Source organism: Streptomyces roseochromogenus subsp. oscitans DS 12.976 (assembly GCF_000497445.1).
Lineage (GTDB): Bacteria > Actinomycetota > Actinomycetes > Streptomycetales > Streptomycetaceae > Streptomyces > Streptomyces oscitans.
This window is the reverse complement of the sequence record NZ_CM002285.1, coordinates 5,870,839-5,925,692: the sequence shown is the minus strand read 5'-3', so window position 1 is coordinate 5,925,692 and position 54,854 is coordinate 5,870,839. Positions and strand designations below refer to the sequence as shown.

Sequence of the window (54,854 nt, the reverse complement as noted above, 5' to 3'; positions counted from 1 at the left end):
GGCCGGTCGAACCAGCCGCTCATTTCTGAGTAATCGGGGGGTGCTTCTCCGAGATGTCATTCGCGACTTCTCAGGTAGCTTGTAGAGACTATCGGTTGCCCTGGAACTTGTCCACTTCTAGGCAACTGTTTGAATCTACCTCCCCACGCCCTCCGTGTCAACGGCTCTTGTGGGGCGAAGAGGAGACTAGCAGCTCAGAGGGGTGGAACGCACATCAAGCAGCGGTGGGGACCGAGGCGCTGCGGTCGGCTGCCTCGAGATCGCCGGTCTCACCTGCGCGTACCGCTCGTCCGCCCAGCACAAAGACGTACGTCAGGAATGCCAGCTCGGCCAGGACGCCGATTCCGATGCGGGCCCAGGTGGGGAGCCCGGACGGGGTGACGAAGCCTTCTATGGCGCCGGAGACGAAGAGGACCAGGGCAAGGCCGATGGCCATGCCGACCGCCGCGCGTCCCTCCTCGGCTAGGGCGGTGCGCCGGGTGCGCGGACCGGGGTCTATGAGAGTCCAGCCCAGACGCAGCCCCGTACCGGCGGCGACGAAGACGGCGGTCAGTTCGAGCAGGCCGTGCGGAAGGACCAACCCCAGGAAGGTGTCGAGTCGGCCTGCGGAGGACATCAGGCCGAAACCGACGCCCAGATTGAGCATGTTCTCGAAGAGGATCCAGAGGACCGGCAGGCCCAGGAAAATGCCCAGGACCAGGCACATCGCGGCCGCCTGCGCATTGTTCGTCCACACCTGCGCGGCGAAGGCCGCCGCGGGGTGGCTGGAGTAGTACGTCTCGTACTCGCCGCCGGGGCGGGTCAGCTCACGGAGCTGGCTGGGCGCCGCGATGCTCGACTGCACGTCCGGGTGGGTGCCTATCCACCAGCCCAGGAGGATCGCCGTGGTGGTGGATATCAGTGCCGTCGGTATCCACCAGTGGCGTGCTCGGTAGACCGCGGCTGGGAAGCCCTGGCCCAGGAATCGCGTGACATCGCGCCATGAGGCGCGGCGAGTGCCGGTGATGGCGCTACGCGCGCGTGCCACGAGTTGGCTGAGCCGTCCGGTCAGCTGTGGGTCCGGGGCGCTGGACTGGATGAGGGAGAGGTGGGTGGCGGTGCGCTGATAGAGGGCGACGAGTTCGTCGGCCTCGGCACCGTTGAGGCGGCGCCGGCGGCGGAGCAGAGCGTCCAGGCGGTCCCATTCGGCTCGGTGTACGGAGACGAAGACGTCCAGGTCCATCGGGTCTGCCTGCTCCTCGGCTGGTCGTCGACTGTCCGTCGTGGATGCCCTTGATCGCTGTCAGCTTGTCGTACTGCGGCGCGATGCGCCCACAGCTTGGCAGACTTGCGCTTCCGGCGGCAGATCAGGGAAGGGCGGCGGACGTGAGTGAGCTGGTGACGGGCGAGGCGGTGGCGCTCGAACTGCGTCCGGCGAAGTTGCCGAGCAGGGCGCTGGCCGTGTTGCTCGACCTCGTGGTGGCTGTGATCGGGTACGTCGTCGTCACCATCGTGTTGGTGATGTCGACCGCTTCTCTGGACGAGGCCGCGCAGACGGCACTGTCGATCGCCACGTTTCTGCTGGTGCTGGTCGGCGGACCGATCGCGGTGGAGACGCTCAGTCACGGGCGTTCGCTGGGGAAGCTGGCCTTCGGGCTCCGGGTGGTGCGGGACGACGGTGGACCGATCCGGTTCCGGCACGCGCTCGTGCGGGGCGCGATCGGTGTGATCGAGATCCTGCTGACGTTCGGTGTGGTCGCCTGCATCGCCTCGCTGGTGTCGGTACGAGGGCGGCGGCTCGGGGACGTGTTCGCGGGCACTCTGGTCGTACACGAGCGAATACCGGCCGGCCGGGCCGCCTTCGTTCCGCCGCCGCCTCCGTGGCTCGCAGGGCGGTTCGCCGAGCTGGATCTGTCGGCGGTGCCGGACGGGCTGTGGCTTGCGGTCCGGCAGTATCTGAGCCGGATGGGGCAGCTCGATCCGCAGGTATCGCTGGGGATGGCCCAGCGGCTGGCAGCCGACCTCGTGGCGCGGACGGGCGCTTCGGTGCCGCGGGATCTCCCGGCGGCCGCCTTTCTGGCAGCGGTCCTGCATGAGCGGCAGTCGCGTGAGGCCCGGCGGGCTGTCGGTGCCGGTGGCTTCGCCCCACCGGTGGCCGAGCCCGATGCGCCGGCCGTAAATCAGCCGCCCGCTGCTGCTGAGGCCTGGCCGCAGTATCCCGGTCAGCCTGATCGGCCCCAGGACTGGGCTCGGCAGCCACGGGCTCCGCTCACACCGCCCGCCGTAGCGCCGAGCGACCATCCGCCGGCCGTGCCTCCGCACGATCACCCGTCGGCCGACCGCCCGGCCACGGGTTTCGCGCCGCCGGCGTAGCGCGGCATCCGCTCAGCTCCTGTTTCCGGCGAACTCGTCGGTCTCGCCGGGCTCGTCGGGCTCGTCGGTTCCGGCGCTCAGTGGAACGTCGACGGCGGTGACTGGAGGTCCTCCAGCTCGATTCCGGGTGCGGCCAGGACGACGTCGCCGGCGATGTGGACGGTGTGCCGTTCGCCGGTGTCCAGGGCTGTGACCTGGTATTCGTCCACGGTCAGGGGGCCGTTGTCAGTGGCGTGTGCTTCGCTGTTCACCAGGGCCCAGGACTGATCCACGGTGCGGGGGGCGAGGACCGGGTCCGTGAAGGCGACCAGGCGTACGCGGGTCGCGTCGGACGAGGGGGTGAGGCGCAGGAGACGGGCGGTGGCGACGAGGAACGCGGGGGACGTGCCGGTGAAGGCGTGGGCGCGCACATTGCCTTCGGTGGCGTGGGTTCCGGTGGGGTCGGTGCGGACCCAGGTGACGCCGTCGAGGGCGGCGCCGCGCACCTGCCAGTCGCCCGCGTGGAGTTCTAGGCGGATGGGGCGGCCGAGGTCGTCCAGGGCGAGGTCGACCGAGCCGCGGTGATCGCCGGCGGGGCCGGTCAATCGGGAGACATAGCGCCAGCCGGAAGGGCCGGGCGCGCACTGGAAGTGTTCTTCACCGAGGGGGGTGTGATCGTGCGGATCGTGGAGCGAATAGCGGCCGCGGGGCATGGGGGTCCTGGATTCTGACGGGGTGACGCTCCGGCCGTGCGCTGCTGGTGCGGTGCCGGCCGGAGACCAAAGGGGCAGGCCCCCGGCACGGGGGTGCGGGGGCCTGCCTCGGAGGACCTGCTGCCGGGGAGCGCGGCGGTGCACCGAAGTGCTCCCCGGCGAGCGGGATCAGGAGATCGCCGGTTCAGTAGCGGTAGTGGTCCGACTTGTACGGGCCCTCGACCTCCACACCGATGTACGCGGCCTGCTCCGGGCGCAGCGTCGTCAGCTTGACGCCGAGGGCGTCCAGGTGGAGACGGGCGACCTTCTCGTCGAGGTGCTTCGGAAGCACGTAGACACCGGTCGGGTACTCGTCGGGCTTGGTGAACAGCTCGATCTGGGCCAGGGTCTGGTCCGCGAAGGAGTTGGACATCACGAACGACGGGTGACCGGTGGCGTTGCCCAGGTTCAGCAGGCGGCCCTCGGACAGCACGATGATCTTCTTGCCGTCCGGGAAGGTCCAGGTGTGGACCTGCGGCTTGACCTCGTCCTTGACGATGCCCGGGATCTTCGCCAGGCCGGTCATGTCGATCTCGTTGTCGAAGTGGCCGATGTTGCCGACGATCGCCTGGTGCTTCATCTTCGCCATGTCCGACGCAAGGATGATGTCCTTGTTGCCGGTGGTGGTGACGAAGATGTCGGCGCTCTCGACGACCTCGTCCAGGGTGGTGACCTGGTAGCCGTCCATCGCCGCCTGCAGCGCGCAGATCGGGTCGATCTCGGTGATGATCACGCGGGCGCCCTGGCCCCGCAGGGACTCGGCGCAGCCCTTGCCCACGTCGCCGTAGCCGCAGATGACGGCGGTCTTGCCGCCGATCAGGGTGTCCGTGGCGCGGTTGATGCCGTCGACGAGGGAGTGGCGGCAGCCGTACTTGTTGTCGAACTTCGACTTGGTGACGGCGTCGTTGACGTTGATCGCCGGGAACAGGAGGACGCCGTCGCGCTGCATCTCGTACAGGCGGTGGACACCGGTGGTGGTCTCTTCGGTGACGCCGCGGATCTCGGAGGCCAGCTGGGTCCACTTCTGGGGGTTCTCGCCCAGGGTGCGGTGCAGCAGCTGGAGGATGACGCGGTGCTCGTCGGACTCGGCGGTGTCCAGGGCGGGGACCTCGCCGGCCTTCTCGTACTCGACACCCTTGTGGACGAGGAGGGTGGCGTCACCGCCGTCGTCCAGGATCATGTTCGGGCCGCCGGTGGGGCTGTCCGGCCAGGTCAGCGCCTGCTCGGTGCACCACCAGTACTCCTGGAGGGTCTCGCCCTTCCAGGCGAAGACCGGGATGCCCTGCGGGTTGTCGGGCGTGCCGTTCGGGCCGACGGCGATGGCGGCAGCCGCGTGGTCCTGGGTGGAGAAGATGTTGCAGGAGGCCCAGCGGACCTTGGCGCCGAGGGCGACCAGGGTCTCGATGAGCACGGCGGTCTGCACGGTCATGTGCAGGGAACCGGTGACGCGGGCGCCGGCGAGGGGCTGGGCCTCGGCGTACTCCTTGCGGATCGCCATCAGGCCGGGCATCTCGTGCTCGGCGAGGGTGATCTCCTTGCGGCCGAAGTCGGCCAGCGAGAGGTCGGCGACCTTGAAGTCCTGTCGGTTCTCGACAGTCGTCATTGCGAGCTGCTCCTCGGAGTTGGGTCGAGGTGGGTACGGCTGGTCTGCGCGACGGCGGACACACAGATGCCCGAGAAGAGGACACAGGCATGCCCACGTACGCGCAGCGCAGTCCGTCGGAGGCCCTCTCTCCCTCGGTCGGCCCGCGCTGGGACCGCCCGACCGCCATCAGCAGCGACGTCTGGCTCCGTCCCAAGCTACACCGGACGGCCCCGTCGGCCCCAGTCCGCATGGGCATGGTTCGCGCCGCACGGGAGGCGGTTTCGGGGGGCGGGCGTGGGGGCAGGAGGGCGGCCGATGGGGGCGCGGAATCCGTGGAACGGAAGCCTACGGACCGGTGCGAACAGGGACTTTCACACCTTGGGGCCGGGGGCGGGGTGGTGCAGGATGCACAAGGGCCGGGGCCGTCCGGTTCCGCTCGCGAGGTGTCCGGGACGGTGCCTCGTGCGACGAAGGCGTGAGGAGAAACAACGTGACCAGTCCGGCCGGCCCGCCCTCCACAGGTGGCCGCGATGACGAGGGGCGGCAGCTGAAGCTGCTGGCGGTGACCGCCTGCCCGACCGGCATCGCGCACACGTACATGGCGGCGGAGAAGCTCGCGCAGGCCGCCGCGAGCCGTGGCATCGAGATGAAAGTGGAGACCCAAGGATCCATCGGGGCCGAGAACGTCCTTGATGACAACGATGTCAGAAGCGCGGACGGTGTCATCGTGGCCGCCGACAAGGACGTCGACCTGAGCCGTTTCGCGGGCAAGCGCGTGCTCACGGTCGGGGTCGCCGAGGGCATCCACCATCCCGAGCAGCTGATCGAGCGGGTGCGGTCGGCGCCCGTGCACGCGCCGGGCGGGGCCGCCGGGGGTGCGGCGGCCGCTTCCGGTGGTGGCGGCAAGAAGCGGGGGCCGGTGTACAAGGCGCTGATGAACGGCGTGTCGTACATGATCCCGTTCGTGGTCGTCGGCGGTCTGCTGATCGCGGTCTCGCTCGCGCTCGGCGGGCATGCGACGTCCAAGGGCTTTGTGATCCCGGACGGCACCTTCTGGGCGCACGTCAACGCGATCGGCGGGATCGGCTTCCAGCTGATGATCCCGATCCTGTCCGGCTATATCGCCTACGCGATCGCCGACCGGCCGGCGCTGGTGCCGGGCATGATCGGCGGCTGGATCGCCAACACGGGTGAGCTGTACGACTCCAAGGCGGGCGCGGGCTTCATCGGGGCGATCGTGACCGGGTTCCTCGCCGGGTATCTGGTGTTGTGGATCAAGAAGGTCCGGGTGCCGAAGTTCGTGCAGCCGATCATGCCGATCATCGTGATCCCGATCGTGGCGACGACGGCGCTCGGGCTGTTCTTCATCTATGTCATCGGCAAGCCGATCTCCTGGGTGTTCGAGCATCTGACGAGCTGGCTCGGCGGGATGACGGGGACGAGTGCGATTCTGCTCGGTGCGATTCTCGGGCTGATGATCGCCTTCGATATGGGCGGGCCGGTCAACAAGACGGCGTTCCTGTTCGGTGCCGGGCTCATCGCGAGCGGCAACCAGACGGTGATGGGTATGTGCGCGGCCGCGATTCCGGTGATGCCTCTGGGGCAGGGCCTGGCCACGCTGATCCGTCGGCGGCTGTACACCGAGCAGGAGCGGGAGACGGGGCTCGCGGCGCTGTTCATGGGGTGCTTCGGTATCTCGGAGGGTGCGATTCCGTTCGCGGCGGCGCGGCCGGCGCAGGTCATTCCGGCGAACATGCTCGGTGGGGCGGTGGCCGGGGCGGTCGCGGGGCTGGCCGGGGTGAAGGACGCGGTGCCGCACGGGGGGCCGATTGTGGCGGTGCTGGGTGCGGTGAGTGGGGTGCCGATGTTCTTTGTCGCCGTGGTGATCGGGTCGGTGGTCACTGCGTTGGCGACCGTGACGTTGGTCGATGTGAGTGGGCTGCGGGGGCGGCGAGGGGCGGTGGCCGGGGCCGTTCCTGCGCTTTCGGGTGCGGGTTCGGGGTTGGTCGTGCCTGAGCAGGTCGCGCCTGCGGGTTCGGAATCGGTGCTTGTTTCGGAGGGGCGAGAGGCGGCGGCCGGTCGGCCCGAGGTGCTTTCCGGGTATCTCAGTGGGCGGACGGTGAAGGTCGGGCTCGGGGCCGGGGACAAGGGGGCCGCCATACGGGAGATGGCCGAGCTGCTCAGCCGTAGTGGGCGGGTCGGTGATGTGGATGAATTGGTGGCCGTCGCGTTGCGGCGCGAGGAGCAGGGGACTACCGGGCTCGGGGAGGAGATCGCCATCCCGCATGCCAAGACCGATGCGGTGACCGCGCCGGTCGTCGGGTTCGCGCGGTCCGCCGAGGGCGTCGAGTGGGGATCACTGGACGGTACGAAGGCCCGGCTGGTCTTCATGATCGCTGTGCCGGAGGCGGCCGCGGGTGATGAGCATCTGCGGATCCTCGCGCTGCTCTCGCGCAAGTTGATGGATGACGGGTTCCGGGAGCGGCTGCTGGCGGCGCCGGACGAGCGGGCGGTTCTCGACGTGCTCGGTGAGGTCGGGTGAGCTGAGCGGAGGGATGCGGGTCCCCCCGCTTGCGGTGCGGGGCCCGCGTGCGCGGTCCTGCGGCACAAAGTGTTCACAGAGTGCCGCTATTCTCCGCGCCGCGGATGGGCCGCGTGGGGAGGGCGGGGAACATGGCGGGCTCGGGACGGGGACGGGGACTTGGGATCGCGGCGCTCGTGGTGGGGCTGCTGGGGCTTGGGCTGGGGATCGGCACCGCCGTCTATGCGAACAGTGCGTACGGCAGGGGCACCCTGTCGAGCGGAAGCATGTCGCCGACATACACACCGGGCCAGCAAATCGTGTGGGAGAAGGTCGACGGCAGCGAGGTACGGCGCGGCGATGTCGTGATGTTCACGGCGCCGGGGCGTGTCACGTCCGGTGGGGTGGAACGGGTGATCGGGGTGGGCGGCGACCGGGTGGCCTGCTGCGCCCTCGTGGGCGGCGAGGAGCGGGTCACCGTGAACGGCGAGCCGATCAAGGAGCCCTACGTCAGCGGGGGCGATGCCGACGGTGTGCACCTCTCGTACGACGTGAAGGTGCCGCAGGGCCGGCTCTTCCTGCTGGGCGACCACCGGGCCGATGCCATGGACTCGCGCTTCTTCCGCGCGGACCACGGCGGGACGGTCCCGGTGGACGCCGTGCGGGGCCGGGTGACCGACGACCGTTCGGCGGCGGTTGTGCTGGGTACGGCCCTGCTCCTCGGTGCGGTGCTGGTCCTCACCGGTATCGGGCTGGGGATCGGTTTCGTCGTCGTACGACGACGGAAGGCGCCGCCGGTGCCGCCCGTGCCGTGGCCGGTGCAGCCGACACAGGGGTGAGAACCCTCCTGCGGCTGAAGAGCCTCAGTGACCGGTGGCGTGCGGGTTCGGGCCGCCCGGGGTGGCCTCCGGGTCGGGGCCCTTGGCGGCCTCGGCCTCGCTGTAGATGTCCGGTTCGAGGTAGATGACGCGGGCGATCGGGACGGCGGCGCGTATGCGGGCCTCGGCGGCGTTGATGGCGTTCGCGACCTCGGCGGCCGTGTCGTCGTGCTGAACGGCGATCTTGGCGGCGATCAGCAGTTCCTCGGGGCCGAGGTGCAGCGTGCGCATGTGGATGACGCCGGTGACCGTGGCGCCGTCGACGGTCGCCTCCTCGATCTTCTGGATCGCGTCCAGGCCCGCGGCCTCGCCCAGCAGCAGCGACTTGGTCTCGGCGGCCAGGACCAGGGCGATGCAGACGAGCAGGACACCGATGCAGACGGTGCCGATGCCGTCCCAGACGCCGTCGCCGGTGAGCACGGACAGGCCGACGCCGAGGAGGGCGAGGACCAGGCCGATGAGCGCGCCGAAGTCCTCCAGCAGGACGACGGGCAGTTCGGGCGCCTTGGCGCGGCGGATGAACTGGGCCCAGGAGAGTCTGCCGCGCAGCTCGTTGGACTCCTTGATCGCCGTGCGGAAGGAGAAGCCCTCGGCGATGACCGCGAAGACCAGGACGCCCACCGGCCAGTACCAGTTCTCCAGTTTGTGAGGGTGGCTGATCTTCTCGTAGCCCTCGTAGATGGCGAACATGCCGCCGATGGAGAACAGGACGATCGAGACCAGGAAGGCGTAGATGAACCGCTCACGGCCGTAGCCGAAGGGGTGCTGCGGGGTGGCCTCGCGCTGGGCCTTCTTGCCGCCGATGAGCAGCAGGAACTGGTTGCCGGAGTCGGCGAGCGAGTGGACGCCCTCGGCGAGCATCGAGGAGGAGCCGCTGAACGCGAACGCCACGAACTTCGATGCCGCGATCGCGAGGTTGGCGCCGAGTGCCGCCACGATCGCCTTCGTACCGCCTGACGCGCTCATGTGTACGCGTGTCCCTTCGCCTCTGTCGCCCCGTACGTCCCGCCGTCCGGACGGGTCCTCGTACGTCCGTGCCGGCCAGGCGTGCGCCCGGCTTTGCCCGGCCTTTGCCGGTGGGCCATTCTTGCAGCCCGGCCGGGCCCCGGCGCGTCAGATATACACAACCCCGGTCATATGATCCACAGACTGTCCACAGCCCTGGCCGTACGATCGGTCAGACGAGCACAGTGGCGCGGAAGACCGTACCCGCGCCCGAGATCTCCGTCTTCTCGCCGGCCGGGACGAAGACCGACTGACCCGCGCTCAGCTCGTGGTCGCCGGCGCGGACGGCTCCGGCCGTGCAGAGCAGGATCTGCGGGGTGTCGCGGGTGAGGTCGTGGGCGGTGCCGTTCTCGGGGAGGACATATCGGGACAGCCGGAACTCGTCGATCGGCGTCGCGTAGACCTCCTCTCCGTCCGGGGAGGCCTCGGGGCGCAGCACGCCCGGGTCGCTCGCCTCGAAGCGGACGATGCGCAGCAGTTCGGGGACGTCGACGTGCTTGGGGGTCAGGCCGCAGCGCAGGACGTTGTCGGAGTTGGCCATGATCTCGACGCCGAGGCCGTTCAGGTACGCGTGCGGGATGCCGGCGCCGAGGAACAGGGCCTCGCCGGGCTGCAGGCGGACGTGGTTGAGCAGCATGGCCGCGATGACGCCGGGGTCGCCCGGGTAGTGGTGGGCGATGTCGGCGTAGGGGGCGTAGGCGCCGCCGAGGCGAGTGGCGGCGGCGGTGGCCTCGGCGACCGTGTGCGCCATCTCGTCCGGGTCGGCGGTGAGGATCGCCGTGAGGACCTCGCGCAGGGCCGCGTCCTCGGGGGTGGCGTGCAGCAGGTCGACGTACGGCTTGAGGGAGTCGACGCCGAGCCCGGCGAGCAGGTCGGCCGCCTGGACGGGATCGCGGAAGCCGCACAGGCCGTCGAACTCGGTGAGCGCGCAGATCAGTTCGGGCTTGTGGTTGGCGTCCTTGTAGTTGCGGTGCGGGGCGTCGACCGGGATACCGCGGCGCTCCTCGTCGGCGTAACCCTCCTTGGCCTGCTCCAGGTTGGGGTGCACCTGGAGGGAGAGGGGCGCGCCGGCGGCGAGGATCTTGAGGAGGAAGGGCAGCCGCGGGCCGAACTTCGCTACGGCCGCCTTGCCCAGCTCGGCCTCCGGGTTGGCGTCGATGACCTCGACGAGCGTCCCGCGCTCGGTGCGCGAGGGGGCGCCCGGGTGCGCGCCCATCCACATCTCCGCCTGTGGCTCACCGGTCGGCTCGACGCCGAGGAGGTGCGGGACGGCGGTGGTCGAACCCCAGGCGTAGGGGCGGATGGTGTTGTCGAGGCGGTCCATGTGTCTTCTCTGTCTCCGTACGTACGGCTGCTCCGCCGGCGCCGGCCGCGTCGCCGGTCGCCGTGCTGGTGGTGGGCGCGGGTGTTCCGGCCCGTAGCCAGATCAGGCTCTCGAAGCGAGCGCCAGGTAAACGGCGGCGAAATCCGTGACGGCGATCAGTTCCGCGAGGGTCTCCAGTTCGCCGCCCTCCTCCGGTTCGAGTTCGCTGATCGGTGTGTCGTGACTGAGGGCCAGGTCACGGGCGGCTGGGGCGGCGGTGAGGCCGCTGCTCGGGCGGTCGCGCAGCAGCACCACGCGCGCGTGCAGCGCGGGCGGCTCCTCGACGCGGTCGCGGAAGAAGTCCTCGGGGTCGGCGCTGGCGGCCAGCGGGCCGGCCAGCAGCGCGCTGTGCGCGGCGAGCGCCTCGGGGAGTTCGGCGACGAGCGCGGGGCGGCCGGCGAGTTCGGCGATGGCGGCGGCGAAACGGTGCCCGGCGGGGCCCGCCGAGGGCCCCTCCGTCCACACCACGGGAAGCGCGTCGGCGAGTTCGGCGGCCAGGGTCTTGGCCGGGTTGCTGTAGGTCGCGATGGCGGGGCCGCAGCGCTCGGCGATGTGGTCGAGGCGGTCGGCGACCTTCTCCAGGGCGTCCGGCGGGGCGCTGAGCAGCCCGATGCGGTCCAGCAGCGCCAGCAGCGGGGTGAGCAGCGCCCAGAAGACGCCCGGGGAGGACGCGGCGAGCGGTTCCTCCTGGTCGTACGGCGCTGTGGCCATCGGTACGAACAGGCCGTGGGCGCCGGCGACCGCGTCGGCGAGCGGGGTGTGGGCGGGGCCACGGCGACCAGCGAGCAGCCGCGGCGGTAGGCCTGGTCGGCGAGGAGGGAGAGGCTGGGTTCGGTGCCGTCCGGGGTGGTGATCAGGAGCAGATCGACGGAGCCGGCCCAGCCCGGGAGTTCCCAGCGAAGGGCGCCGGCGGCCGGGGCGACGCCGGTCGGGGCCAGGCGGACCACGGGGCTGCCGACGCCGGCCAGGGTGTCGAGGAGGTCGGCGGTGTGGGTGGCGGCGGCGCCGGGTCCCGCGATGAGGACGGCACGGGGGCGACCGTCTGGCTTGAGGTCGCCGACGCCGGCCTCGGCGGCGTGCCGGACGGCGGTACGGACGCGGGCGCCGGCCTCGGCGGCGCCGCGCAGCAGGCCTCGGCGGTCGGCCTCGGCGAGGCCCTCCGGGGTGTCGAGCAGCGATTCGTCCAGCATGGCGGCAGCCTCCGGTCGCCTGGCGTCCTGTGCGGAGCCTTTTCCAGGGGGTGGCGCCTCTTCGCTGCGCGGCGGGCGCCTCTTTCGCTACGAGGGGTTCTACGACGGGATGGGTCTCGTCACCCGGGGCGGCGGGCCTCGTCCACGAGAAGGACCGGGATGTCGTCGCGGACCGGGTAGGCGAGGCCGCAGTCCTGGCCGGTGCAGATCAGCTCGGTGTCCTGCTCCTTGAGGGGGGCGTGGCAGGCCGGGCAGGCGAGGATCTCCAGGAGGCCGGCTTCGAGCGGCATGAGGTGTCCCTTCGAGAGCGGAGTTTTCTTCGGCCGCTGGTCAGCGTACCGCTGCTGGATGGGCTGAGCCGGGCTGCGGGTGCCGTCCAGGGGGCTCCGGCGGCTGTATGCGAAGGCGCTGGGCTCGGGGCCGGCCGCCGGAGAGCCCGGGGTGTGTCAGGCCCTGATGATGGCCAGGGCCTCGTCCCTGATCTTGGTCATCGTGGCCTCGTCCTTTGCCTCCGCGTTCAGGCGGAGGAGGGGCTCGGTGTTGGAGGGGCGGACGTTGAACCACCAGTCGGGGGCGGCGACCGTGAGGCCGTCGAGGTCGTCGAGGGTGATGCCGGCGCGGCCCTCGTACGCGGAGCGGATCGCGGCGAGGCGGGCGGACTGGTCGGCGACGGTGGAGTTGATCTCGCCGGAGCCGGTGTAGCGGTCGTACTGGGCGACGAGGGCGGACAGCGGGCCCTCCTGGCCGCCGAGGGCGGCGAGGACGTGCAGGGCGGCCAGCATGCCCGTGTCGGCGTTCCAGAAGTCCTTGAAGTAGTAGTGCGCGGAGTGCTCGCCGCCGAAGATCGCTCCGGTGCGGGCCATCTCGGCCTTGATGAAGGAGTGGCCGACTCGGGTGCGGACCGGGGTGCCGCCGTTCTCCTGCACGACCTCCGGGACCGTACGGGACGTGATCAGGTTGTGGATGATCGTGCCCTCGCCGCCGTTGCGGGCGAGTTCGCGCGCGGCGACCAGGGCGGTGACCGCGGACGGGGAGACCGGGTCACCGTGCTCGTCCACGACGAAGCAGCGGTCGGCGTCGCCGTCGAAGGCGATGCCGAGGTCGGCGCCCTCGGCCGGTACCCGCTTCTGCAGGTCCACGAGGTTGGCCGGGTCGAGCGGGTTGGCCTCGTGGTTGGGGAAGGTGCCGTCCAGTTCGAAGTACATCGGGACGAGGGTCAGGGGCAGGCCGGCGAAGACCGTGGGGACCGTGTGGCCGCCCATGCCGTTGCCGGCGTCGACCACGACCTTCAGGGGGCGGATGGAGGTCAGGTCGACGAGGGAGCGGAGGTGCTCCGCGTAATCGTCCAACGTCTCGCGGGTGCTCAGGGTTCCCGGCTCGGCGACCGGCTCGGGGGCGCCCGACTCCAGCCACTGCTCGACCAGTTCGCGGATCTGCGCGAGGCCGGTGTCCTGGCCGACCGGCGCGGCGCCGGCACGGCACAGCTTGATGCCGTTGTACTGGGCCGGGTTGTGCGAGGCGGTGAACATGGCGCCGGGCAGGTTCAGCGCGCCCGAGGCGTAGTACAGCTGGTCCGTGGAGCACAGGCCGATCTCGGTGACGTCCACACCGCGGTCCGCCGCGCCACGCGCGAAGGCGCGGGTCAGGCCCGGGGACGAGGGCCGCATGTCGTGGCCGACGACGATCGCCGAAGCACCCGTCACCTCCGCGAAGGCGGCGCCGAAGAGCCCGGCCAGTGACTCGTCCCACTGGTCCGGAACCACTCCGCGTACGTCATACGCCTTCACGATCTGCGACAGATCAGCAGTCACAGCCAACCCTCCTGAAAGTCCTATGGGTGCCCACAAACTACCCGGCGGGGGTAAGGGCGAGGTGTGCGGACACCATGTGGCCACCGAGACGTGATCCGTGCATGCATGAATCCGGGGTGGCTCGGGTGTCCGGATCAGTTGTCCGGTGAACGCAGGACGCGGAGGTGGCCGCGGCGGGCGACCTCCATGGGGTCCGCCGTACGGGCTCCGCCGCCGCCCGCTTCGGCCGCGCGCTCCTGGGGGCGGGCCGCCTCGCGCACCGCGTTGGCGAGCGCTTCCAGATCGTCTCCGCTGGGCCGCGCGGGAGCGGAGCCGTCGAGGAGGCGGACGACCTCCCAGCCGCGGGGGGCGGTGAGGCGTTCGGAGTGCTCGGCGCACAGGTCGTAGCAGTGCGGCTCGGCGTAGGTGGCGAGCGGGCCGAGGACCGCGGTCGAGTCGGCGTAGACGTACGTCAGCGTCGCGACGGCGGGTCGGCCGCAGGCGGTGCGCGAACAGCGACGTACAGGGCTCACGACGTTGGACGGTACCGCACTCTTGAGCGGGCCGCGACGACTCTCCACCACGTCACTCCACCGTGTCGTGCTGTGAAACGCCCCACACACCCCTTCGGGGAAGCCCTGTTGACCTGCGGCGACGGGGTCTCGGCAGGTTTGGGGCGTGAGTCGATACGGTCACGAGCCGGTACGAACACCATCAATTGCCTTGAGTTCGGCGGTCTTGGAGGGTTACGGAAACGCGCCAGACGTTGTCCGGAATGGTCATCCTGTGACACGGGGGTGGCGGCGGCCGTTCGGAGTCGTGTGGGGGCTGATCGGCGGCGGGCTGATCGGCCGAGGGGACGTGCGGGACGCCCCCTACGGACAGGGGCGGCGGGAAGTCGCTGGTTGGTGTGGGGGTGCGGAGGCCGTCGCCGTGTGGGGCCGGGCGGGCAGAGCGTGCGAGGACTACGCTTCCCCAGTGATGGACAACCGTGTACCGCCCCGTGCCGCCGGCCCCGGGCCTCGTCGCCGTGATCGCCACGGGCGGGGCATGCGGGGGCCGATCGCACCGCCGCAGGTGCCGCTGGCGGCCAGCCGCGCCGATGTGTTCGCGGACCTGGTGCAGGACTCGGTGGAGCGTCTTGAGCGGCGGTGGCCGCAGCTGGCCGACATCGATTTCCTCGTGCTGGAGGTGCCCCGGCTGGAGGGGCGGGGTGAGCAGCTGTGGAGTGAGGAGGCCGTGCCGTTGGGCGGGGTCGTTCCCGCGCGGGACGGGCGGCGGGCGCGAGTGGTGGTGTATCGGCGGCCGGTGGAGATCCGGACCAAGGGGCGGGATGAGCGGGCCGCGCTGGTGCACGAGGTGGTCGTGGAGCAGGTGGCGGAGCTGCTCGGGTTGACTCCGGAGACTGTGGATCCTCGGTACGGGGAGGATTAGGCCCGGCGGAGCCCTGTGTGGGTGCTCTGTGCTACCTGGTTCCGCTGCGCTGTGGCTGGGCGGAAGTGGGTTCCCTTGCTCGCGCTTGAGGGATGCCCGGTGCTGCCCCTGGACGACGGGGCGTTTCGCTTACCCGCGCCGGCGGGGTGCCTCCCCCCACTCTCGGCTTCGCTCGAGCGGGGGGACCCCCACCGCCCACCCGTGCCGCCTGGGGGTCCCCCAGGCTCTCAAGGCACTGAGGGAGGCACAACTGCCCGCAGCGGCGGCACACGAAAACCCGCAGCTGCGCGGGTACGACGGCCCCTGCCGGGTGCGCGCCGGACCTGCCGCACAACTGCCCGCAGCGGCGGCGTGCGGAAACCCGCAGCTGCGCGGGGCGACGGGCGCTGTCGGGTGGGCGCCGGCTCAGGGGTACGACTGGCTGCGGCGGCGTGCGGGGGGCCTCTGTTGCCAGGGCTTCGAAGGGGCTCGGGCTACTTCTGCAGGACCGACAGGTCCTGGGTTGTCTTTGGTACTGCGACCATTCCTCGGTCGCTGGGGAGGGTTTGGATGGTGAAGCCGGGGATTCCGGATTCTGTGGCGGAGAGGGTGCGGGAGGCGTAGACCGGGCCGCCGGAGACCGCTTCGACGGTGAGCGCGTAGGTGCCCTGGAGGCCGGCCGGGACGGGGGCCGGGACGTCCTCGGTGGTGCCGGATTTGATGGTGTACGTCTTTGTCGTCGGCGTGCCGCCCTCGCTGCCCGCCGAGGCGGTGACCTTGACCGTGGCGGTGGCGGTGGGGGCGGTCAGGGCGAGGGTCGTGCCGTTGGCGCTGTTGTCGGCCGAGGTCGCGCGCGTGCCGACGGGGGCGGTGGCCGGGATGAAGGCCGTCTCCTGTTTGTCGCCCTTGCCTCGGACGACCTGGAGAGCCGCCACGACCGGGACCGACTGGTCCGTGGGGGTCAGGACCAGGGAGCCCGCCTCGCCGCGGGTCACGGCGCCGAGGTCGGCCGTGGTCGTCATACCCGACTTCACATGCAGGGTCTCGCTGCCCGCCGGGGTGATCAGGCCGTCCGGCGAGGCCAGGCGGACCTTGAGGTCGGCGTCGTCGCCGCCGGGCGTGAAGGCGATCAGACGGACGTCGGTGGCGTCCTTCGGGATGCCGGGCAGGACCAGGCTGCCGGCCGGGTCGGCGGCCGCGGCCAGCCAGTCGCCGCCCACCTTGTCGTCCAGGGCCTGCACGGACGCGCCGACCCGGCCGCTGCGCACGCTGACGTGCACGGTCAGGTCGGGCTGCCGTTGGTCGGTGAGCGTGGAGAGCAGGATCGGCTTGCTCGCGTGCGGCGGGACGGTGAGGTTCTCCCCCAGCGAGGACTTGAGCGCGCCGTCCTTGCCGTACAGCTCGATGTCGACGACCGCGGCGGAGTCGTCGGGGTTGGTCAGATGGACGTAGTCGGTGCGGCTCGCAGCTGTGCTGGCGCCCGGGAACCAGAAGTCGGTGTCCGCTTCCGTGCAGGTGACGCCCTGCAGGCCACGGCCGGTGCCGGCGGCGACCTCGGTGGTCTCCTGCACGGTCCAGCCGGGCGCGAACCTCCCGTCGGCGGTGCCGATGAGCGCGGGGGTGTCGGCGCCGGAGCTGTCGCCGGTGACGGGAGTGCCCGGTGCCTTCGGGGTGAGCAGCGGTGTGTCCGACGTCTTCTTCGCGCCCTTGGAGTTCTTGGAGTTCTTGGAGTTCTTGGAGCCCTTGCCGGTCTGGGAGTTGTCCGTGCCGTCCCCGGACTGCTCGTCGACCGCCTGGAGTTGGGCCTTGCCGCTGCTTGCCGTGCCCTGGGTGACGGGGGTGAACGACGTGTACGACGTGTCGGCGATGTCCGAGATGCTCGGCGCCGGGCACAGCAGGCTCGTGCGCTCCACCGGGAGATACGCGGCCGCCTCGGGGGCGGCGGCCCCGGACGCGGACGGGCCGTCCAGCGCGGCGAACGCGGTGACGGCGGCCAGCGCGGTGGTGGCGGCGATCAGGGACAGGGTGGTGCGGTTCACTGCTGGCTCCCGTCGGGGCGCTCGCTGCCGGTGCCGTGGGGGTGCTGGGCCGGGTCGTAGCCCTGCTGGGCGGGGTCGTACGCCGGGTCGTAGCCCTGCTGGTAGGCCGTCGGGTCGTAGGGCATCTGGTCGGCCGTACCGCCGTAGGCGTACGGGTCGTACTGGCCTGTCTGGTAGGGGTCGGCGGCCTGGTACGCCTGCTGGTCGTAGCCGGGGGGCTGGTACTGGCCGGCGTTCTGGTACTGGTCGGCTCCGTAACCGGGGTATCCGGCGTTCATGTAGGAAGCCTGGTCCCACTCTTCGTAGGACTGCTGGTGGGGTACGGCGGCCGCGGGCTCCGTCGGCGGGGGCGGTGCGGCGGGCTGTTCGTCGCCGGGCTGCTCATCGGTGGCCTGCTCCTCGGCCTGGGCCCGCAGGCGGCGGGCGCGGCGGCCCTCGCCGGCGGTGGCCTGGGCGGGCAGCGGCTCCTCCTCGGGCATGTCGTCGTCGACGTCGCGGCGCCGGCCGGGCAGGGCGAGGACGACCAGGACGACGGCGAGCGCGCCCTGGGCCCACAGCCAGGCGGTGTGGGTGATCGGGTCGTCGTAGGTGACGTCCAGCTTGCCGCCGGTGGAGGGCAGTTGGAAGCCCTGAGCCCAGCCGTCGACCGTGGTGCGGGTGAGCGGCTTGCCGTCCAGGGTGGCCGTCCAGCCGGCGGAGGCGGTGTCGGCGAGACGCAGGACACGGCCGTCCGCGCCGGACGGGACGGTCGTGTGGATCTCCACCGGTCCCGCGCTGACCGGCTGGGCGGTGCCCGAGCCGCCGGCGGGGAGCAGGGTGGCGCGGGAGACCTCCTGGTCGACCCGCCACAGGGCGCTGCCGTTCTGCTGGCTGAGCCGGGTCAGGCCGGGGGTGGTGTCGAGGACGCGGGTGATGTCGCGGGGTGCGCCCTTGTGGACGAGGACGTAGCGCACCGCGAAGCCGCCGAGCTCGTCGGCCTGGTCGGCGCCGGAGCCCGCGATGAGGTTGGCGACGACCTTGTCCAGCCGGGTGTTCTGGCCGTCGGCGGAGCTGATCTCGGCGTCGCCCATGCGGGCGCCGGAGCCGCGGACCAGGGTGTAGCGCACGCGCGCGGTGGAGTCGCTGTCCAGGATCAGGGTGCGGGCCCGGTCGCCGGTGGTGGAGTCCTCGGCGACGAACGCGGGCACCTGGGTCGGGTCGCGGCGCTTCAGGGGGTTGTCGGCGCCGCGGATCATCCAGCCGGCGGCGACCAGCAGCGGGCCCACGACGCAGGCGAGGGCGATCAGGGCGGCGAGGGGCTGGCGCCAGCCGAAGCTCTGCTCGGCCACACGCGCGCGTGCACCGTCGGCGCCGAGGGCGGCGGCGGCCAGCAGCGCGATGCCGTAGACGAGCGTGGCCGGTCCGGCCCAGGCGGACCTGTTGGACAGGACGGCGAAGACGAGGGCGACCAGGGCGACCGCCCAGGCGGTGCGGATGCCCAGCTGCCGCTGGGAGCGCAGCAGTGCGCCGAGGGCGGCGAGGACGATGCCGATGAGCATCAGGCCCCGCACGGTGCCGGGGCCGCCGGGGCTCGCGCCGAGCAGGTCGAACGCGGAGGCGGCCGAGGTGCCGTACGCCAGGCCGGCTTCCTTGAAGAAGCCGGCCGGGAACAGGGTCAGCGACCAGGGGGCGAGGATCAGCAGCGGGGTGCCGACCTGGGCGAGGAAGCGCACGGCGTGGGCGACGAGGTCGCCGCGGCGCAGGACGAGCACACCGAAGCCGAGCAGCAGCGCGATCGGCCAGACGATCGGTGTGAAGGCCGTGGTGATGGTCAGCAGCAGTGCGTACGCCCAGGTGGCGCGCCAACTGCCGTGCGCGCCGGACCGGTTCGCGAGGCCGCTGGCGGCGATACCGGCGCGCGCGATGAGCGGCAGCAGCACGGCGAGTACGGCGGTGCCGATGCGGCCGGCTGCCAGGGCGCCGGTGGTGGCGGGCAGGAAGGCGTAGGCGATGGCCGCCCAGGCGCGCAGCAGCCGGGAGGTGACGAGCGGCCGGGAGGCGAAGTAGGCGGTGAATCCGGCGAGCGGCACCGAGGCGACCAGCAGGACGGTGATGGCGAGTCCGGTGGAGCCGAACAGGATCGCGGCGAGGGTCGCGATGACGGCGAGGTAGGGCGGGGCGGACGGGCTGCCGCCCGCGCCGACCGGATGCCAGGAGTCGGCGAAGCGGGACCACAGCTCGCCGGTGCCGGCCGGGGCGGGCAGCAGGGCGCCGCCCCCGAGCGCGCCGCCGCCGAGCAGGGCGCGGCAGGCGATCAGGGAGATGGCCAGCAGCGCCAGGAAGAGCACGGGGCCGGGATTGCGGGCGATCCGCTTGAGCCGGGCGAACTGCTCGAGCTCCAGGAACTCGGCGTCGTCGCCGCCGGGCCCGGACTCCACGGCGCCGCCGTGCCGGCCGGCCCGGAGGGTGTCGTCGGAGCTGCTGGTGAAGTTGGCGGCGAGCTGTTCCACGGTGGCCCGGATGGTGGCGCCGGGCGGCGGGAAGAGCGGGCGCAGCTCGCCCTTGTCGATCTGCGAGGGTCCGCGGCGGCGCCGCGCGGCGAAGATCCGGCCCGGGCGCAGCAGGGTGGCGAGCAGGCCGCGGATCTCGTCGACGGCCTGGCCGGGGACCTTGCCGACCAGGTAGGCGACGGTCCGCAGGAGGGTGCCGAACACGAGCCGCAGGAACGCCCAGGGCAGGGCGGCGCCGCGGGTGTTGACGAGGAGGGTGTACACGGCGCCGGCCTTGTCGACCTTGTGCGGGGAGGCCGCGGTGCGGCCGACGCAGTCGACGGTGCGGCGCTCGCGGGAGGCGGCCTCGGCGTGCCGTACGACAGCGTCGGGGGCGATCAGGACGCGGTGTCCCGCGGTGTGGGCTCGCCAGCACAGGTCGACGTCGTCGCGCATCAGGGGCAGCCGGCGGTCGAAGCCACCGAGCCGTTCGAATACATCGCGCCGGATGAGCATGCCGGCGGTGGAGACGGACAGCACGGTACGGACGTGGTCGTGCTGGCCCTGGTCCTGTTCGCGGCGGTCCAGGCCGGTCCAGCGGCGTCCGGAGTTGGCGATGGAGACGCCGACCTCCAGCAGCTGCCGTCGGTCGTACCAGCCGCGCAGCTTGGGGCCGACGACCGCCACGTCGTCGCGGCCCAGCTCCATTTCGTTGTCGACGACCCGGAGCAGCTCGGCGAGGGCGTCGGGCGCGGGGGCGCAGTCGTCGTGCAGCAGCCAGAGCCACTGGATGGGCTCGCCGTGCGGCAGTTCGGGCAGGTCGTAGGCGTCGTCGCGCCAGGAGCGGGTGACGGGGTCCCAGCCGCTGGGGCGCTTGAGATACGGCAGCTCTTCCGGGGTGAGGAGCGGGGCGGTGCGGCTCGCCTCCTCGACGGCCTGGCCGAAGCCCGTGCGGCGGGCGAGGTGCAGCACATTGGCGTCGCCGAGAGCGTCGGTGAGCAGCCGGGCGGAGTCGTCCGCGCTGCCGGTGTCGGCGGCCACCGCGTACTGCACGGGGCGCTCCTGGCCGAGCAGCCCGGCGAGGGCGTCGGGCAGCCAGCGGGCGCCGTCGTGGGAGACGAGGACCGCGGTCACCACATGACGCGGGAACTCGGGGGGGCGGGACGGGTCAAAGGCTGCGGGGCGGGACGGGTCAAAGGCTGCCGGGCGGGACGGGTCGAACCCCGCTGTGGCAGCGGGGTCTTGCTGGCCTGCCGTATGACTGTGCACGGACATCGAGGTACGGGCCCCGGTTCGATGGACTGCGGTGGACGCCCGCGCCCTCTCGGGGTCGAGGGGACAGCGGGGCGTCTCGGACGAGCGACCACACTATCGGCTGGCCATGACGACGGCCCGCCGCCTGTGGATAACCCACATGCGACGGGCCGTTCGTGACGTTTTCGTGTGGATGTGCGGTCAGACGGCGGCCTTCTTCAGCCGGCGGCGCTCCCGCTCGGACAGGCCGCCCCAGATGCCGAATCGCTCGTCGTTGGCGAGGGCGTACTCGAGGCACTCGGAGCGGACCTCACAGGCGAGGCAGACCTTCTTCGCCTCTCTGGTGGAGCCGCCCTTCTCGGGGAAGAAGGACTCGGGGTCGGTCTGGGCGCACAGCGCGCGCTCCTGCCAGCCGAGTTCCTCGTCCGCGTCGTCGACCAGCAGTTGCTGCACCAGCTCGGTCATGTGCGCCCCTCGTCTGTCTTTCGCGTCCCCGTGCGTTGCCGTTACCGATTTCGGCTGAACGACACGAGTGAAATTACAAGTGTGCTGCTCCGGGCGAGTCAAGCCGAGATCTGCTATTGGGTCCGTTATTCACTCTGCGGAACCAAGGCCGTGCGGAAAGTGTTCAAATCGGCCTAAACCTCAACGCGCAGGCGAGACCCCGGGCCGGACGGACCCGTACAGACCTCTGTACGAAGAAGGACGTCCCCGCGTTCGATCGCGTTGCACGAGGCCTGAGCGCCCGGATGTGCGCCAGCTGTCCCGGGGTCCGGATGAACAAACCTTTCGCCTGTGCGATGAACCGGAAGAGGTGAATCGTGTCCCACATATCGGGCGCCGAGTTGACAGCTCAGGTGTGAGCCGGTGTCCTTGTGGGCATGCTCGCGAACTTGGCACTCACCTCGACCCGCACCGCCGGGTCCCATGGTGCTGCCCGGTCCCGCTGCAGCTGTTGTTGTCGCTGTTCCAGCTGTTGAGCCTGACTCTCGCTCCAGCTGCCGCCGAGTCCTGACGAACCGACTCGGCCGCTTCCTTCGCAGAACCTCGCAGCACCCTCCCTTCCGGGCCCCACTCCCCCGCTCTTCCGCCGAGGAACCACGCACCCGATGAACAGCGACAACGACCTCCAGATCGCCGGCGACATCCTCGAAGTCCCGCACCTGCTCCAGCCGCCGCGCGAGCACCCGGCCACCGTTGCCGAGTTCGTGGGCCTCGCCCGCTCGATCGCCGCCGACCGCTCCCAGTGGGCCCACCTCGTCCGCTACGACGCGACCACCCGCTGGTACCACCGGCTGCGCACCGGCCCCGGCTACGAGGTGTGGCTGCTGTCCTGGGTGCCGGGGCAGGGCAGCGGGCTGCACGGCCACGGCCGCTCCTCCGGTGTCCTCACCCTCCTGGAGGGCACACTCACCGAGCGCACCGAGCGCGCCACGCGCGCGTTGACGGCGGGCGCCCAGAGGGTGTTCGCGCCGGGGTACGTCCACGAGGTGGTCAACGACACGCTGGAGCCGGCGGTCAGCCTGCACGTGTACCACCCGGGCCTGACCGAGATGCCGATGCACGCTTCCCCCCACTGCGAAGCTCGTCCGGTGACTGCCTGACGCGTTGTCGTACCCGCCTGCAACACTTGTCCCCATGCGCATTGTGGTTCTGGCAGGCGGCATCGGTGGTGCCCGTTTTCTGCGCGGTCTGAAGCGGGCCGTGCCGGACGCGGACGTCACGGTGATCGGCAACACCGGCGACGACATCCACCTCTTCGGGCTGAAGGTCTGCCCGGACCTCGACACGGTGATGTACACGCTGGGTGGCGGCATCGATGAAGAGCAGGGCTGGGGGCGAGCCGACGAGACCTTCCACCTCAAGGAGGAACTGGCGGCCTACGGGGTCGGGCCCGACTGGTTCGGCCTGGGCGACCGGGACTTCGCCACGCACATCGTGCGCACACAGATGCTCGGCGCGGGCTATCCGCTCAGCGCCGTCACCGAGGCGCTGTGCGACCGCTGGAAGCCGGGCGTGAAGCTGATCCCGATGACCGACGACCGCGTGGAGACCCACGTCGCCGTCGAGGTCGAGGGCGAGCGCAAAGCGGTCCACTTCCAGGAGTACTGGGTACGGCTGCGCGCCTCGGTCCCGGCGGAGGCGATCGTGCCGGTCGGCGCCGAGCAGGCCAAGCCGGCGCCCGGCGTGCTGGAGGCCATCGCCGCGGCGGACGTCATCCTCTTCCCGCCGTCCAACCCGGTCGTGTCCATCGGCACCATCCTCGCCGTCCCCGGTATCCGGGAGGCGATCGCGGACGCGGGCGTACCCGTGATCGGCCTGTCCCCCATCGTCGGGGACGCGCCTGTGCGCGGGATGGCCGACAAGGTGCTCGCCGCGGTCGGCGTGGAGTCCACGGCCGCCGCGGTCGCCGAGCACTACGGCTCCGGTCTGCTGGACGGCTGGCTGGTCGACACCGTGGACGCGGCCGTGGTCGAGCGGGTCGAGGCGGACGGGATCCGGTGCCGGGCCGTACCGCTGATGATGACCGACGTCGACGCGAGCGCGCAGATGGCGCGGGAGGCGCTGGCGCTGGCCGAGGAGGTGCGGGGAGCGTGAGCGAGGAACGCTCCGAGCACACGGCGTACACGGTCCGGGCCCTGCCGGGCATTCCCGAGGTGCAGCCGGGTGACGACCTCGCCAAGCTGATCGCCGCCGCCGAGCCGGACCTGGCCGACGGGGACGTGCTGCTCGTCACCTCCAAGATCGTCTCCAAGGCCGAGGGCCGGATCATGCAGGCCGACGACCGGGAGGCAGCCATCGACGCCGAGACCGTCCGGGTCGTCGCCCGGCGTGGCACGCTGCGCATCGTGGAGAACCGGCAGGGCCTGGTCATGGCCGCCGCCGGGGTCGACGCCTCCAACACCCCCGCCGGCACCGTGCTGTTGCTGCCTGCGGACCCGGACGCGTCCGCGCGCGCGATCCGCGACGGCCTGCGCGCCGCCCTCGGTGTCGACGTGGGCGTGATCGTCACCGACACCTTCGGGCGGCCCTGGCGCTCGGGGCTCACGGACGTGGCGATCGGCGCCGCCGGGGTGCGCGTGCTGGACGATCTGCGCGGGGGCACGGACGCGTACGGCAATCCGCTCCACGCGACGATCGTGGCCACGGCCGACGAACTGGCCGCCGCCGGCGACCTGGTCAAGGGCAAGGCGACCGGGCGGCCGGTCGCCGTCGTACGCGGGCTGCCCCACGTCCTGGGCTTCGAGGACGGCGAGGGTGCGCGGGCGCTGGTGCGCGACGCGCGAGCCGACATGTTCCGGCTCGGCACGTCCGAGGCGGTCCGGGAGGCGGTGACCCAGCGGCGTACGGTCCGGGCCTTCACCGACCAGCCGGTGGACCCCGGAGCGGTACGGCGCGCCGTGGCGGCGGCGGTGACCGCACCGGCCCCGCACCACACCACGCCGTGGCGGTTCGTGCTGCTGGAGACGGAGGAGTCGCGGACCCGGCTGCTGGACGCGATGCGGGACGCCTGGATCGCCGATCTGCGCCGGGACGGCAAGAGCGAGGAGTCCATCGCGAAGCGGGTGCGCCGGGGCGATGTCCTGCGCAACGCGCCGTATCTGGTCGTGCCGTGCCTCGTCATGGACGGCTCGCACCACTACGGGGACGCACGGCGGGACGGCGCCGAGCGGGAGATGTTCGTCGTCGCGATGGGCGCCGGGGTGCAGAACCTGCTGGTCGCGCTGGCCGGGGAGCGGCTGGGCTCGGCGTGGGTGTCGTCCACGATGTTCTGCCGGGACGTGGTGCGCGAGGCGCTGGCGCTGCCCGCGGAGTGGGAGCCGATGGGCGCGGTGGCGGTCGGGCATCCGGCGGAGGAACCGAGACCGCGGCCGGAGCGGGACGCGGCGGCGTTCATCGAGGTCCGGTGAGGTGCGGGGAAGAGTTCGCCGTACGCGGCCGTAGCGCCTGTACGACCGCCTAGTCTCGTAGGACAGCACCGGCTCCCCTAGGACCTCATCCGTGGCAGGACGCTTCCCCCAGCGGCCCGCGCGTACGACTGTGCGCGGCGGCCATGTCCGTGTGCCCGCGGGCCCGGCGGCTGCCGGGATACCGCGGCAGGCGGCGGCGCCGGCGCGGGTGCGGCGATGGGTGCCGGACGGGCCGCTCGATCTCGGGCTGGTGCTCGGACCGCTGCGCCGCGGACCCGCCGACCCCACCTTCCGGGCCACCGCGGACGGATCCGTGTGGCGGGCCTGCCGGACGCCCGCCGGGCCGGGCACGCTGCGGCTGCGGGCGTACGGCGGTGAGGTGCTCGGTGAGGCGTGGGGGCCGGGGGCGCAGTGGCTGCTGGACCGGTTGCCCGAGTGGCTCGGCGCGGCCGACGAGCCCGAGGCGTTCGTGCCCCGGCACCGGGTGGTGGCGCTGGCGCGGCATCGGCGGCCGGGGCTCCGGCTGACGCGGACCGGGCTGGTGCTGGAGTCGCTGATTCCGTCGGTGCTGGAGCAGAAGGTCACGACCGACGAGGCGTATCGGGCGTGGCGGCTGCTCGTACGGAGGTTCGGGGAGCCGGCGCCGGGGCCCGCGGGGGTGGGCGAGCGGCCGATGTTCGTGATGCCGGCGCCGCGTACGTGGGCGCTGATTCCCTCCTGGGAGTGGCACCGGGCCGGCGTCGACGACAAGCGGGCGTCGACGATTCTGCGGGCCGTGCGGGTCGCTGCGCGGCTGGAGCAGGCGGTGGGGATGCCGGCGGATCAGGCGCAGGCGCGGTTGGAGGTCGTGCCGGGGGTCGGGCCGTGGACGTCGGCGGAGGTGGTGCAGCGCAGCCATGGGGCGGCGGATGCGGTGACGGTCGGGGACCTGCATCTGCCGGGGATCGTGGGGTGGGCGTTGGCGGGGGACCGGGATGCCGACGATGCGGGGATGCTGCGGTTGCTGGAGCCGTATGCGGGGCAGCGGCACCGGGCGGTGCGGTTGATTCTGCTGAGCGGGCAGGTGCCGGGGCGGCGGGCGCCGAAGATGCCTCGGGTGGACATCGGGTTGCTCTGAGGGGAGCCCGCGCTTGCTGTGGCTGGGGTTCGCTTCCCGGCGTTCGAGATGTGCGGGTGCTGCAGCCGGGCAACGGGGTGTTTCGCTCGCCCGCGCCGGCAGGGTGCGGGGTGCTGCCGCTGGGCGGGGGCGCGTTTCGCTTACCCGCGCTTGCGGGGCGCCTCCCCCACTCTCGGCTTCGCTCGAGCGGGGGACCCCCACCGCCCACCCGTGCCGCCTGGGGGTCCCCAGGCCCCTTGAGGCACTGGGGGAGGCACGACTGCCCGCAGCTACGGCAGCACACAGACCAGGCCTGACGGCGGCGGAGCCTCGCGGCCGACGGCACCGCAGTTCCCCAGGGGCGCGGGGAACTGCGCGATCGGCCACGACGCACCCGCAGGCGCATCTCCGGCAGGGCCGCCCTGAGCCAGGCGGGTCTGGGGGCACAGCCCCCAGACAGCCGTTACTGGTCGGAAGAGAAGCGGAGCGCCCCCGCTGGAATGCGGGCGTCGCACCACACCCGTACTCCCTCGCGGAGCTCGTTGTCGGCGCCGACGATCGCGCCGTCGCCGATGACCGCGCCGGTGAGGACCGTACGTTCGCCCACGCGGGCCCCCGTGCCGATGAGGGAGTCGGTGATGACGGCGCCGGGCTCGATGACGGCGCCGGAGAGGATCGTCGAGCCGGAGATCCGCGCGCCCTCGGCCACGAACGCGCCCTCGCCCACCACGGTGCCACCCGTCAGCTTGGCGTCCGGCGCCACCGTGGCCGTGGGGAGGATCAGCCGGTCGCCGCAGCGGCCGGGGACGGCCGGAGACGGGGCGCGGCCCAGGACCAGGTCGGCCGAGCCGCGGACGAACGCCGCCGGGGTGCCGAGGTCCAGCCAGTACGTCGAATCCACCATGCCCTGGAGGTGGGCGCCGGCCGCCAGGAGGTCCGGGAACGTCTCGCGTTCCACCGACACCGGCCTGCCCAGCGGGATCGTGTCGATGACCGAGCGGCGGAAGACGTACGCCCCCGCGTTGATCTGGTCGGTGACGATCTCCTCGGGCGTCTGCGGCTTCTCCAGGAAGGCGAGGACGCGGCCCGACTCGTCCGTGGGGACCAGGCCGAAGGCGCGCGGGTCCGAGACCTTGGTGAGGTGCAGCGACACGTCCGCGCCCGTCGACTGGTGGGTGTCCACCAAGGCCCTGATGTCCAGGCCGGTCAGGATGTCGCCGTTGAAGATCAGCACCGGGTCGTCGGGGCCGGAGTGCAGACGCGAGGCGACGTTGCGGATGGCACCGCCGGTGCCGAGGGGCTCCTCCTCCGTCACGTACTCGATGTGCAGGCCGAGGGCGGAGCCGTCGCCGAAGTACGGCTCGAAGACCTCGGCCAGATAGCTGGTGGCGAGGACGATGTGGTCCACGCCCGCCGCTTTGGCGCGCGCCAGCTGGTGCGTGAGGAACGGCACCCCGGCGGCGGGGACCATGGGCTTGGGCGTGTGCACCGTGAGCGGACGCAGCCGGGTGCCTTTGCCGCCGACCAGGAGGATCGCTTCTGTCACCTGTCGTCTCTGCTTCCTGCCGGGACCGGCCGAACTACTCGTATCACTCGTATCAATCGTTTCGGCCGGTCAGTGTATGCAGACCGTAGCGGCGGCACCCTTGACGACCGCGCGGTTTCCCACGAGATCGGTGAGAGAACGGTGTGAGACCGGCATGAGACCGGCGGGGCCCCCGACGACTGCGTCGAACGCGTGCTCCGACCGACTCAGCGCCCCTGATAGCGCGCCGCGCCGGAACGGGCCGTACCGAGCTTGGCATACAGCCGCTTGCCGGGGCACTCGGTGGCGAATCCGTCCCGATGGCCGGAGATCACGTTCAGCCGTACCTTCTTGCCCTTGGCGTAGAGGTTGCCTCCGGCCGACGTGAGATATGTCTTGCCGCGCGGATTGACCCCGTAGAGCCCGAGCTTCCACGCCGCGAGCTTGGCGATGGCCTTCACGGCGGCGCCAGACGGCTTCGTCGTGCTGTACGTGCCGATCACGGCGACACCCGTGCTGTTGTTGTTGAAGCCGAGGGTGTGCGCGCCGAGGACCGCCTTGGTCACGCCGCCGGCCCGGCCCTCGTAGAGGGTTCCGCACTTGTCGACGAGGAAGTTGTAGCCGATGTCCCGCCAGCCCATGCTCGTGACGTGGTAGCGGTAGATACTGCGGATGACGGAGGGGGTCTGGGAGCAGGTGTACTTGTTGCCGGAGGCCGTGTGGTGCACGAAGACCGCCTTGACCTTCTTCGTGTAGGCGAACCCGCCGCGCAGCTTCTCGTCCGCGCCCCAGCCGCGGCGCGTGACGATCCGCGGGCGCGGCCCGATGTGCGGCTTGTTTTTCACATGTCCCTTCACGTGCCCCTTCAGGTGGGCGAGTTCCTGCTCGGTGGCTCCCTTGCCCAGCGCCGGGATCTCCAGGGCGCCGAAGTGGGCGACGTCGGCGTTGGCGGCCTGAGCCGCTTGCGCCGCGTCCGTGCCCGGGCCCGTGTCCGTATCCGTGTCCGTGTCCAGACCTGTGCGGGGCATGTCGGCCGGTGTGCCTTCGGACGGCGCCTCGTTGCCGGGGTCGACGAGTTCCAGGCGCAGCCCCGACGGCAGCGGCGGCCGAGCCGGATGCGACAGCCGTGGGCCGCCTGTAGGAGCGCTCCCCGCGTCGGCGTCGTCGTCGGCGCGGACCCGGATGTCCACGCCCTCGGCGTCGCCCACCCACAGCGGTGCGGTCGCCCCGCGCACCCCCCGCGCGGTGCTTTCGGCCGTTCCCGGGTCGGGGCCGTGGTCGGCGTTGTGCGTCTCGATGTCCTGCCAGCCGGACCACTCCCCCGTCGCGGCCGACCGGGTGCGCACCTGGACCCGGCCGTGCAGCTCGATGTCCGGGTCGGTCCAGACGACTCCGAGCAGCGAGAAGTGCTCGCCGTCGGGCCGGTACAGCCCCTGCACCGGGGCGATGCCGAGGACGCGTTGGCCGGTGAGCGGAGCCAGGGGCAGCGAGCGGGTGCTCCCCGGGATCGCGGTCGCGGCGTCCGCAGCGGTCGAAGCATGCGGAGCTGTCGGAGTCGCGGTCGCGGCGGACGCGGTGGTCGCGGGCAGGGTCGTCAGCGGAAGTGCGAGGGCCGTGGCGCAGGTGACGCCGATCGAGGAAGTCAGGAATCCACGCATGCTTATGATCTTGGACATAGTCAGACAAATCTGTCCATTGGTGAACTGACGGACCGTCGGTATCCGTTCCGCCGAACCGGTGGCCGCGGTACGCGCGGCGCAGGTCCGCCCGCGCGTACCCTTTTCCGGGTGAACGCCACCGATCGCACCCCTGCCGACCTGCTGGCTTCCGCGCTCGCCGCGGACCCCGGCCGCCCGCTGGTGACCTTCTACGACGACGCCACGGGCGAACGCGTCGAACTGTCCGTGGCCACCTTCGCCAATTGGGTGGCCAAGACCGCGAACCTCCTCCAGGGCGACCTCTCCGCCGGGCCCGGCGACCGGGTCGCGCTGCTGCTGCCCGCGCACTGGCAGACGGCGGTGTGGCTGCTGGCCTGTTCGTCGGTGGGCGTACTGGCAGATCTCGGCGGGGATCCGGCCGCGGCGGACGTCGTCGTCAGTGGGCCGGATGCGCTGGACGCGGCGCGGGCGTGCCGGGGAGAGCGGGTGGCGCTGGCGCTGCGGCCGTTGGGCGGGCGGTTCCCGCGGACCCCGGAGGGGTTCACCGACTATGCCGTGGAAGTGCCGGGGCAGGGGGACCGGTTCGTGCCGTTCACCCCGGTGGATCCCGAGGAGCCCGCGCTGATCGTGGCCGGGCGGGAGTTCAGCGGGGCGGAGGTTGCCGAGCGGGCCTTGGCGGAGGCGCCGTCGCTGGACTTGACCGGGCCTGGGTCGAGGTTGCTGTCGGGGTTGTCGTACGACACGTGGGAAGGGGTCAGCGCGGGGTTGTACGCGCCGCTTGCCACCGGAGGCTCTGTCGTGCTCTGCAGGAATCTCGACCGGCTGGACGAGGACGCTCTCGCCAAGCGGATCGAAAGTGAAAGGGTGACCGCTGTACGGCGGTAGGCCCCGCGCCCCGGGGGAACGCCCCATCCCCCGATTGGAGTAGCTGAGGGCGCCTTCGCCGCCCTCCGCCGCCATGGTCGTAAGAGCAGGACGTGACGCTCGTACGCCATGAGGGGGTGCCTCCGTCGTGACCGACTCCGTGGGCAAGGCCCTCGGTCCCGGGCTCGGGGCCTCGGCCACCGGGGAAGGGGTTCGGCGGCGGCGTCGGCGCTGGGTGAAGAGGGCGGCGCTCGGGCTGGCCCTGCTCGTCGTGGCGGGCGTCGGGGGCGGGTGGGCCGTCTACGCCAAGCTCAGCAACAACATCACCGCCGATGACGCGGCCGCCCGGGAACTGGAACGGTACGAGCGGGAGCGGCCCACCGCGCTGGTGCGGGACGCGCAGAACATCCTGCTGATCGGGTCCGACACACGGGCCGGGGACGGGAACGCGCGGTACGGGCGGGATCTGGGCAGTGAGCGGTCGGACACCACGATCCTGCTGCATCTCGCCGCGAACCGGCGCAGTGCCACCGCCGTCTCGCTGCCGAGGGATCTGATGGTGGACATCCCCGGCTGCCGGCAGTCGGACGGCAGCCGCAGCGAGCCGGTGTTCGCGATGTTCAACCACGCCTTCCAGGTGGGCGGTTCGGCGTGCACGATACGAACCGTCGAGATGCTGACGGGCATTCGCATCGACCACCACGTGGTCGTGGACTTCAGCGGGTTCAAGGAGATGGTCGACGCCGTCGACGGGGTGCAGGTCTGCCTGAAGGAGCCCATCGACGACAAGGCGGCCCAGCTGAAGCTGCCCGCGGGCAAGGTCGGGCTCGACGGAGAGCAGGCGCTCGGCTACGTGCGGGCCCGTAAGTCGCTCGGCGACGGCAGCGACACCGAGCGGATGGAACGCCAGCAGCGGTTCCTCGCCGCGCTCGTCGGCAAGATGCAGAGCAACGACGTCCTGCTGAACCCGGCGAAGCTGTATCCGGTGCTGGACGCGGCGACCTCCTCGCTCACCACCGATCCGGAACTGGCCAGTCTGCGTGGCATGTACCAGTTGGTGCGCGGGATGCGCGACATCCCCACCGAACGGGTGCAGTTCCTGACCGTACCGAGGGAGTCGTACGTCTACGACGCCAACCGTGACCAACTCGTGGAGCCGGAAGCCGAGAAGCTGTTCGCGCGGCTGCGGGCCGACCGGCCCGTGGCGGTGGCCCGGAACACGCCGGGGAACGGCCCGGAGAAGGACGGAAAGCCGGATGGAAAGGGCAACTCCTCACCCGCTGACGGCGCCTCCTCCCCAGCGAACGGCCACTCCGCCCCCGCGAACGGCGATCCCTCCCCCGCGCCCACGTTCCGCGGGAACACCGCCGCCGAACACACCTGTGAGTAGTGCGGGCATCAAGACGCCGGACTTCCCTCCGGGAAATGGGGCGGATTGCCCAGTTGTAGGCAAGGGAATTTGTCACCGGCGTCGCTTGACGCTGAACTGGCCGGATAGTGTGAGCGATCCGGTGCACCTGGCCGCGAGGTCCGTCCTGGGGCCGTGCACTGTTTCACCGAGACCCGAGCGCCTTTGAGGGGGAAGGCGCCGCGTGGCCCCGACGGAGGATTCGGACAACCGTGGACGCGCAAGGCCGTGGGCGGGCGGACAACATCGACCCCGCAGATCAGTGGGTGCTCAATCCGAACACCGGCGAATACGAATTGCGACTGAGCCCTTCCGCACCGCAGTCGTCGGTCCCCCGCCCCCGCAGACCCGCCCCGCGGGACAACGCCGGCGCGCCGCGCCGCCGTAAGGACCCGGCGTCCGGCGAGACCCGTGAGATGCCCAGGACGCCCAGCGGTTCCGTACCGCCGCCGCGGTCCGGCCGACGCCGGGGCGGCGAGCCGGAGGCCCCGCAGGGCCGCCGGGCGTCCCGGCGGCCGGTGAAGAAGACGTCGAAGGCCAAGAAGGCCCTGGCGTGGACCGCCGGCGGCACGGCGTTCGCGCTGGTCGCCGTCGGCACGGCCGGCTATCTGTACCTGAAGCACCTCGAGGGCAACATCACCTCGACGGACGTCGGCAGCGCGGCCAAGAACGGCTTCAGCAAGGACGACGCCTTCAACATCCTGATCATCGGCACCGACAAGCGCACCGGCAAGGGCAACGAGGGCTACGGCGACAAGGGCAGCGTCGGGCACGCCGACACCAACATCCTGCTGCACGTCTCCAAGGACCGGACGAACGCGACCGCGCTCAGCATTCCGCGCGACCTGATCACGAACGTGCCGGACTGCCCGACCAAGCAGCCGGACGGCAGCGAGAAGGTCGTCCCCGGCACGGACAACGTGCGCTTCAACACCAGTCTGGGACAGGACGGCCGGGACCCCGGCTGCACCATGCGCACGGTGCAGGCGGTCACCGGCATCATGCCGGACCACTTCATGATGGTGGACTTCAACGCGGTGAAGACGCTGACCTCGGCGGTCGGCGGGGTGGACGTGTGTCTCGCGCACGCGGTGGACGACAAGGAGTCGCACCTCAAGCTGAGCGCCGGCCAGCACAAGATCGAGGGCGAGCAGGCGCTGGCCTTCGTGCGCACCCGGCACAGCTGGGGCAACCAGGGCGACCTCGACCGCATCAAGGTGCAGCAGCAGTTCATGGGCTCGCTGATGCGGAAGATGTCCTCCAGCGACACGCTCACCAACCCGTCGAAGCTGATCGACCTCGCCGAGGCCGCCACGAACGCGTTGACCGTCGACAAGGGCATCAGCTCCGTGGGCACGCTCAAGGACATCGCGCTGGAGCTGAAGAAGGTCCCGCCGAAGAACATCTCGTTCGTGACCGTGCCCGTGGTCGACAACCCGGCCGACGGCGTCGTCCACAAGACGGTCATCGTCAACCAGGCCACCGCCCCCGCCGTCTTCGACGCCATCAAGAACGATGTCTCGTTCACCGAGGTGAAGAAGAAGCAGAAGGAGGAGAAGGACGCGGAGGCCGCGCGTCTGAAGGGCAGCAGGTCCGCGCCCTCCGATGTGCGGGTGCGGATCCTCAACGGCGGTGCGGAGGCGGGCAGCGCGCAGGAGACCCTCCAGTGGCTGCAGACCAAGGAGGGCGTGCTGAAGTCCGAGAACGCGGGCAACGCGGGCTCCGCGAGCAAGACCACGCTGGAGTACGCGCCCGACCAAGCCGCCCAGGCGAGGGAGCTGGCCCAGCTCATGGGGCTGCCCGGGGCCGCGCTCAAGCCCGGCAAGAGTGTGATCAACTCCCAGGGGCTGCCGGCGATGACGCTGACGCTGGGCAAGGACTTCAAGGGTGCGGGTGTCTCCCTCACCGCGCCGGCCAAGGCACCGGCCGTCGACAAGTCCACGGCGGACACGGTCAAGTGCGCCTCTTAGGAAATTCTTAGGTAACCCTGCGGGTCCGTCGTGCGTCTAACTGGGCGCGGGGCGGGCCCGTTGGTACGCGCAAAGGGCGGGGAGGGCAGGACGTTTTGGCGCAGAGCGATGTACGAGGGCAGGATCCTGCGGTCGACGACACGATGTCGCTCGCACCGCGGAACGGCGAGGCGCCGGAGGGGGCCGGCCGGCACGGCGGGGGGCGGGGCGCAGGTGGTTCCCGGACCGGGCGGCCGCGCCGCAGACGGCGGGCTCTGCGCTGGTCGGCGACCGTACTCGCGGTGGTGATACTCGGCGGCGCGAGTGCCGGCTATCTCTACTACCAGCATCTGAACTCCAACATCCAGAAGGGCCGGCGCAGCAGCGGCGACGACTCCAAGGCGCACAAGACGCCGGCGAACGCGGCCGGTCAGACGCCGGTGAACATCCTGCTGATCGGCTCGGACAGCCGTAACTCCGCGGCGAATCTGAAGCTCGGCGGCAGCAGGGACAGCGTCGGCGCCCCGGGGAACGCCGACGTGCAGATGCTCATCCACCTGTCCGCGGACCGCAAGAGCGCCGCCATGGTGAGCATCCCCCGGGACACCCGCGTCGACATCCCCAAGTGCACGGACCCGGACACCGGCAAGGTCTATCCGGCGACCAACGACATCATCAACACCACGCTGGGCCGCGGCGGGGCGGGCTGCACGCTGGCCACCTGGGAGAACCTCACCGGGGTCTATATCGACCACTGGATGACGATCGACTTCGCGGGTGTGGTGAGCATGGCGGACGCCATCGGCGGCGTCGACGTCTGTGTGCGGCAGAACGTCTGGGACCACCCGACGCCGGCCCAGCGCGGCGGCTCCGGGCTGAAGTTGACGGCCGGGACGCACAAGGTCCAGGGCGTGCAAGCCCTGCAGTGGCTGCGCACGCGGCACGCCTGGGGCAGCGACCTGATGCGGGCCCGCGCCCAGCACATGTACCTGAACTCGATGATCCGCACGCTGCAGCACCAGAACGTGTTCACCGACTCCGGCCGGCTGATGAACCTGGCCGAGGCGGCCACCAAGTCCCTGAAGGTCTCTGAGGAGATCGGCACGGTCAAGAAGCTGTACGACCTGGCCATGGAGATGAAGTCGGTGCCGTCGAACCGCATCACGTCGGTGACGATGCCCAACGTCGACGACCCGCAGGACCCCGGGAACCACGTGCTGCCGGACAAGGCCAACGCCGACAAGATATGGCAGATGCTCCAGGCCGACGTGCCGCTCGACAAGAACGGCAAGGCCTCGGACACACAGCAGGTCGCGCGCAAGGGTACGGCGGCCAAGACGCCGTCCACGGACCCGGGTCGGCTGGGCGTGCTGGTGCGCAACGCCACGCGGAGTTCCACCGAGAGCGCGGTCCAGGGGCGGGCGAACGACATCAGCCAGGTGCTGGCGCAGCAGGGCTACACGCGGGCGAGTGCCGACACCTCGGGGACGCTGTCCGAGGACAGTACGGTCGTGCAGTATCCGAGCGCGGATCTGGAGGGGGACGCGCAGGCGGTGGCGAAGGCGCTCGGCATCCCGGTGAGCGCGGTGAAGAGGTCGACCGATGTGTCGGGGGTCACGGTGGTCGTGGGCGCGGACTGGCGCACCGGCACCGCGTTTCCGAAGCAGTCCAAGCCGAAGGCCGGCGATCTGCCCAGCGGCTCCGACGCGATCAACGGGTCGGACTCGTCGCAGTGCATGGACGTGTACAAGCCGTATCAGTGGTAGCCGGTCAGTGGTGGCCGAACGGCCCCGCCCGGAAGCCGGGAGGGGCCGTTGAGGGCCGTTGGGGTCAGTGCACGTCGTGCTTCAGCGCGAGCTGAGCACCGCCGGGCGCCGTGACGCGATGACCTTCTTCGCCAGCGACTTCGGGCTGGTCAGGAAGCCCCAGCCCCAGCACATGTGCATGGTGGCCAGGGCCACCGGGATCTGCAGCCGGGCCTTCAGGGGCAGCCCCTTGCCCGCCAGGACGGAGCCCGCGGCGATGGCCGCCAGATAGCCGCCGGGGACGGCGAAGCCCCACGGGGTGAGCGCCACGCCGGCCACGATCCCGGCCGCTATCGCGCAGACCGCCGTCGGCGGGGCGAGGTAGCGCAGGTTGATGGAGCCGGAGTGGTAGCGGGCCACGACGTGCCGCCAGCGGCCGTAGTCCTTGTACTGCTTGGCCAGCGCCCGCACCGAGGGCCGCGGCCGGTACGACACGCGCAGCTCGGGCGAGAACCAGACGAGTCCGCCCGCTTCCCTGATCCGGAAGTTCAGCTCCCAGTCCTGGGCGCGGATGAACTCCTCGTTGTAGCCGCCCTGTTGCTCCAGGGCCTCGCGGCGGAAGACGCCGAGGTAGACGGTCTCGGCCGGGCCCGCCTCGCCGCCCGTGTGGAAGGCGGCGTTGCCGACACCGATCTTCGAGGTCATCGCGGCGGCGACCGCGTGCTCCCAGTCGTTCTCGCCCTCGGCGTGCATGATGCCGCCGACGTTCTGCGCGCCAGTCTCCGTGAGGAGCCGGACGGCGGTGGCGATGTAGTTCGGCGAGAGCATGCCATGGCCGTCGACACGGACCACGATCGGGTGCCGGGAGGCCTTGATCGCGGCGTTCAGCGCGGCGGGCGTGCGGCCGCTGGGATTCGGGACCGTGTGGACGCGCTTGCTCTCATGGGCTGCGGTTTCGTGCACCAGCTCGGCCGCGATCTCGTCCGTGCGGTCCGTGGACGGACCGAGGGCGATGACGACCTCCAGCTCGCCGGCGTACTCCTGCGCGAGGATCGCTTGGACGGCCCCGCGCAGATGCCGCTCCTCGTTGAGGACGGGCATGATCACGGAAACAGCGGGGAGCCGCACGTCGGGCTTGGCGTTCATAGGGGGCTCACGTTACCGCGAACGGGGGACACCGGTGCGCGCCGCCGGGGCGTAGGCCCGGGCTGGAGATCGTATCGGCCTACGGTGCTCACGGCTCCCACGTACGGCCTCGTCCGGAGGTGTCCTTCTTGGCCAGCCCGCCCCGGTCCCCCTCCTCCACTGCCAGGAGCGTGGGAGGTGCCCCCAGTCCGCAGCGCCGACCGCAGCCGCCCCGCCGTGTGCCGCCCCCGCCCGCACGGCCGGTGCGGTCCGTACGACCGCCGCGGCGGCCCCGCTGGGCGATGCGGGCGGTGACCACGCTGTCCGTGCTGGTGCTCGCCTCCGCCGGGATCGGGCACGCGGTGATCAGCAGCCTGGACGCGGGCATCGCCCGGGTCGACGCCTTCAAGGACATGAAGAACCGGCCCAGCGCGGGCCACGGCACGAACGTGCTGCTGGTCGGCACCGACGGCCGCGACAAGATCACCGAGCAGGAGCGGCGGCAGTTCCGGCTGGGCGGGGTGCCCTGCCACTGCACGGACACGATGATGATCGTGCACATCTCGGAGAACCGGGACCGGGCCACCGTGGTGAGCCTGCCGCGCGACTCCTTCGCCGAGGTGCCCGAGCGCACCGACGACGCCTCCGGAGAGCCGCCCGCATCGCATCCGATCAGGCTCAACGCGGCCTATGCCGAGGGCGGCCCCGGGCTGACGATCCGCACGGTCGAGAACATGACCCATGTGAAGATCGACCACTATCTGGAGGTCGACTTCAACAGCTTCATGAAGACCGTGGACGTCCTGGGCGGGGTGAAGATCTGTACGGCGACCCCGCTGAAGGACTCCTACACGGGCCTCGACCTCGCCCCGGGCACCCACACCCTCGCCGGCGGGCAGGCCCTGCAGTATGTGCGGGCCCGGCACATCGACGGGGCGAGCGACCTGGGCCGGATGAAGCGGCAGCAGCAGTTCCTGGCCGCGCTGATCGAGCGGGCCACCTCCTCCGGGGTGCTGCTGAACCCGATGCGGTTCCGGGACGTCACCCGGGCGGTGCTCGGCTCGGTCCGCGCCGACGAGGGCTTCGGCGCGGACGAGCTGCTCGACCTCGGCCGGGCCATGCGGGACTTCTCTCCGTCCTCCTCCGAGTTCACCACCGTGCCCATCGCGCAGATGAACTACGACGTCAAGGGCATCGGCTCGACCCTGAAGTGGGACCAGGCCAAGGCGGACCAGCTCTTCACGGCCCTGCGCGACGACAAGCCGCTCACCGGGGACCAGCCGCACCACGCCCACACCCCCGCGCCGGCGTCGGTGGACGTGGACCCGCGGCAGATCCGGGTCCAGGTGGCGAACGGCACCGGTACGGTCGGCCTCGCGGGGCGGGTCGACGCGGCGCTCGCGGCGACCGGCTTCGCCACGACCCGCCAGCCGGTGACCGCCCCGGCCCTTGTGCCGCACACGGTGATCTTCTACGACCCCCGCTGGGACCGCTCCGCCCGCGCCCTGGCCGCCGCCCTGCCGGGCAGCGAACTGCACCCGGCGCCGGGCCAGGGCCCCCTGCTGAAGGTGACCGCCGGAGCCGACTTCAAGGACGTCCGCAAGGTCCGCTTCGACGACCCGGCACAACCGCAGCAGAACGTGCTGCGCGGCGACGAGGTGCTCTGCTGAGCGCTGTCTGCGGGGCCGGACAGGCCCTAGTCCTCGAACCCCTCGGCCAGTCTCTTCTCGCGTAGCTCGCGGATGGCGCGGCGGCGGGCCAGGCGGTGGGTGCGGCGGATCTGGGCCTCCTGGTAGCGGCGGCGGTCGCGGTCGGTCTCCGGGACGACCGGCGGCACCGGGCGCGGCTTGCCGTCGGCGTCGACGGCGGCGAAGACCAGGTAGGCGGAGCCGACCTGGGTGGCCGGGGCCGACTCGTTCCAGCGCTCGGCGAGGACCCGTACGCCGACCTCCATGGAGGTCCGGCCGGTCCAGTTGACCTGGGCCTTCACATGGACCAGGTCACCGACGCGGACCGGCTCCAGGAAGGCCATCTCGTCCATGGACGCGGTGACGGCGGGGCCGCCGGAGTGCCGGCCCGCCACCGCGCCCGCCGCGTCGTCGACCAGCTTCATGATCACCCCGCCGTGCACCGTCCCCAGGAGGTTGGTGTCGTTGTGGGTCATGATGTGGCTGAGAGTGGTGCGCGAGGCGGACGTCGGCTTGCCGGGGATGTCCGGTTCCGGGTCCGTGACCTGGTCTGTCATGCCGTCCACCTTATGCCGATGTGACAATCGCGGAATTTGTGTTGGCTTCGCAACAGCGCCGCTCCTATTTTCCGACAGCCCTTGTAAGGCACACGGCGTTGCCCTGCACACTGGGGCGCATGACTGACTGGCCCGAGGGATGGTCCGACAACAACGGCGGACCCCGGTACGGACGCGGAAGCGCCGGCGCGCAGCCGGAGGGCGCGCGTGCGATGCGTCAGGTGCGGCGCGGCCCGGCGGTACCGCCCGGCCAGCGCTCGTACGGCGACCCCGGCCCGGCGGCACCGCCGTACGGGACCGCAATCCCGCAGCAGCCGTCGTACGTGGACGGCCGGGGACACGACGAGGGCGCCGGCTACGACAGCGGCTACAACACCGGGCAGGTGTACGGCGGCGGCGGCCGGCGCGGCGGCGGCTTCGTGCCCAACGACAACGACCCGGACCCGGAGCTCGATCACTACCGGCCGCGCGCCAACTGGCGGCGCCGGATCAAGTGGACCGTGATCACGCTGGCGACCGTGCTGGTCGTCACATCCGTCGCGACCTACTTCTGGGCCGACTCCAAGCTGCGCCGCGAGGTCGACCTGTCCCAGGTCATCGACCGGCCCGCGTCGGGCTCGGGCACGAACTACCTGATCGTCGGCTCGGACAGCCGCGAGGGCATGACCAAGGCGGACGAGCAGAGGCTGCACACCGGTGCCGCCGAGGGCAAGCGCACCGACTCGATGATGATCCTGCACGTCGGCGACAACGGGGACACGCTGGTCTCGCTGCCGCGCGACTCGAACGTGACCGTCCCGTCGTACAAGGGCTCGACGTCCGGGAAGGTCTACCCGGCGCAGGGCCGGCAGGAGAAGCTCAACGCGACCTACGCCGAGGACGGCCCGACCCTGCTGGTCCGCACGATCGAGGCCAACACCGGGTTGCACATCGACCACTACGTGGAGATCGGCTTCCAGGGCTTCGCGAACATCGTGGACGCGGTCGGCGGTGTCGACATCAACATCGACAAGGGCTTCAAGGACAAGTGGTCCGGCGCCGACTTCAAGGCGGGCGAGCAGACCCTGAACGGTCAGCAGGCCCTCGCCTTCGTCCGCACCCGGCACGCCTTCGCCGCCTCCGACCTGCAGCGCACCAAGAACCAGCAGAAGTTCCTGTCGGCGCTGGCCCACCAGGTGGCCACCCCGTCGACGGTCCTGAACCCCTTCACGTTCTACCCGGTGATGGGCGCGGGCCTGGACTCCCTGATCGTCGACAAGGACATGTCCCTGTGGGACCTGGCCTCGATGTTCTGGGCGATGAAGGGCGTCCAGGGCGGTGGCGGCACGTCCCTGAACATGCCGATCTCCGGCTCCGTCGGCGGCAACCTCGTCTGGGACAAGGCGAAGGTCAAGACCCTGGTGGACGAGCTGAACAACGACCAGAAGGTCACCGTCTCTGGCAACTGACGGACACCCGCCTGAACGCGGTCGAGGGCACCCGCGCGGGTGCCCTCGACCGCGTTCAGGCGGGCCTCACATCTTGGCGCCCGCCATGGCGCGGCACATCTCCGCTGCGCGGCGACACGCCTCCGCGCAGCGCATCATCTGCGGGTCGTCCGGCATCGCCATACACGCGTCGGCACACATGTCGCAGGTCTTGGCGCACATCGCGCACATGTCGCCCGACATGGGCGAGCGGCGCATCATCATGTCGGCGCACATACGGGTCGTCTCGGAGCAGTCCATGAGGGCGCGCATGATCTGCATCTGGGCCTGGCCGCCCTTCTGCATGCAGGTACTCATGGTCTCCTCGCACATGGTGTGCGCGGCCATGCAGGCGTTGACGCAGTCCTGCATCTGCTGGGTCATGGGCGTCATCGTTCCGGGCTGGGTCATGGCTCCTCCTCGAAGGCGGGGACCCGGGACGGGTCCCGTGTGCTTCCGTCCTACGTCCCCGCGGCCCGCCCCGCATGTGACCGACCGGTCGGCAGGTGTGCCCGGACAGCGGAAAGGCGCCCCGGAGGGCGCCTTTCGACGAGCGGGTGACTCCCTTGCCGCTACGGCAGGTTGCGGGCCATGACGATCCGCTGAACCTGATTCGTGCCCTCATAAATCTGCGTGATCTTGGCGTCGCGCATCATGCGCTCCACCGGGTAGTCACGGGTGTAGCCGTAGCCGCCGAGCAGCTGGACGGCGTCCGTGGTGACCTCCATCGCCACGTCCGAGGCGAAGCACTTGGCGGCGGCGCCCAGGTAGGTGAGGTCGGCGTCGCCGCGCTCGGAGGCGGCGGCGGCCTGGTAGGTGAGGGCGCGGGCCGCCGAGATCTTCATCGACATGTCGGCGAGCATGAACTGGATGCCCTGGAAGTCGGCGATCGCCTTGCCGAACTGCTTGCGCTCGTGGACATAGCCCTTGGCGTAGTCGAAGGCGCCCTGCGCGACACCGAGCGCCTGCGCGGCGATGGTGATGCGGGTGTGGTCCAGGGTCTTCATGGCGGTCATGAAGCCCGTGCCCTCCTCGCCGATCATGCGGTCGGCGGGGATGCGGACGTTGTCGAAGTAGACCTCGCGGGTCGGGGAGCCCTTGATGCCGAGCTTCTTCTCCGGGGCGCCGAAGGAGACGCCCTCGTCCGACTTCTCGACGACGAAGGCGGAGATGCCCTTGGTGCGCTTCTCCGGGTCGGTGACCGCCATGACCGTGTAGTACTCGGAGACGCCGGCGTTGGTGATCCAGCGCTTGACGCCGTTGAGGATCCAGTGGTCGCCGTCGCGGACCGCCTTGGTCTTCATGCCGCCCGCGTCCGAGCCCGCCTCCGGCTCGGAGAGGCAGTACGAGAACATCGCGTCGCCCTTGGCGAGCGGGGTCAGGTACTTCTTCTTCAGCTCCTCGCCGCCGGAGAGGATCACCGGGAGCGAGCCGAGCTTGTTCACGGCCGGGATCAGGGAGGAGGAGACGCAGGCACGCGCCACCTCCTCGATCACGATGACCGTGGCGAGCGCGTCGGCGCCGGCGCCGCCGTACTCCTCGGGTACGTGCACCGCGTGCAGGTCGTTGGCCACCAGGGCGTCGAGGGCCTCCTGCGGGAAGCGGGCCTCCTCGTCCACCGCCGCGGCGTACGGCGCGATCTTCGCCTCGACCAGGGAGCGGACGGCGTCGCGGAGCATGTCGTGCTCCTCGGACGGGCGGTACAGGTCGAAGTCAGCCGATCCGGCCACGGTGTCTCACGCTCCAAAGACGCAGTGATTCTGACGCTAATTACCGTTAAGTAACTCAAATTTTAGAGGCCAGCCCGCAGCACGCCTACGTGAGCTACGCGACAGCGGGGAAATTGCCCGGTGGGCGGCCCGACTATGCTCGGCTCGGCATCCCCGACGTACCCGATCTGGAGCACATCCATGAGCCTGAAGATCACCGTGATCGGCACCGGATATCTGGGCGCCACGCACGCCGCGGCCATGGCCGAGCTGGGCTTCGAGGTGCTGGGGCTCGATGTCGTACCGGAGAAGATCGCCATGCTGGAGCGCGGCGAGACCCCGATGTACGAGCCGGGTCTCGAAGAGCTGCTGCGCAGGCATGTAGCCGGTATCGAGGGGTCCACGGGACGGCTGCGCTTCACCACCGACTGGGCCGAGGTCGGCGCGTTCGGCGATGTGCACTTCGTCTGCGTCAACACCCCGCAGAAGCACGGCGAGTACGCCTGCGACATGTCGTACGTCGACTCCGCGATCTCCTCGCTCGCCCCGCATCTGCACGGTCCGGCCCTGGTCGTCGGCAAGTCGACCGTGCCGGTCGGCTCGGCCGATCGTCTCGCCGCCTACCTGGCCGGGCACGCGCCGGCGGGCGGTGACGCCGAGCTGGCCTGGAACCCGGAGTTCCTGCGCGAGGGCTTCGCCGTCCAGGACACCCTGCACCCGGACCGGATCGTGGCGGGCGTGCGCAGCGAGCGCGCCGAGAAGCTGCTGCGGGAGGTGTACGCGACCCCGATCGGTGAGGGCACGCCGTTCGTCGTGACCGACTTCCCGACCGCCGAGCTGGTGAAGACGGCCGCGAACTCCTTCCTCGCCACCAAGATCTCCTTCATCAACGCGATGGCGGAGGTGTGCGAGGCCGGCGGCGGTGACGTGGCGAAGCTGGCGGAGGCCATCGGGCACGACGACCGGATCGGGGCCAAGTTCCTGCGCGCCGGGATCGGCTTCGGCGGCGGCTGTCTGCCGAAGGACATCCGGGCGTTCATGGCGCGGGCGGGCGAGCTGGGCGCGGACCAGGCGCTGACCTTCCTGCGCGAGATCGACTCCATCAACATGCGCCGGCGTGGCGCGATGGTGGAGATGACCCGGGAGGCGCTCGGCGGCGGCTCCTTCCTCGGCAAGCGGGTCGCGGTGCTCGGCGCCACCTTCAAGCCCGACTCGGACGACGTCCGCGACTCGCCCGCGCTGAACGTGGCCGGCCAGATCCATCTGCAGGGCGGCCAGGTCACGGTGTACGACCCGAAGGGCATGGCCAACGCCCGCAAGGTGTTCCCGACCCTCGGCTACGCCGGCTCGGCGCTGGAGGCGGTGCGCGGCGCCGACGCCGTGCTGCACCTCACCGAGTGGCGGGAGTTCCGCGAGCTGGACCCGGCGGCACTCGGCGAGGTCACGTCGGCCCGCCTGATCCTGGACGGCCGCAACGCCCTCGACCCGGAGCTGTGGCGGCGGGCGGGCTGGACGTACCGGGCGATGGGCCGCCCGACGGCATAACCGCGGTACGGGCGACGCCGGTTCGGCCGAGGCTCAGTCGGCCGAACCGGCGTCTTTCGGCATTCTGCACCACCGGACACGGGCGTGGCCGCCGAACTCCCCGTGTCCTACCCCTCCTTGGCCCGGTACCGCCGCATCTTCGCCCGCGCCCCGCACACCTGCATGGAGCACCAGCGGCCGCGTCCGGCCGGGCTGCGGTCGTAGTACGCCCAGTGGCAGGTCTCGGCCTCGCAGGCCTTCAGGCGGGTCCAGGTCCCCGCGACCAGTGCCTCGGCGACGGCGGCGGCGATCCGGGTGAGCAGCGGTGCGCCGGCCGCGGGGGCCGCGAAGCCGGCGGAGCCGTCCCGCTCGTCGACGGCGACGTACAGGGGCACGCGGGACAGCAGTTCGCCGAGCGGGGTCACCTCGCGGTGCGGCCGGTGCCCGGCGTGCGCGAGCAGCGCGGCCCGCAGCGACTCCCGCAGCTCCCGCGCCTCGGCCAGCTCCTTCTCGGCGACCCCGAAGCGCGCCCGGCCGTCCGCCGTGTCCAGCGAGTCATGGCCCGTCTCGATGTCCAGCGTGTTGACCAGGGACTCGACCAGCGCCAAGGCTCCGGGGGCGGCCGATCTCTCATTCACGCTTGCGACGTTACCTCTCATGCGGGAGCATGCAGTAACCGTTACCGGTTGCCCGCTTCTATAGGTAACCCAAGGAGGTAGTCATGGCTCTCGCCAAGCTCGGTGTCGTGGTACTGGACTGTCCTGATCCCCGTGCGCTGGCCGGTTTCTACGCCGGAGTGCTGGGCGGCACGGTGGAGGGGGACGGCGAGTGGGTGGACCTGGCGGTGCCCGGAGGGCCGGCGCTGGCCTTTCAGCGGGCGCCGGGGTACGTGCCGCCGAAGTGGCCCGCGCCGGTGGACTCCCAGCAGTTCCATCTGGACCTGACGGTGGAGGACCTGGACGCGGCCGAGAAGGGCGTGCTGGAGCTGGGGGCGCGGCCACTGGACGCCGAGGACCGGGAGCGGACCTTCCGCGTGTACGCCGACCCCGCGGGGCACCCGTTCTGCCTCTGTGCCTGCTGAGCCGGCCCGAAGAAGGACAGCCGACCCGAAGGAGGACCTATGTCGTCCGTCGCCCGTTTTCGTAACGTCGTGCTCGACTGCCCCGATCCGCATGCGCTGGCCGCCTTCTACGCGGCGGTGGCCGGGGGCAGCCCGCAGGCCGAGGACGACGAGTGGGTCGTGCTGCGGGTGCCGGACGGGCCGCGGCTGGGCTTCCAGCGGGTCGAGGGGTACACCCCGCCGGAGTGGCCCCGCGCGGACCGCAACGGCCAGCAGTTCCATCTCGACTTCGACGCGGGCCCGACCTGGGCGGATGTCGACGCGGCCCATGAGCGGGTGCTCGCGCTGGGGGCGCGGCCGCTGGATCTGGAGGACCGGGAGACCAAGGACTTCCAGGTGTACGCCGATCCGGCCGGGCATCCGTTCTGCCTGTGCCGGATCGAGCAGCCGGAGGGACTCGCCTGAGGCAGCCCTGGCCGTCCGGCTCCTCGGTCGTCAGGCCTCTCTGTCCGTCCGGATCACCTCGTCCACGGTCTCCCGGGAGCGCTTCAGGCCGGCGATCATGTGGTCGCTGCGGTCGCGTTCGGCGGCGAGGTCGGCGACCAGCCGGGGGTGGCGATCGAGGAGGTCCGCCGTCGCGGTCGCGCATGCAGGGCAGCAGCCGCCGGATCTTCTCTCTGTGCAGCCCGGCCGCGTACTTGCTCAGCCGTCCAGCGACTCGATGGTGGCGTTGGACGGGGCGCGCATGGTCTGAAGATCACGGGCCACGTCCTCCGCCGCGCCCAGCACCCGCACCGCGTTCTGCCAGGTCAGCTTGGCCAGGTCGGTCCTGGACCAGCCGCGGTCCAGCAGCTCGGCGAGCAGGTTCGGGTAGCCGGAGACGTCGCTGAGGCCGTCCGGGGTGAACGCGGTGCCGTCGTAGTCGCCGCCGATGCCCAGGTGGTCGATGCCGGCCACCTCGCGCATGTGGTCCAGATGGTCCGCCACCGTCGACACCGTGGCGACCGGACGCGGATTGCGCTCCTCGAACGCGTGGTGCACCTTCATCGCCTCGGCGCTGGTGTCGAGGTGGTGGAAGCCGTGGGCGCGCATGTTCTCGTCGGCCGCCGCCGTCCATGCGACGGCCGCCTGGAGCACGAACTTCGGCACGAACGTCACCATCGCCACACCACCGTTGGCGGGCAGCCGCTCCAGCACGTCGTCGGGGATGTTGCGCGGGTGGTCGCACACCGCGCGGGCCGAGGAGTGCGAGAAGATCACCGGCGCGGACGTGGTGTCCAGCGCGGCGTGCATCGTCGTGGGCGCCACATGGGACAGGTCGACCAGCATGCCGAGGCGGTTCATCTCCCGGACCACCTCGCGGCCGAAGGCCGACAGGCCGCCGGCCTTCGGCTCGTCGGTCGCCGAGTCCGCCCAGTCGTTGTTGTCGTTGTGGGTGAGCGTCATGTAGCGCACGCCCAGCTCGTACAGACCGCGCAGGGTGCCGAGGGAGTTGCCGATCGAGTGCCCGCCCTCCGCGCCCATCAGGGAGGCGATACGGCCCTCGGCCCGCGCCGCCTCCATGTCGGCGGCGGTCAGCGCGGCCCGCAGGTCGGCGGGGTTCCGGGCGATCAACTGCCGTACGCAGTCGATCTGTTCGAGGGTCGCCGGCACCGCACCCGGAAGGTCCGAGCGCACATACACCGACCAGTACTGCGCCCCGACCCCGCCCTCGCGCAGCCGTGGGATGTCGGTGTGCAGGTGGGCGTTCTGGTGTACGGAGATGTCGCGGGCGTCGAGGTCGTAGCGGACCTGTTCGCGCAGCGCCCACGGCAGGTCGTTGTGGCCGTCGACGACCGGGAACTCGCGCAGCAGGGACCGTGCTTCGTCCAGTGAGGTCATTACGTCTTACTTCCCGAAGCCGAAGCCGCTCGACCCCTCGACCTTGGCGCGCAGCCGCTTGCCCTTCTCGGTGGCCTGGTCGTTCAGGTCCTGCTGGAAGTCGCGCATCTTGTGCTGCAGGTCCTCGTCGTGCGTGGCGAGGATGCGGGCCGCGAGCAGGCCCGCGTTGCGGGCACCGGCGACGGAGACCGTGGCGACCGGCACACCGGCCGGCATCTGCACGATGGACAGCAGCGAGTCCATGCCGTCGAGGTACTTCAGTGGCACCGGCACACCGATGACCGGCAGCGGGGTCACCGAGGCGAGCATGCCCGGCAGATGGGCGGCGCCGCCCGCACCGGCGATGATCACCTTCAGACCGCGGTCGGCGGCCTGCTCGCCGTACGTGACCATCTCGCGGGGCATGCGGTGCGCGGAGACGACGTCGACCTCGTAGGCGATCTCGAACTCGTCCAGCGCCTTGGCGGCGGCCTCCATGACGGGCCAGTCGGAGTCCGACCCCATGACGATGCCAACAACAGGGCTCATTCGGTGATCGTGCCTCTCAGATAGCCGGCTGCGTGACGGGCGCGCTCCAGCACGTCGTCCAGGTCGTCGCCGTAGGTGTTGACGTGTCCGACCTTGCGGCCCGGCTTCACGTCCTTGCCGTACATATGGATCTTGAGCTTGGGGTCGCGGGCCATGCAGTGCAAGTACGCGGAGTACATGTCCGGGTAGTCGCCGCCGAGGACGTTGACCATGACCGTCCACTTGGCGCGCGGGCGCGGGTCGCCGAGCGGGAGGTCGAGGATCGCGCGGACGTGGTTGGCGAACTGCGAGGTGATCGCGCCGTCCTGGGTCCAGTGACCGGAGTTGTGCGGGCGCATCGCGAGTTCGTTGACGAGGACACTGGAAGATCCGTCGGCATTGCGGGTCTGGAACAGCTCGACCGCGAGATGCCCGACGACGTCCAGCTCCTTGGCGATGGTCAGGGCCATCCGCTCGGCCTGCAGCGCGAGGGAGTCGTCCAGGTCCGGGGCGGGGGCTATGACCGTGTCGCAGACGCCGCCGACCTGCCGGGACTCCACCACCGGGTAGGCGACGGCCTGGCCGTGCGGGGACCGTACGACGCACGCGGCCAGCTCGCGGACGTAGTCGACCTTCTCCTCGGCGAGGACCGGGACGCCGGCCCGGAACGGGTCGGTGGCTTCCTCTGGGGTCTCCACGACCCACACGCCCTTGCCGTCGTAGCCGCCGCGGACGGTCTTCAGCACGACCGGGAAGCCGTCCCCCTCGGCCGCGAACCGGACCACGTCCTCCGGGTCGGTGACGATCCGGTGCCGCGGGCACGGGATGCCGATCGCGTCGAGCTTCGCGCGCATCACGCCCTTGTCCTGGGCGTGCACCAGCGCGTCGGGCCCCGGGCGCACGGGGATGCCGTCCGCTTCCAGGGCCCTGAGGTGCTCGATCGGCACGTGCTCGTGATCGAAGGTGATCACGTCACAGCCGCGCGCGAACTCACGCAGCGTGTCCAGATCGCGGTAGTCGCCGATGACGACATCGCTCACGACCTGCGCCGCGGAATCCTGAGGGGTGTCACTGAGGAGCTTGAACCTGATGCCCAACGGGATGCCCGCCTCGTGCGTCATACGCGCGAGCTGCCCCCCGCCGACCATGCCGACTACCGGGAACGTCACACCCCTAGCGTATCGGCCACGCCGGGGCGACCGGTTCGCGTCCCTCTGGGGATCTCTTACCCGCCACTTTCCGCGCTCTTTCCGACCTGTTTCCGAGCTATGACCCAGTCCGGAGGCGTCGGCTACTCCGTCTGGTTAGCATGGCGGGGCTGACAAAACCTACCGACGGGAGCTGCACGGCCATGGAACCTCGTTCCTCGGGGCTGCGACGGCTCGGACGCGAGGTGGCCAAGTTCGGCACCGTCGGCGTTGCGGGCATCTTCGTCAACCTCGGCGTGTTCAACCTGGTCCGCCATGTCTCCGATCTGCCGGTGGTGCGCGCCAGCATCATCGCGACGGTGGTCGCCATCGCGTTCAACTACGTGGGCTTCCGCTACTGGACGTACCGGGACCGCGAGAAGAGCGGCCGCACCAAGGAACTCACGCTGTTCCTCCTCTTCAGCGCGATCGGCCTGGTGATCGAGAACGGCGTGCTGTACCTGGCGACCTACGGCCTCGGCTGGGACAGCCCGCTGCAGAGCAACATCTCCAAGTTCGTCGGCATCGGCGTCGCGACCCTGTTCCGTTTCTGGTCGTACCGCACCTGGGTGTTCCGCGTGCAGCCGACGCAGGAGGCGGAGTCGATCCTGGTGGCCGAGTCGAAGAGGCCGCACTCCGAGCCGAAGTCGCAGCGGGTTCCGTAGCCGGGCTCGCAGCCGGTCTCAGCGGACCGTCGGCCGGTCCTCCTCCGCCTTGCGGGCCGGCGGTGTGCGGGAGAGGAACAGGCCGAAGACCGGGGGCTGGGCCTGGAGGAGTTCCAGACGGCCGCCGTCGGCCTCGGCGAGGTCCCGGGCGACGGCCAGGCCGATCCCCGTGGAGTTCCGTCCGCTGATCGTCCGCTCGAAGATCCGCGCGCCGAGGTCGGCCGGGACACCGGGACCCTCGTCGGTGACCTCGACCACGGCTTGGTTGCCGGTGACGCGGGTGCGCAGCGCGACCGTGCCGCCACCGTGCATCAGGGAGTTCTCGATCAGCGCGGCCAGTACCTGGGCGACCGCCCCCGGCGTGCCGACGGCCTGCAGATGCCGCTTGCCGGAGCTGACGATGGCCCGGCCGGCACTGCGGTAGGCGGGCCGCCACTCGGCCAGCTGCTGCTGGATGACCTCGTCCAGGTCGAAGGTGACGGCGGAGCCGGTGCGCGGGTCGCGGGAGTTCGTCAGCAGCCGCTCGACCACGTCGGTGAGCCGCTCGACCTGCGTGAGCGCGACGTTCGCCTCTTCCTTCACGATGTCCGGGTCGTCGGTGAGGGTGATCTCCTCAAGGCGCATGGACAGGGCGGTGAGAGGGGTGCGCAGCTGGTGGGAGGCATCGGCGGCCAGCCGCCGCTCGGCCGTCAGCATGCGGCCGATGCGCTCGGCGGAGGAGTCCAGCACATCGGCGACCCGGTCCAGCTCGGGGACGCCGTACCGCTTGTGCCGGGGGCGGGGGTCGCCGGAGCCGAGCCGCTCGGCGGTCTCCGCGAGGTCGGTCAGCGGGGAGGCGAGCCGATTGGCCTGCCGCACGGCGAGCAGCACGGCCGCGACCACCGCGAGCAGCGCCACCAGGCCGATGACCAGCAGGGTCCGGCCGACCTCGCGGGTCACCGCGGAGCGCGGCTCCTGCACGGTGACCGTCTCGCCCTCCTCGCCCTGCTGGGTGGCGTGAATCACGTCACCCTGCGGCTTGGTGCCGATCTCGATCGGGTCATGGCCCGGCATGCGGATCACCGCGTACTGGTCCTTGCTGACCGGGTTGCGCAGCACGTCCGCGTTGACGCTCTCGGCGGCGAGGATCCTGCTGTCCACGATGCTGGCCAGCCGTACGGCCTCGGAATCCACGCGCTCCTGCGCGCCGTTGCTGATCGTCCGCGACTCGACGATCACCAGCGAGATGCCGAAGACCGCGATCACGACGAGGACGACGGCGAGGGTGGACTGGATGAGACGTCGGCGCATGATCCGTTACCTGAAGTGATCACTGGGCCCGGGGCGGGGCCCACCCGGGGAGGGACCCACCCGGGAAGGGGTCAGCTCTTCTCGAAGCGGAAGCCGACGCCACGGACCGTCGCGATGTAGCGGGGGTTCGCCGCGTCGTCGCCCAGCTTCTTGCGCAACCAGGAGATGTGCATGTCGAGGGTCTTGGTGGACGACCACCACGTGGTGTCCCAGACCTCGCGCATCAGCTGGTCGCGCGTGACGACCCGGCCGGCGTCCCGCACCAGCACCCGCAGCAGGTCGAACTCCTTGGCGGTGAGCTGCAGTTCCTCGTCGCCCATCCACGCCCGGTGCGACTCGACATCGATGCGCACTCCGTGCGTGGCCGGCGGCTGCTGCGGCTCCGCGGCGCCGCGCCGGAGCAGTGCCCGCACCCGGGCGAGCAGTTCGGCGAGCCGGAAGGGCTTGGTGACGTAGTCGTCGGCGCCCGCGTCCAGGCCGACGACGGTGTCCACCTCGTCGGCCCGCGCGGTCAGGATGAGGATCGGCACGGTGTGGCCGTCGGCCCGCAGCCGGCGGGCGACCTCCAGGCCGTCCATGCCGGGCAGGCCCAGGTCCAGTACGACCAGATCGACGCCGCCCTGCATTCCGGCGTCGAGCGCGCTGGGTCCGTCCTCGCGCACCTCGACCTCGTAACCTTCCCGGCGCAGGGCGCGAGCCAGCGGCTCCGAGATGGACGCGTCGTCCTCGGCGAGCAGTACACGGGTCATGAGGTGATGGTAGACCGCCCGCGTGCGGTGCTGGGGTGTGATCGCTTCCAGGAACTCTTACCTTCGCACCCCACCGGTCCCCCGCCGGTCCCCCACTGATCCCTCGCCGATCCACTACTGGTCCGAACCATTACTCCGGGATGCGATCGTAGGAGAGACCTTCGAATCCGTTCCCGCGGTTCCCCCGACACCTGTGATCCGCGTCTCAAGTCCTTCCATATCCGGCTGTGTCCTGCCGTACAGTGACGTGAACGCCTGTAGTACATCCGGGGACCTTTGGCGGGCATCTGACGCTGAAGGTCTCTTTCATGTGCGGGTTGGCGCACGCCAGCCTCGAAAGGAATGACCTCTGGCCGGGCTCCGGACGCATCGACGCGTCGGGGCGTGGATCCCGGTGGTCGCCGTCCGCCGCCTCCGTGATCCGGAGACGGACTCCCCCTGGGCGTGGGGGTGGACGACCGACCTGCCGGTGCCGGCCGCACCCCCACCGGGCGCGCCACGCTCCAGCAGCGCGTCCCGACCAGCAAGGAACGACCATGGCGTCCAGCCTGACGAAGGACTCGGTCCGCCCGGGCACCCCCGGCTCCGAGAAGACCTTCTTCGGCCACCCCCGCGGCCTGGCCACTCTCTTCATGACCGAGATGTGGGAGCGGTTCAGCTTCTACGGCATGAGGGCTCTGCTCGTCCTGTACTTGGTCGCCCCGGCGTCCAAGGGCGGGCTCGCGTTCGCAGCCGCCACCGGTGCCGCGATCTACTCGGTGTACAACGCCACCGTCTATCTGCTGGCCATGCCCGGCGGTTGGATCGGCGACCGGCTGTGGGGTCCGCGCAAGACCGTGGCGGTCGCCGGCACGATCATCATGATCGGGCACTTCCTGCTCGCCGTGCCGGTCAAGGCGACCTTCTTCGTCGGCCTCGTCTTCATCGCCGTCGGCTCGGGTCTGCTCAAGGCCAACATCTCCACGATGGTCGGCCACCTCTACCCGGACCGGAACGACGCACGACGTGACGGCGCCTTCACGGTCTTCTACATGGGCATCAACCTTGGCGCCTTCGTCGCCCCGCTGCTGATCGGCTGGGTCGCCGACGTCACCAACTGGCACGTCGGCTTTGCACTGGCGGGTGTGGGCATGGCGCTGGGCCTGGCCCAGTACCTGCTCGGCACGCGCCACCTGAGCCCGATCAGCAACGAGGTGCCGCAGCCGGTGGACGCCACCGAGCGGACCGCGCTGCTGAAGAAGGCGGGTCTGTGGGCCGCGGCCGCCGCGGTCTTCTACGGCATCGTCGCCGCCACCGGCTCGTTCACGATCAACTGGGTCCTGTGGCCGCTGTCCCTCGCGGGTCTGGCGCTGCCTGCCTTCTACTTCACCCGCATGCGCCGGGACAAGGAGCTCACGGCAGACGACAAGTCCAAGATCACCGGCTACGTCTGGTTCTTCGTCGTCGCCGCGGTCTTCTGGATGATCTACGACCAGTCCGGCTCGACGCTGAGTCTGTTCGCGAGCGACCACACCTCGAACAAGCTGTGGAGCTTCGGCTTCCCGGCCAGCTGGTTCCAGTCGCTGAACCCGCTCTTCGTGATGGCCCTCGCGCCTGTGATCGCGGCCCTTTGGATCAAGCTCGGTCAGCGCAACCCGAGCACCACCGTGAAGTTCGCCCTCGGTCTGATCGGCATCGGTGTTTCCTTCGGCGTGATGATGCTGGCCATGGCGGCCGCCTCCGGCGACGCCAAGGTCACGCCGCTGTGGCTGTGCTCCGTGTACCTGATCCAGACGGTGGCCGAGCTGTGCCTGTCCCCTGTCGGCCTGTCGGTCACCACCAAGCTGGCGCCGCAGAAGTACGCGAGCCAGATGATGGGTCTGTGGTTCCTCGCGGTCACCGCCGGTGACTGCCTGGCCGCACTGACCCAGCTCCTCATCGGCGATGCCTTCCTGTCGACGACCTCGTTCGCCATCCAGGGCGCCATCGCGGCGCTCGGTGGCCTCGGTTTCGTCGCCTACCGCAAGAAGGTCATCGCACTCATGGGTGACGTGCGCTGATCCGAGGGCTGAGGCCCACGTGAGAGGGGCGGTCCGGGAAACCCGGACCGCCCCTCTCACACGCTCAGCGGCGCGTCAGCCGCACTTCACGCCCCACAGGGCGGCGACGGCGCAGCCGAGGGCGTAACCGCCCTCACCGCTCTGCCACTTGCCCGGCGAGTGCTCACCCCATCCGGCAGCAAGATTTGAGGTCCGTTCCCCAAGGTCAGCGCGTCCTCCGCCCGGGCATGAACGTGAACACCGCCGCCCCCAGCAGGATCGCCGTGCCGGCCACCAGGCCGAGGGCCTTCAGGGCTCCGTGGTCGTAGGCGCCGGTCTGGGCGAGGCCGCCGGAGCCGCTGCTGCTGCCGCCGGTCGAGCCACCGGAGGTGGACGTGCCTCCGGACGAGCCGCCCGGCTGCTGGCTGGTGTCCAGGGTGAGCGAGACCTCCGTCCTGGTCGGGGTGCACGTCGTGGTCGTACCGAGCGCCTTGACCGTCAGGACGCCCGGGGACAGGGTCGAACTGCCGCTCGCGCCGGGCTTGTAGGTGCCGGTGAGGTCCGGGATCTCGATCGGGTCGCCGGACTTGATGGGCTTGGCGTTGGTCGGCCCCTCCACATGCACGGTGCCCTTGTCGGCGCCGCCCAGCACCACCTCCATGGACGGCTTCACGGAGTTCGCCGGGATGTCGGCGGGGCTGTTCATCACCGACTTCTTGAACTGCACGGTGACGCCGAAGTCCCCGCCGTTCTTCTTGGCGTTGATCTGCACCGGCGAGGTCGCGTTCTTGTCGCCGATCGGGGTCTTGCAGGCGTAGGGGATCTGCACCTCCTTGCCGGTGAAGTCGGTCTGGCCGCTGCCGCCGCTGGATGTGACGGTGGGCGTGGCCGACTGGGTCGGGGTGCTCGACTGCGTCGGCGTCGTCGACGAGGTCGGTGTCGGGCCGGACGTGCCGCCGCTGCCCCCGCCGTCGCCCGTCACCTGGATCGTCGCCGCCTTCTGCACGGTCTCCTTGGGCGTGCACTTGGTGTCCGTCGACATCGCGTTGACGGTGTACGCGTCCGGGGTCAGCGTCACCTCGCCGGCCGTCGTCAGCTTGACGCTGCCCTTCATGTCGGACAGCACCATGTCGCCGCCCTTGGGGATCGCCGGGTTCTGCCGCGGCCCCTGCATCGCGATGTCGGCGACCTGCGCGCCGGCCGCCTTGAGCACGCCGGACGGCTGGACCGAGTTCGCGGGCAGGTCGATGATGTCGGGGTTCTTGGACGCGGCCTGGACGAACTTCCACACCACGTTCACGGTGTCGCCCACCTTCGCCGTGGCCGGCGCGGTGATCTCGACCTTCGTGGTGCCGTCGACGGGACTGATGCCCGCCGGCGGCACACAGTGGGTGGCGAACGCCACCTCGGCCGCCTGCGCGGGGGATGCGGCGAGGCCCAGCAGGACGCCCGCACCGCTCAGCGCCAGCGCGGCGCCCGCGGCCGTACCTCTCCTTCGGATGCTCACGTGGGTCGTCCCTTCCTGGTGGGAGTCGTAGGACTCGTCGGGCTGTCGGGGTGCGGTGCGGAGAGCCGGCCGGCCGGGTCGCCCGGGACGGAGTCCTGGGTGAACCACGGCAGGGTCGGGGTCGAGGGGGGCGGTTCAGCGGTGCGGGAGCGCGGCAGCGACAGCGGCAGCCGCAGGGCGGGCCGGGGCAGTCGCCGGTGGGCACTGCGGGAAGCGCCGCCCGGGCGGCGAGGCCGTACCCGGTCCACCACGGCCATGCCGATGCGGAACAGCGCGGCTGGTACGACCACGCAGAGCAGGAGCCAGAACAGCGTCACGCCCCAGGGGCGGCTCACTCCCCACGGCTGTTCGGCGAGGACCTTGCCGTCGTACTTCAGGGACACGGTGTAGTCGCCGTGGGCTCCGGCGGACAGCTCGACGGGCAGGCTGACCTCGGCTTTCTTGCCCGGCGCCAGGGTGCCGTGCCACTGCCGGTCGTCCCACTGCGGGGCGAAGACCCCATGCGCGGAGCCGACCTGGAAGATCGGGTCCTTGATCGTGCCGGTGCCGGAGTTGCCGACGGTGAAGACCAGGGTGCGGCTCGGCGGAGCGCCGAACCAGGTCAGCAGGGAGCCGGAGCCGGTCAGCCGGGTGTCGGAAAGGATCGACAGCCGGCCGTCGGTGTTCTCGGCGGGCAGCGGGGCGACGGGATGCCCGGCGACCTCAAGGACGGCGTCCGCCTCGGCCCTGGCGCCGGTGACCGTGGCCACATGCACCACACAGGGGCAGGGCACGGGCGGTTCCGCGACTGGGAGTTCCTTGCCGAAGGCGCCCTGGGCATCGGTGGTCACGGCCCGGCCGTCGCCGTTGGCGCACGAGTTGGTGCCGCCGATGACACCCCGGGACGGTGTGGCCTGCCCACACACCAGCAGCATCAGCAGCGTGTGCGGCCGCCAGCCGGTGCCGGTGGCGGTGATCGAGCCGCCAGTGCCGGCCTGGGTCGCCGACAGCTTCACGACCGGCCCGTCCGCAGCGGCCGCCGGGCCGGCGAGCGGCAACAGAAGCAGCGCAAACACCGCCACCACCGCTGGGACCCGCAACATCCTTACCTTCCCGCTCACTTCACCGCGCCTTCCGTGAACGCGCCACCAGGCCACAGATCCTCGGCAGCGGCAGCGGCAGCGCCGCGAGCGCCAG

The 54,854-nt window shown here is 71.0% G+C and carries 44 protein-coding genes and 1 pseudogene; 19 read left to right on the top strand and 26 right to left on the bottom strand.

Annotation, left to right across the window (positions count from 1 at the left end; all coding sequences use genetic code 11):
* Positions 1-214: 214 nt before the first annotated feature.
* Positions 215-1,222 carry a stage II sporulation protein M gene (locus M878_RS75245; protein ID WP_023550046.1) on the bottom strand — a complete coding sequence of 336 codons (1,008 nt, stop codon included), beginning with the start codon at positions 1,220-1,222 and terminating at the stop codon, positions 215-217.
* Positions 1,223-1,365: 143 nt separating this feature from the next.
* On the opposite strand from M878_RS75245, the gene M878_RS75240 reads away from it, so the two are divergent.
* Entirely contained in the window at positions 1,366-2,352 is a 987-nt protein-coding gene (locus tag M878_RS75240; RefSeq protein WP_023550045.1) for an RDD family protein, read from the top strand.
* 77 nt (positions 2,353-2,429) lie between these two features.
* Here the strand turns inward: M878_RS75240 and M878_RS75235 are convergent, their stop codons facing one another.
* Both M878_RS75235 and ahcY read right to left on the bottom strand, forming a co-directional pair.
* A complete protein-coding gene (locus M878_RS75235) occupies positions 2,430-3,044 on the bottom strand; it encodes a hypothetical protein (protein ID WP_023550044.1) in 615 nt (204 codons plus the stop codon).
* A 184-nt stretch (positions 3,045-3,228) separates the two neighbouring features.
* The gene (gene ahcY / locus M878_RS75230) at positions 3,229-4,686 is read right to left on the bottom strand and encodes an adenosylhomocysteinase (protein ID WP_023550043.1); all 1,458 of its coding nucleotides are present in this window, start codon (positions 4,684-4,686) and stop codon (positions 3,229-3,231) included.
* Between the two features lie 472 nt (positions 4,687-5,158).
* Here ahcY and M878_RS75225 point away from each other — a divergent pair, with 472 nt between their 5' ends.
* Positions 5,159-7,210, top strand: coding sequence for a fructose-specific PTS transporter subunit EIIC (locus M878_RS75225; RefSeq protein WP_023550042.1), 2,052 nt, complete (start codon positions 5,159-5,161; stop codon positions 7,208-7,210).
* A gap of 104 nt (positions 7,211-7,314) precedes the next feature.
* Complete coding sequence (gene lepB / locus M878_RS75220) at positions 7,315-8,028, top strand: signal peptidase I (protein WP_342452755.1); 714 nt, start codon at positions 7,315-7,317, stop codon at positions 8,026-8,028.
* 24 nt (positions 8,029-8,052) lie between these two features.
* Here lepB and M878_RS75215 read toward each other — a convergent pair whose 3' ends face one another.
* From M878_RS75215 to M878_RS75195, 6 genes and pseudogenes are all read right to left on the bottom strand, one after another.
* Positions 8,053-9,033 carry a cation diffusion facilitator family transporter gene (locus tag M878_RS75215; protein ID WP_023550040.1) on the bottom strand — a complete coding sequence of 327 codons (981 nt, stop codon included), beginning with the start codon at positions 9,031-9,033 and terminating at the stop codon, positions 8,053-8,055.
* 211 nt (positions 9,034-9,244) lie between these two features.
* Positions 9,245-10,396, bottom strand: coding sequence for a mannose-6-phosphate isomerase, class I (gene manA / locus M878_RS75210; RefSeq protein ID WP_023550039.1), 1,152 nt, complete (start codon positions 10,394-10,396; stop codon positions 9,245-9,247).
* A gap of 102 nt (positions 10,397-10,498) precedes the next feature.
* Positions 10,499-11,625, bottom strand: a pseudogene (locus tag M878_RS75205) (SIS domain-containing protein).
* A gap of 119 nt (positions 11,626-11,744) precedes the next feature.
* Positions 11,745-11,915: a Trm112 family protein gene (locus M878_RS94790; protein ID WP_023550037.1), complete on the bottom strand. Its 171-nt coding sequence runs from the start codon at positions 11,913-11,915 to the stop codon at positions 11,745-11,747.
* A gap of 156 nt (positions 11,916-12,071) precedes the next feature.
* Positions 12,072-13,436, bottom strand: coding sequence for a phosphomannomutase/phosphoglucomutase (locus M878_RS75200; protein WP_023550036.1), 1,365 nt, complete (start codon positions 13,434-13,436; stop codon positions 12,072-12,074).
* A 134-nt stretch (positions 13,437-13,570) separates the two neighbouring features.
* Complete coding sequence (locus M878_RS75195; RefSeq protein WP_031225760.1) at positions 13,571-13,996, bottom strand: DUF3499 domain-containing protein; 426 nt, start codon at positions 13,994-13,996, stop codon at positions 13,571-13,573.
* 400 nt (positions 13,997-14,396) lie between these two features.
* Here M878_RS75195 and M878_RS75190 point away from each other — a divergent pair, with 400 nt between their 5' ends.
* Positions 14,397-14,849: a metallopeptidase family protein gene (locus M878_RS75190; RefSeq protein ID WP_209445655.1), complete on the top strand. Its 453-nt coding sequence runs from the start codon at positions 14,397-14,399 to the stop codon at positions 14,847-14,849.
* A gap of 473 nt (positions 14,850-15,322) precedes the next feature.
* On the opposite strand, the gene M878_RS75185 is transcribed toward M878_RS75190, so the two are convergent.
* The 3 genes from M878_RS75185 to M878_RS75175 all read right to left on the bottom strand — a co-directional run bounded on the left by M878_RS75185 (position 15,323) and on the right by M878_RS75175 (position 21,054).
* The gene (locus tag M878_RS75185) at positions 15,323-16,867 is read right to left on the bottom strand and encodes a DUF5719 family protein (protein WP_023550033.1); all 1,545 of its coding nucleotides are present in this window, start codon (positions 16,865-16,867) and stop codon (positions 15,323-15,325) included.
* A complete protein-coding gene (locus tag M878_RS75180) occupies positions 16,864-20,610 on the bottom strand; it encodes a glycosyltransferase family 2 protein (RefSeq protein WP_106962753.1) in 3,747 nt (1,248 codons plus the stop codon). The genes M878_RS75185 and M878_RS75180 overlap by 4 nt, the downstream gene beginning before the upstream one ends.
* A gap of 180 nt (positions 20,611-20,790) precedes the next feature.
* Entirely contained in the window at positions 20,791-21,054 is a 264-nt protein-coding gene (locus tag M878_RS75175) for a WhiB family transcriptional regulator (RefSeq protein WP_003975777.1), read from the bottom strand.
* A gap of 644 nt (positions 21,055-21,698) precedes the next feature.
* Here M878_RS75175 and M878_RS75170 point away from each other — a divergent pair.
* The 4 genes from M878_RS75170 to M878_RS75155 all read left to right on the top strand — a co-directional run bounded on the left by M878_RS75170 (position 21,699) and on the right by M878_RS75155 (position 25,617).
* Positions 21,699-22,193, top strand: a complete 495-nt coding sequence (locus M878_RS75170) for a cysteine dioxygenase (RefSeq protein WP_023550031.1) — start codon at positions 21,699-21,701, stop codon at positions 22,191-22,193.
* Between the two features lie 34 nt (positions 22,194-22,227).
* Positions 22,228-23,187 (top strand): 2-phospho-L-lactate transferase, encoded by a 960-nt coding sequence (gene cofD / locus M878_RS75165; protein ID WP_023550030.1) that lies wholly within the window; start codon positions 22,228-22,230, stop codon positions 23,185-23,187.
* Positions 23,184-24,500 (top strand): coenzyme F420-0:L-glutamate ligase, encoded by a 1,317-nt coding sequence (locus M878_RS75160; protein WP_023550029.1) that lies wholly within the window; start codon positions 23,184-23,186, stop codon positions 24,498-24,500. Before cofD ends, M878_RS75160 begins: the two co-directional genes overlap by 4 nt.
* A 91-nt stretch (positions 24,501-24,591) precedes the next feature.
* The gene (locus M878_RS75155) at positions 24,592-25,617 is read left to right on the top strand and encodes a DNA-3-methyladenine glycosylase family protein (RefSeq protein WP_209445557.1); all 1,026 of its coding nucleotides are present in this window, start codon (positions 24,592-24,594) and stop codon (positions 25,615-25,617) included.
* 442 nt (positions 25,618-26,059) lie between these two features.
* Here M878_RS75155 and manB read toward each other — a convergent pair whose 3' ends face one another.
* Together manB and M878_RS75145 are read right to left on the bottom strand one after the other, a co-directional pair.
* Entirely contained in the window at positions 26,060-27,142 is a 1,083-nt protein-coding gene (gene manB, locus M878_RS75150) for a mannose-1-phosphate guanylyltransferase (RefSeq protein ID WP_023550027.1), read from the bottom strand.
* 206 nt (positions 27,143-27,348) lie between these two features.
* Entirely contained in the window at positions 27,349-28,779 is a 1,431-nt protein-coding gene (locus M878_RS75145; RefSeq protein ID WP_245238207.1) for a peptidoglycan recognition protein family protein, read from the bottom strand.
* Positions 28,780-28,908: 129 nt separating this feature from the next.
* Here M878_RS75145 and M878_RS75140 point away from each other — a divergent pair, with 129 nt between their 5' ends.
* From M878_RS75140 to M878_RS75125, 4 genes are all read left to right on the top strand, one after another.
* Positions 28,909-29,664, top strand: coding sequence for a TIGR03089 family protein (locus M878_RS75140; protein ID WP_023550025.1), 756 nt, complete (start codon positions 28,909-28,911; stop codon positions 29,662-29,664).
* Positions 29,665-29,791: 127 nt separating this feature from the next.
* The gene (locus M878_RS75135) at positions 29,792-31,033 is read left to right on the top strand and encodes an LCP family protein (protein ID WP_023550024.1); all 1,242 of its coding nucleotides are present in this window, start codon (positions 29,792-29,794) and stop codon (positions 31,031-31,033) included.
* A gap of 230 nt (positions 31,034-31,263) precedes the next feature.
* Positions 31,264-33,021, top strand: a complete 1,758-nt coding sequence (locus tag M878_RS75130; protein WP_031225759.1) for an LCP family protein — start codon at positions 31,264-31,266, stop codon at positions 33,019-33,021.
* Between the two features lie 143 nt (positions 33,022-33,164).
* Positions 33,165-34,766: an LCP family protein gene (locus M878_RS75125; RefSeq protein ID WP_023550022.1), complete on the top strand. Its 1,602-nt coding sequence runs from the start codon at positions 33,165-33,167 to the stop codon at positions 34,764-34,766.
* Positions 34,767-34,847: 81 nt separating this feature from the next.
* Here M878_RS75125 and M878_RS75120 read toward each other — a convergent pair whose 3' ends face one another.
* Positions 34,848-35,891 (bottom strand): glycosyltransferase family 2 protein, encoded by a 1,044-nt coding sequence (locus M878_RS75120; RefSeq protein WP_023550021.1) that lies wholly within the window; start codon positions 35,889-35,891, stop codon positions 34,848-34,850.
* A 128-nt stretch (positions 35,892-36,019) separates the two neighbouring features.
* Between M878_RS75120 and M878_RS75115 the strand changes: the two genes are divergently transcribed.
* Positions 36,020-37,540: an LCP family protein gene (locus M878_RS75115; protein WP_483414719.1), complete on the top strand. Its 1,521-nt coding sequence runs from the start codon at positions 36,020-36,022 to the stop codon at positions 37,538-37,540.
* Between the two features lie 26 nt (positions 37,541-37,566).
* Here M878_RS75115 and M878_RS75110 read toward each other — a convergent pair whose 3' ends face one another.
* Positions 37,567-38,115, bottom strand: a complete 549-nt coding sequence (locus M878_RS75110; RefSeq protein ID WP_023550019.1) for an acyl-CoA thioesterase — start codon at positions 38,113-38,115, stop codon at positions 37,567-37,569.
* A 119-nt stretch (positions 38,116-38,234) separates the two neighbouring features.
* On the opposite strand from M878_RS75110, the gene M878_RS75105 reads away from it, so the two are divergent.
* On the top strand, positions 38,235-39,563 hold the full coding sequence (locus tag M878_RS75105; protein ID WP_023550018.1) for an LCP family protein: 1,329 nt from the start codon (positions 38,235-38,237) through the stop codon (positions 39,561-39,563).
* A 66-nt stretch (positions 39,564-39,629) separates the two neighbouring features.
* On the opposite strand, the gene M878_RS75100 is transcribed toward M878_RS75105, so the two are convergent.
* Both M878_RS75100 and M878_RS75095 read right to left on the bottom strand, forming a co-directional pair.
* Positions 39,630-39,992, bottom strand: coding sequence for a four-helix bundle copper-binding protein (locus M878_RS75100; RefSeq protein WP_023550017.1), 363 nt, complete (start codon positions 39,990-39,992; stop codon positions 39,630-39,632).
* Positions 39,993-40,153: 161 nt separating this feature from the next.
* Positions 40,154-41,311: an acyl-CoA dehydrogenase family protein gene (locus M878_RS75095; protein ID WP_023550016.1), complete on the bottom strand. Its 1,158-nt coding sequence runs from the start codon at positions 41,309-41,311 to the stop codon at positions 40,154-40,156.
* Between the two features lie 180 nt (positions 41,312-41,491).
* Between M878_RS75095 and M878_RS75090 the strand changes: the two genes are divergently transcribed.
* Positions 41,492-42,835, top strand: a complete 1,344-nt coding sequence (locus tag M878_RS75090) for a UDP-glucose dehydrogenase family protein (protein WP_023550015.1) — start codon at positions 41,492-41,494, stop codon at positions 42,833-42,835.
* 107 nt (positions 42,836-42,942) lie between these two features.
* Here M878_RS75090 and M878_RS75085 read toward each other — a convergent pair whose 3' ends face one another.
* The gene (locus M878_RS75085; RefSeq protein ID WP_031225757.1) at positions 42,943-43,452 is read right to left on the bottom strand and encodes a CGNR zinc finger domain-containing protein; all 510 of its coding nucleotides are present in this window, start codon (positions 43,450-43,452) and stop codon (positions 42,943-42,945) included.
* 83 nt (positions 43,453-43,535) lie between these two features.
* On the opposite strand from M878_RS75085, the gene M878_RS75080 reads away from it, so the two are divergent.
* On the top strand, positions 43,536-43,895 hold the full coding sequence (locus M878_RS75080; RefSeq protein ID WP_023550013.1) for a VOC family protein: 360 nt from the start codon (positions 43,536-43,538) through the stop codon (positions 43,893-43,895).
* A 39-nt stretch (positions 43,896-43,934) separates the two neighbouring features.
* Positions 43,935-44,339, top strand: coding sequence for a VOC family protein (locus tag M878_RS75075; protein ID WP_023550012.1), 405 nt, complete (start codon positions 43,935-43,937; stop codon positions 44,337-44,339).
* A gap of 237 nt (positions 44,340-44,576) precedes the next feature.
* On the opposite strand, the gene M878_RS75070 is transcribed toward M878_RS75075, so the two are convergent.
* The 3 genes from M878_RS75070 to M878_RS75060 are packed head-to-tail and all read right to left on the bottom strand — an operon-like array spanning position 44,577 to position 47,431.
* Complete coding sequence (locus M878_RS75070) at positions 44,577-45,755, bottom strand: dipeptidase (protein WP_023550011.1); 1,179 nt, start codon at positions 45,753-45,755, stop codon at positions 44,577-44,579.
* A gap of 6 nt (positions 45,756-45,761) precedes the next feature.
* Positions 45,762-46,283 carry a 5-(carboxyamino)imidazole ribonucleotide mutase gene (purE, locus tag M878_RS75065; RefSeq protein ID WP_078630386.1) on the bottom strand — a complete coding sequence of 174 codons (522 nt, stop codon included), beginning with the start codon at positions 46,281-46,283 and terminating at the stop codon, positions 45,762-45,764.
* Positions 46,280-47,431, bottom strand: coding sequence for a 5-(carboxyamino)imidazole ribonucleotide synthase (locus M878_RS75060; protein ID WP_031225756.1), 1,152 nt, complete (start codon positions 47,429-47,431; stop codon positions 46,280-46,282). Before M878_RS75060 ends, purE begins: the two co-directional genes overlap by 4 nt.
* A 182-nt stretch (positions 47,432-47,613) precedes the next feature.
* On the opposite strand from M878_RS75060, the gene M878_RS75055 reads away from it, so the two are divergent.
* Positions 47,614-48,114, top strand: a complete 501-nt coding sequence (locus M878_RS75055; protein ID WP_023550008.1) for a GtrA family protein — start codon at positions 47,614-47,616, stop codon at positions 48,112-48,114.
* A gap of 18 nt (positions 48,115-48,132) precedes the next feature.
* Here M878_RS75055 and M878_RS75050 read toward each other — a convergent pair whose 3' ends face one another.
* Entirely contained in the window at positions 48,133-49,404 is a 1,272-nt protein-coding gene (locus M878_RS75050; RefSeq protein WP_023550007.1) for an ATP-binding protein, read from the bottom strand.
* A 71-nt stretch (positions 49,405-49,475) separates the two neighbouring features.
* Positions 49,476-50,153 (bottom strand): response regulator transcription factor, encoded by a 678-nt coding sequence (locus M878_RS75045; RefSeq protein WP_023550006.1) that lies wholly within the window; start codon positions 50,151-50,153, stop codon positions 49,476-49,478.
* A 536-nt stretch (positions 50,154-50,689) separates the two neighbouring features.
* Here M878_RS75045 and M878_RS75040 point away from each other — a divergent pair.
* Positions 50,690-52,192, top strand: coding sequence for a peptide MFS transporter (locus M878_RS75040; protein ID WP_023550005.1), 1,503 nt, complete (start codon positions 50,690-50,692; stop codon positions 52,190-52,192).
* A 205-nt stretch (positions 52,193-52,397) separates the two neighbouring features.
* Here the strand turns inward: M878_RS75040 and M878_RS75035 are convergent, their stop codons facing one another.
* Entirely contained in the window at positions 52,398-53,678 is a 1,281-nt protein-coding gene (locus tag M878_RS75035; protein WP_023550004.1) for a hypothetical protein, read from the bottom strand.
* Entirely contained in the window at positions 53,675-54,760 is a 1,086-nt protein-coding gene (locus M878_RS75030) for a hypothetical protein (RefSeq protein ID WP_031225752.1), read from the bottom strand. The genes M878_RS75035 and M878_RS75030 overlap by 4 nt, the downstream gene beginning before the upstream one ends.
* Between the last annotated feature and the right edge of the window lie 94 nt (positions 54,761-54,854).

Excerpts from the sequence above, each read along its gene's own strand:
- M878_RS75075 (WP_023550012.1), top strand. The coding sequence starts at position 43,935 with ATGTCGTCCGTCGCCCGTTTTCGTAACGTCGTGCTCGACTGCCCCGAT.
- M878_RS75175 (WP_003975777.1), bottom strand. The coding sequence starts at position 21,054 with ATGACCGAGCTGGTGCAGCAACTGCTGGTCGACGACGCGGACGAGGAA.
- M878_RS75045 (WP_023550006.1), bottom strand. The coding sequence starts at position 50,153 with ATGACCCGTGTACTGCTCGCCGAGGACGACGCGTCCATCTCGGAGCCG.
- M878_RS75235 (WP_023550044.1), bottom strand. The coding sequence starts at position 3,044 with ATGCCCCGCGGCCGCTATTCGCTCCACGATCCGCACGATCACACCCCC.
- M878_RS75215 (WP_023550040.1), bottom strand. The coding sequence starts at position 9,033 with ATGAGCGCGTCAGGCGGTACGAAGGCGATCGTGGCGGCACTCGGCGCC.
- M878_RS75120 (WP_023550021.1), bottom strand. The coding sequence starts at position 35,891 with ATGAACGCCAAGCCCGACGTGCGGCTCCCCGCTGTTTCCGTGATCATG.
- M878_RS75030 (WP_031225752.1), bottom strand. The coding sequence starts at position 54,760 with ATGTTGCGGGTCCCAGCGGTGGTGGCGGTGTTTGCGCTGCTTCTGTTG.
- M878_RS75190 (WP_209445655.1), top strand. The coding sequence starts at position 14,397 with ATGGACAACCGTGTACCGCCCCGTGCCGCCGGCCCCGGGCCTCGTCGC.
- M878_RS75070 (WP_023550011.1), bottom strand. The coding sequence starts at position 45,755 with ATGACCTCACTGGACGAAGCACGGTCCCTGCTGCGCGAGTTCCCGGTC.
- cofD (WP_023550030.1), top strand. The coding sequence starts at position 22,228 with ATGCGCATTGTGGTTCTGGCAGGCGGCATCGGTGGTGCCCGTTTTCTG.
- M878_RS75080 (WP_023550013.1), top strand. The coding sequence starts at position 43,536 with ATGGCTCTCGCCAAGCTCGGTGTCGTGGTACTGGACTGTCCTGATCCC.
- M878_RS75050 (WP_023550007.1), bottom strand. The coding sequence starts at position 49,404 with ATGCGCCGACGTCTCATCCAGTCCACCCTCGCCGTCGTCCTCGTCGTG.
- M878_RS75040 (WP_023550005.1), top strand. The coding sequence starts at position 50,690 with ATGGCGTCCAGCCTGACGAAGGACTCGGTCCGCCCGGGCACCCCCGGC.
- M878_RS75125 (WP_023550022.1), top strand. The coding sequence starts at position 33,165 with ATGTCGCTCGCACCGCGGAACGGCGAGGCGCCGGAGGGGGCCGGCCGG.
- M878_RS94790 (WP_023550037.1), bottom strand. The coding sequence starts at position 11,915 with ATGCCGCTCGAAGCCGGCCTCCTGGAGATCCTCGCCTGCCCGGCCTGC.
- M878_RS75090 (WP_023550015.1), top strand. The coding sequence starts at position 41,492 with ATGAGCCTGAAGATCACCGTGATCGGCACCGGATATCTGGGCGCCACG.
- manA (WP_023550039.1), bottom strand. The coding sequence starts at position 10,396 with ATGGACCGCCTCGACAACACCATCCGCCCCTACGCCTGGGGTTCGACC.
- M878_RS75145 (WP_245238207.1), bottom strand. The coding sequence starts at position 28,779 with ATGCGTGGATTCCTGACTTCCTCGATCGGCGTCACCTGCGCCACGGCC.
- M878_RS75055 (WP_023550008.1), top strand. The coding sequence starts at position 47,614 with ATGGAACCTCGTTCCTCGGGGCTGCGACGGCTCGGACGCGAGGTGGCC.
- M878_RS75100 (WP_023550017.1), bottom strand. The coding sequence starts at position 39,992 with ATGACCCAGCCCGGAACGATGACGCCCATGACCCAGCAGATGCAGGAC.
- ahcY (WP_023550043.1), bottom strand. The coding sequence starts at position 4,686 with ATGACGACTGTCGAGAACCGACAGGACTTCAAGGTCGCCGACCTCTCG.
- purE (WP_078630386.1), bottom strand. The coding sequence starts at position 46,283 with ATGAGCCCTGTTGTTGGCATCGTCATGGGGTCGGACTCCGACTGGCCC.
- M878_RS75180 (WP_106962753.1), bottom strand. The coding sequence starts at position 20,610 with ATGTCCGTGCACAGTCATACGGCAGGCCAGCAAGACCCCGCTGCCACA.
- M878_RS75110 (WP_023550019.1), bottom strand. The coding sequence starts at position 38,115 with ATGACAGACCAGGTCACGGACCCGGAACCGGACATCCCCGGCAAGCCG.
- M878_RS75245 (WP_023550046.1), bottom strand. The coding sequence starts at position 1,222 with ATGGACCTGGACGTCTTCGTCTCCGTACACCGAGCCGAATGGGACCGC.
- M878_RS75105 (WP_023550018.1), top strand. The coding sequence starts at position 38,235 with ATGACTGACTGGCCCGAGGGATGGTCCGACAACAACGGCGGACCCCGG.
- M878_RS75170 (WP_023550031.1), top strand. The coding sequence starts at position 21,699 with ATGAACAGCGACAACGACCTCCAGATCGCCGGCGACATCCTCGAAGTC.
- lepB (WP_342452755.1), top strand. The coding sequence starts at position 7,315 with ATGGGCCGCGTGGGGAGGGCGGGGAACATGGCGGGCTCGGGACGGGGA.